Origin of the sequence: Amycolatopsis sp. CFH S0740 (genome assembly GCF_004522315.1) — a bacterium.
Lineage (GTDB): Bacteria > Actinomycetota > Actinomycetes > Mycobacteriales > Pseudonocardiaceae > Amycolatopsis > Amycolatopsis nivea.
Map to the genome: position 1 here is coordinate 1 of NZ_SDLS01000009.1, position 53,671 is coordinate 53,671.

At 68.8% G+C, this 53,671-nt stretch carries 59 protein-coding genes (1 of these 59 cut by a window edge); 32 read left to right on the forward strand and 27 right to left on the reverse strand.

The window, feature by feature from the left end; translation table 11 throughout:
* Together EIZ45_RS17235 and EIZ45_RS17240 are read right to left on the reverse strand one after the other, a co-directional pair.
* Positions 1–500, reverse strand: a 500-nt coding sequence (locus EIZ45_RS17235; protein WP_205671774.1) for a pyridoxal-dependent decarboxylase, incomplete at its 3' end; no start/stop codon positions are given.
* Between the two features lie 254 nt (positions 501–754).
* Positions 755–2,095, reverse strand: a complete 1,341-nt coding sequence (locus EIZ45_RS17240; RefSeq protein WP_167756476.1) for a nucleobase:cation symporter-2 family protein — start codon at positions 2,093–2,095, stop codon at positions 755–757.
* Positions 2,096–2,170: 75 nt separating this feature from the next.
* Between EIZ45_RS17240 and EIZ45_RS17245 the strand changes: the two genes are divergently transcribed.
* Positions 2,171–3,292, forward strand: a complete 1,122-nt coding sequence (locus tag EIZ45_RS17245) for a 5-methyltetrahydropteroyltriglutamate--homocysteine S-methyltransferase (protein WP_134663627.1) — start codon at positions 2,171–2,173, stop codon at positions 3,290–3,292.
* The gene (locus EIZ45_RS17250; RefSeq protein WP_134663628.1) at positions 3,289–3,597 is read left to right on the forward strand and encodes an NIPSNAP family protein; all 309 of its coding nucleotides are present in this window, start codon (positions 3,289–3,291) and stop codon (positions 3,595–3,597) included. The genes EIZ45_RS17245 and EIZ45_RS17250 overlap by 4 nt, the downstream gene beginning before the upstream one ends.
* Here the strand turns inward: EIZ45_RS17250 and EIZ45_RS17255 are convergent, their stop codons facing one another.
* Positions 3,598–4,269, reverse strand: a complete 672-nt coding sequence (locus EIZ45_RS17255) for a MerR family transcriptional regulator (protein WP_134663629.1) — start codon at positions 4,267–4,269, stop codon at positions 3,598–3,600.
* Between the two features lie 88 nt (positions 4,270–4,357).
* Between EIZ45_RS17255 and EIZ45_RS17260 the strand changes: the two genes are divergently transcribed.
* The 3 genes from EIZ45_RS17260 (at position 4,358) to EIZ45_RS17270 (ending at position 7,913) form a co-directional block, all read left to right on the forward strand.
* Positions 4,358–5,437, forward strand: coding sequence for an erythromycin esterase family protein (locus EIZ45_RS17260; RefSeq protein ID WP_134663630.1), 1,080 nt, complete (start codon positions 4,358–4,360; stop codon positions 5,435–5,437).
* A 67-nt stretch (positions 5,438–5,504) separates the two neighbouring features.
* Entirely contained in the window at positions 5,505–6,728 is a 1,224-nt protein-coding gene (locus tag EIZ45_RS17265; RefSeq protein WP_037807487.1) for an NAD(P)/FAD-dependent oxidoreductase, read from the forward strand.
* Positions 6,729–6,740: 12 nt separating this feature from the next.
* Positions 6,741–7,913, forward strand: a complete 1,173-nt coding sequence (locus EIZ45_RS17270; protein ID WP_037807491.1) for a 4-hydroxybenzoate 3-monooxygenase — start codon at positions 6,741–6,743, stop codon at positions 7,911–7,913.
* Here the strand turns inward: EIZ45_RS17270 and EIZ45_RS17275 are convergent.
* Positions 7,873–9,024, reverse strand: coding sequence for an MFS transporter (locus tag EIZ45_RS17275; RefSeq protein WP_134663631.1), 1,152 nt, complete (start codon positions 9,022–9,024; stop codon positions 7,873–7,875). The genes EIZ45_RS17270 and EIZ45_RS17275 overlap by 41 nt on opposite strands.
* Positions 9,025–9,094: 70 nt before the next feature.
* Between EIZ45_RS17275 and EIZ45_RS17280 the strand changes: the two genes are divergently transcribed.
* Positions 9,095–10,081 carry a DUF5937 family protein gene (locus tag EIZ45_RS17280; protein ID WP_167756478.1) on the forward strand — a complete coding sequence of 329 codons (987 nt, stop codon included), beginning with the start codon at positions 9,095–9,097 and terminating at the stop codon, positions 10,079–10,081.
* Positions 10,082–10,113: 32 nt separating this feature from the next.
* Entirely contained in the window at positions 10,114–10,836 is a 723-nt protein-coding gene (locus EIZ45_RS17285; protein ID WP_037807731.1) for a Clp protease N-terminal domain-containing protein, read from the forward strand.
* 54 nt (positions 10,837–10,890) lie between these two features.
* Here the strand turns inward: EIZ45_RS17285 and gndA are convergent, their stop codons facing one another.
* Positions 10,891–12,327, reverse strand: a complete 1,437-nt coding sequence (gene gndA, locus EIZ45_RS17290; protein ID WP_043840368.1) for an NADP-dependent phosphogluconate dehydrogenase — start codon at positions 12,325–12,327, stop codon at positions 10,891–10,893.
* Positions 12,328–12,383: 56 nt separating this feature from the next.
* Positions 12,384–13,301 (reverse strand): MBL fold metallo-hydrolase, encoded by a 918-nt coding sequence (locus EIZ45_RS17295; RefSeq protein WP_134663632.1) that lies wholly within the window; start codon positions 13,299–13,301, stop codon positions 12,384–12,386.
* Positions 13,302–13,584: 283 nt separating this feature from the next.
* Here EIZ45_RS17295 and EIZ45_RS17300 point away from each other — a divergent pair, with 283 nt between their 5' ends.
* On the forward strand, positions 13,585–14,439 hold the full coding sequence (locus EIZ45_RS17300; RefSeq protein ID WP_037712135.1) for a helix-turn-helix transcriptional regulator: 855 nt from the start codon (positions 13,585–13,587) through the stop codon (positions 14,437–14,439).
* Here the strand turns inward: EIZ45_RS17300 and EIZ45_RS17305 are convergent.
* A complete protein-coding gene (locus EIZ45_RS17305; protein ID WP_167756479.1) occupies positions 14,399–15,553 on the reverse strand; it encodes a glycosyltransferase in 1,155 nt (384 codons plus the stop codon). The two genes, EIZ45_RS17300 and EIZ45_RS17305, sit on opposite strands and share 41 nt — an antisense overlap.
* A gap of 120 nt (positions 15,554–15,673) precedes the next feature.
* Here EIZ45_RS17305 and EIZ45_RS17310 point away from each other — a divergent pair, with 120 nt between their 5' ends.
* Positions 15,674–16,522 (forward strand): SAM-dependent methyltransferase, encoded by an 849-nt coding sequence (locus EIZ45_RS17310; protein ID WP_037807500.1) that lies wholly within the window; start codon positions 15,674–15,676, stop codon positions 16,520–16,522.
* Between the two features lie 615 nt (positions 16,523–17,137).
* Here EIZ45_RS17310 and EIZ45_RS17315 read toward each other — a convergent pair.
* Positions 17,138–17,374 carry a hypothetical protein gene (locus EIZ45_RS17315; protein WP_037807502.1) on the reverse strand — a complete coding sequence of 79 codons (237 nt, stop codon included), beginning with the start codon at positions 17,372–17,374 and terminating at the stop codon, positions 17,138–17,140.
* Positions 17,375–17,855: 481 nt separating this feature from the next.
* Between EIZ45_RS17315 and EIZ45_RS17320 the strand changes: the two genes are divergently transcribed.
* Both EIZ45_RS17320 and EIZ45_RS17325 read left to right on the forward strand, forming a co-directional pair.
* Entirely contained in the window at positions 17,856–18,116 is a 261-nt protein-coding gene (locus EIZ45_RS17320) for a DUF397 domain-containing protein (RefSeq protein WP_037712143.1), read from the forward strand.
* 169 nt (positions 18,117–18,285) lie between these two features.
* Entirely contained in the window at positions 18,286–19,725 is a 1,440-nt protein-coding gene (locus EIZ45_RS17325) for an amidase (protein ID WP_134663634.1), read from the forward strand.
* Here the strand turns inward: EIZ45_RS17325 and EIZ45_RS17330 are convergent.
* Positions 19,684–20,541, reverse strand: a complete 858-nt coding sequence (locus tag EIZ45_RS17330) for an alpha/beta fold hydrolase (protein WP_134663635.1) — start codon at positions 20,539–20,541, stop codon at positions 19,684–19,686. The genes EIZ45_RS17325 and EIZ45_RS17330 overlap by 42 nt on opposite strands.
* 54 nt (positions 20,542–20,595) lie before the next feature.
* Here EIZ45_RS17330 and EIZ45_RS17335 point away from each other — a divergent pair, with 54 nt between their 5' ends.
* Complete coding sequence (locus EIZ45_RS17335) at positions 20,596–21,132, forward strand: CGNR zinc finger domain-containing protein (protein WP_037807507.1); 537 nt, start codon at positions 20,596–20,598, stop codon at positions 21,130–21,132.
* A gap of 28 nt (positions 21,133–21,160) precedes the next feature.
* On the opposite strand, the gene EIZ45_RS17340 is transcribed toward EIZ45_RS17335, so the two are convergent.
* From EIZ45_RS17340 to EIZ45_RS17350, 3 genes are read right to left on the reverse strand one after another with little or no spacing between them, the layout of a single operon-like run.
* Complete coding sequence (locus tag EIZ45_RS17340; RefSeq protein ID WP_370318145.1) at positions 21,161–22,003, reverse strand: oxygenase MpaB family protein; 843 nt, start codon at positions 22,001–22,003, stop codon at positions 21,161–21,163.
* Positions 21,990–22,568 (reverse strand): TetR/AcrR family transcriptional regulator, encoded by a 579-nt coding sequence (locus EIZ45_RS17345; RefSeq protein WP_037807509.1) that lies wholly within the window; start codon positions 22,566–22,568, stop codon positions 21,990–21,992. Before EIZ45_RS17345 ends, EIZ45_RS17340 begins: the two co-directional genes overlap by 14 nt.
* A complete protein-coding gene (locus EIZ45_RS17350; protein WP_134663636.1) occupies positions 22,535–23,911 on the reverse strand; it encodes an amidase in 1,377 nt (458 codons plus the stop codon). The genes EIZ45_RS17345 and EIZ45_RS17350 overlap by 34 nt, the downstream gene beginning before the upstream one ends.
* Before the next feature lie 66 nt (positions 23,912–23,977).
* Here EIZ45_RS17350 and EIZ45_RS17355 point away from each other — a divergent pair, with 66 nt between their 5' ends.
* Positions 23,978–24,583, forward strand: coding sequence for a DinB family protein (locus EIZ45_RS17355; RefSeq protein ID WP_134663637.1), 606 nt, complete (start codon positions 23,978–23,980; stop codon positions 24,581–24,583).
* Between the two features lie 48 nt (positions 24,584–24,631).
* Complete coding sequence (locus tag EIZ45_RS17360; RefSeq protein ID WP_134663638.1) at positions 24,632–25,660, forward strand: D-cysteine desulfhydrase family protein; 1,029 nt, start codon at positions 24,632–24,634, stop codon at positions 25,658–25,660.
* On the opposite strand, the gene EIZ45_RS17365 is transcribed toward EIZ45_RS17360, so the two are convergent.
* Positions 25,638–26,321 carry a DUF998 domain-containing protein gene (locus EIZ45_RS17365; RefSeq protein WP_037807517.1) on the reverse strand — a complete coding sequence of 228 codons (684 nt, stop codon included), beginning with the start codon at positions 26,319–26,321 and terminating at the stop codon, positions 25,638–25,640. The two genes, EIZ45_RS17360 and EIZ45_RS17365, sit on opposite strands and share 23 nt — an antisense overlap.
* Before the next feature lie 59 nt (positions 26,322–26,380).
* Entirely contained in the window at positions 26,381–27,145 is a 765-nt protein-coding gene (locus EIZ45_RS17370; RefSeq protein WP_134663639.1) for a protein phosphatase 2C domain-containing protein, read from the reverse strand.
* Between the two features lie 516 nt (positions 27,146–27,661).
* On the opposite strand from EIZ45_RS17370, the gene EIZ45_RS17375 reads away from it, so the two are divergent.
* Positions 27,662–27,871: a hypothetical protein gene (locus EIZ45_RS17375; protein WP_009071860.1), complete on the forward strand. Its 210-nt coding sequence runs from the start codon at positions 27,662–27,664 to the stop codon at positions 27,869–27,871.
* A complete protein-coding gene (locus EIZ45_RS17380; protein ID WP_134663640.1) occupies positions 27,871–28,404 on the forward strand; it encodes a Clp protease N-terminal domain-containing protein in 534 nt (177 codons plus the stop codon). Before EIZ45_RS17375 ends, EIZ45_RS17380 begins: the two co-directional genes overlap by 1 nt.
* On the opposite strand, the gene EIZ45_RS17385 is transcribed toward EIZ45_RS17380, so the two are convergent.
* Positions 28,401–29,042, reverse strand: coding sequence for a YitT family protein (locus EIZ45_RS17385; protein ID WP_043836242.1), 642 nt, complete (start codon positions 29,040–29,042; stop codon positions 28,401–28,403). The genes EIZ45_RS17380 and EIZ45_RS17385 overlap by 4 nt on opposite strands.
* Before the next feature lie 61 nt (positions 29,043–29,103).
* On the opposite strand from EIZ45_RS17385, the gene EIZ45_RS17390 reads away from it, so the two are divergent.
* The gene (locus EIZ45_RS17390) at positions 29,104–30,543 is read left to right on the forward strand and encodes a PLP-dependent aminotransferase family protein (protein ID WP_037807524.1); all 1,440 of its coding nucleotides are present in this window, start codon (positions 29,104–29,106) and stop codon (positions 30,541–30,543) included.
* A gap of 436 nt (positions 30,544–30,979) precedes the next feature.
* Here the strand turns inward: EIZ45_RS17390 and EIZ45_RS17395 are convergent, their stop codons facing one another.
* A complete protein-coding gene (locus EIZ45_RS17395; protein ID WP_134663641.1) occupies positions 30,980–32,566 on the reverse strand; it encodes a hypothetical protein in 1,587 nt (528 codons plus the stop codon).
* Between the two features lie 315 nt (positions 32,567–32,881).
* A complete protein-coding gene (locus EIZ45_RS17400; RefSeq protein ID WP_134663642.1) occupies positions 32,882–34,048 on the reverse strand; it encodes a pyridoxal phosphate-dependent aminotransferase in 1,167 nt (388 codons plus the stop codon).
* A 29-nt stretch (positions 34,049–34,077) separates the two neighbouring features.
* Between EIZ45_RS17400 and EIZ45_RS17405 the strand changes: the two genes are divergently transcribed.
* Positions 34,078–35,376, forward strand: coding sequence for a DUF445 domain-containing protein (locus EIZ45_RS17405; protein WP_037807530.1), 1,299 nt, complete (start codon positions 34,078–34,080; stop codon positions 35,374–35,376).
* A 495-nt stretch (positions 35,377–35,871) separates the two neighbouring features.
* Here EIZ45_RS17405 and EIZ45_RS17410 read toward each other — a convergent pair whose 3' ends face one another.
* Complete coding sequence (locus tag EIZ45_RS17410) at positions 35,872–36,339, reverse strand: CGNR zinc finger domain-containing protein (protein ID WP_037807532.1); 468 nt, start codon at positions 36,337–36,339, stop codon at positions 35,872–35,874.
* Positions 36,340–36,433: 94 nt separating this feature from the next.
* Here EIZ45_RS17410 and EIZ45_RS17415 point away from each other — a divergent pair, with 94 nt between their 5' ends.
* Genes EIZ45_RS17415 through EIZ45_RS17425 form a run of 3 tightly spaced genes read left to right on the forward strand, consistent with a single transcriptional unit; the run spans position 36,434 to position 37,844 of the window.
* A complete protein-coding gene (locus EIZ45_RS17415) occupies positions 36,434–36,802 on the forward strand; it encodes a VOC family protein (RefSeq protein WP_037807534.1) in 369 nt (122 codons plus the stop codon).
* 36 nt (positions 36,803–36,838) lie between these two features.
* Entirely contained in the window at positions 36,839–37,201 is a 363-nt protein-coding gene (locus tag EIZ45_RS17420) for a zf-TFIIB domain-containing protein (RefSeq protein WP_370318151.1), read from the forward strand.
* A gap of 1 nt (position 37,202) precedes the next feature.
* On the forward strand, positions 37,203–37,844 hold the full coding sequence (locus tag EIZ45_RS17425) for an AAA family ATPase (protein ID WP_134663644.1): 642 nt from the start codon (positions 37,203–37,205) through the stop codon (positions 37,842–37,844).
* 124 nt (positions 37,845–37,968) lie between these two features.
* On the opposite strand, the gene EIZ45_RS17430 is transcribed toward EIZ45_RS17425, so the two are convergent.
* Entirely contained in the window at positions 37,969–38,349 is a 381-nt protein-coding gene (locus EIZ45_RS17430; RefSeq protein ID WP_134663645.1) for a helix-turn-helix domain-containing protein, read from the reverse strand.
* Positions 38,350–38,471: 122 nt separating this feature from the next.
* Between EIZ45_RS17430 and EIZ45_RS17435 the strand changes: the two genes are divergently transcribed.
* Positions 38,472–39,305, forward strand: a complete 834-nt coding sequence (locus EIZ45_RS17435) for an enoyl-CoA hydratase/isomerase family protein (RefSeq protein ID WP_134663646.1) — start codon at positions 38,472–38,474, stop codon at positions 39,303–39,305.
* A gap of 14 nt (positions 39,306–39,319) precedes the next feature.
* On the opposite strand, the gene EIZ45_RS17440 is transcribed toward EIZ45_RS17435, so the two are convergent.
* Positions 39,320–40,456 (reverse strand): methyltransferase domain-containing protein, encoded by a 1,137-nt coding sequence (locus EIZ45_RS17440; protein WP_134663647.1) that lies wholly within the window; start codon positions 40,454–40,456, stop codon positions 39,320–39,322.
* 140 nt (positions 40,457–40,596) lie between these two features.
* Between EIZ45_RS17440 and EIZ45_RS17445 the strand changes: the two genes are divergently transcribed.
* The 5 genes from EIZ45_RS17445 (at position 40,597) to EIZ45_RS17465 (ending at position 44,977) form a co-directional block, all read left to right on the forward strand.
* Entirely contained in the window at positions 40,597–40,992 is a 396-nt protein-coding gene (locus EIZ45_RS17445; protein ID WP_037807545.1) for a helix-turn-helix domain-containing protein, read from the forward strand.
* A complete protein-coding gene (locus EIZ45_RS17450; RefSeq protein WP_037807546.1) occupies positions 40,989–41,672 on the forward strand; it encodes a hypothetical protein in 684 nt (227 codons plus the stop codon). The genes EIZ45_RS17445 and EIZ45_RS17450 overlap by 4 nt, the downstream gene beginning before the upstream one ends.
* Before the next feature lie 1,029 nt (positions 41,673–42,701).
* Positions 42,702–43,001, forward strand: a complete 300-nt coding sequence (locus EIZ45_RS17455; RefSeq protein WP_037807548.1) for a DUF2516 family protein — start codon at positions 42,702–42,704, stop codon at positions 42,999–43,001.
* Between the two features lie 31 nt (positions 43,002–43,032).
* Positions 43,033–43,578, forward strand: coding sequence for a YbaK/EbsC family protein (locus EIZ45_RS17460; protein WP_134663648.1), 546 nt, complete (start codon positions 43,033–43,035; stop codon positions 43,576–43,578).
* Positions 43,579–43,588: 10 nt separating this feature from the next.
* The gene (locus EIZ45_RS17465; protein ID WP_134663649.1) at positions 43,589–44,977 is read left to right on the forward strand and encodes an aromatic amino acid lyase; all 1,389 of its coding nucleotides are present in this window, start codon (positions 43,589–43,591) and stop codon (positions 44,975–44,977) included.
* Here EIZ45_RS17465 and EIZ45_RS17470 read toward each other — a convergent pair.
* Both EIZ45_RS17470 and EIZ45_RS17475 read right to left on the reverse strand, forming a co-directional pair.
* The gene (locus EIZ45_RS17470; protein ID WP_037807739.1) at positions 44,931–45,644 is read right to left on the reverse strand and encodes an ABC transporter permease; all 714 of its coding nucleotides are present in this window, start codon (positions 45,642–45,644) and stop codon (positions 44,931–44,933) included. The genes EIZ45_RS17465 and EIZ45_RS17470 overlap by 47 nt on opposite strands.
* Positions 45,641–46,333 (reverse strand): ABC transporter permease, encoded by a 693-nt coding sequence (locus EIZ45_RS17475; RefSeq protein ID WP_134663650.1) that lies wholly within the window; start codon positions 46,331–46,333, stop codon positions 45,641–45,643. Before EIZ45_RS17475 ends, EIZ45_RS17470 begins: the two co-directional genes overlap by 4 nt.
* Before the next feature lie 140 nt (positions 46,334–46,473).
* Here EIZ45_RS17475 and EIZ45_RS17480 point away from each other — a divergent pair, with 140 nt between their 5' ends.
* From EIZ45_RS17480 to EIZ45_RS17490, 3 genes are all read left to right on the forward strand, one after another.
* Positions 46,474–47,391 carry an ABC transporter substrate-binding protein gene (locus EIZ45_RS17480; RefSeq protein ID WP_205669976.1) on the forward strand — a complete coding sequence of 306 codons (918 nt, stop codon included), beginning with the start codon at positions 46,474–46,476 and terminating at the stop codon, positions 47,389–47,391.
* 96 nt (positions 47,392–47,487) lie between these two features.
* Complete coding sequence (locus EIZ45_RS17485) at positions 47,488–47,922, forward strand: SRPBCC family protein (RefSeq protein ID WP_037807557.1); 435 nt, start codon at positions 47,488–47,490, stop codon at positions 47,920–47,922.
* Between the two features lie 114 nt (positions 47,923–48,036).
* Entirely contained in the window at positions 48,037–49,050 is a 1,014-nt protein-coding gene (locus tag EIZ45_RS17490) for an NADP-dependent oxidoreductase (protein ID WP_134663651.1), read from the forward strand.
* Here the strand turns inward: EIZ45_RS17490 and EIZ45_RS17495 are convergent.
* Genes EIZ45_RS17495 through EIZ45_RS17505 form a run of 3 tightly spaced genes read right to left on the reverse strand, consistent with a single transcriptional unit; the run spans position 49,040 to position 50,547 of the window.
* Positions 49,040–49,699 carry a haloacid dehalogenase type II gene (locus tag EIZ45_RS17495; RefSeq protein ID WP_134663652.1) on the reverse strand — a complete coding sequence of 220 codons (660 nt, stop codon included), beginning with the start codon at positions 49,697–49,699 and terminating at the stop codon, positions 49,040–49,042. The two genes, EIZ45_RS17490 and EIZ45_RS17495, sit on opposite strands and share 11 nt — an antisense overlap.
* 54 nt (positions 49,700–49,753) lie before the next feature.
* On the reverse strand, positions 49,754–50,158 hold the full coding sequence (locus EIZ45_RS17500; RefSeq protein WP_037807566.1) for an SRPBCC domain-containing protein: 405 nt from the start codon (positions 50,156–50,158) through the stop codon (positions 49,754–49,756).
* Positions 50,155–50,547, reverse strand: a complete 393-nt coding sequence (locus tag EIZ45_RS17505) for a RidA family protein (RefSeq protein ID WP_134663653.1) — start codon at positions 50,545–50,547, stop codon at positions 50,155–50,157. Before EIZ45_RS17505 ends, EIZ45_RS17500 begins: the two co-directional genes overlap by 4 nt.
* Before the next feature lie 62 nt (positions 50,548–50,609).
* On the opposite strand from EIZ45_RS17505, the gene EIZ45_RS17510 reads away from it, so the two are divergent.
* Positions 50,610–51,554 (forward strand): YafY family protein, encoded by a 945-nt coding sequence (locus tag EIZ45_RS17510; protein WP_134663654.1) that lies wholly within the window; start codon positions 50,610–50,612, stop codon positions 51,552–51,554.
* On the opposite strand, the gene EIZ45_RS17515 is transcribed toward EIZ45_RS17510, so the two are convergent.
* Positions 51,535–52,152 (reverse strand): TetR/AcrR family transcriptional regulator, encoded by a 618-nt coding sequence (locus tag EIZ45_RS17515; protein ID WP_107050872.1) that lies wholly within the window; start codon positions 52,150–52,152, stop codon positions 51,535–51,537. The genes EIZ45_RS17510 and EIZ45_RS17515 overlap by 20 nt on opposite strands.
* A 120-nt stretch (positions 52,153–52,272) precedes the next feature.
* Here EIZ45_RS17515 and EIZ45_RS17520 point away from each other — a divergent pair, with 120 nt between their 5' ends.
* On the forward strand, positions 52,273–53,322 hold the full coding sequence (locus EIZ45_RS17520) for an NAD(P)-dependent alcohol dehydrogenase (protein ID WP_037807577.1): 1,050 nt from the start codon (positions 52,273–52,275) through the stop codon (positions 53,320–53,322).
* Between the two features lie 43 nt (positions 53,323–53,365).
* Here EIZ45_RS17520 and purU read toward each other — a convergent pair whose 3' ends face one another.
* Positions 53,366–53,671, reverse strand: partial view of a formyltetrahydrofolate deformylase gene (gene purU, locus EIZ45_RS17525; RefSeq protein WP_205669985.1) — the 3' portion only. The gene runs 546 nt beyond the window's last position; 306 of the gene's 852 nt are visible here — the last part of the coding sequence; its start codon lies beyond the right edge, outside the window; its stop codon occupies positions 53,366–53,368.

Below are 53,671 nucleotides of genomic sequence, written 5' to 3' on the forward strand. Positions count from 1 at the left end.
CCCACCCAACACCCTGACCAGCACAAACCAGGATGAAAACTCCTCATTGTGGCTCCGGAACCGCCGTTGGTGAGGATGCCTCCGGAAGCCGGGCCCAGGGCGAAGAGGCCGGCCAGCCAGTCCATGACGGAGCGTTCGATTACGTTGGCGGCTGGGGAGATCTGCCACAGATTGCAGTTCTGGTTCAGCACTGCGGCAATTGCTTCGGCGTACGCACCGATGCCGTTTGGCGGACCCTGTACGTAGGCGAGGAACCTTGGGTGCGCGATCGTGGTGGTGTAGGGCACGATGCGGTCGACGACGTCGGCGAAGAACGCTTCTACGCCAAGGCCTTCTTCCGGGAACGGTTCCGCTAACAGTTTAGCCAGCGTTTCCCGGTCCGCGTCGGGGGCGATCGGGCGACTGGTGAGTGAATTTTCGTAGCTGTCGGTGAACCGGGCCAGAAGTTCGGCGGCTCTGGTCCGTTCGGCGGAATTGAGAATGAGGGAAGTGCCGTCCATGCGCCCTCTTCTGTCCGGAGGTCGTTTGGGGCACAAGGTGTCATGGTTGAGGTGGTGCGCGAATAGGGCGCGGGAAGAACTGCCCGAACGGTCGGAGAAATCTAGGGCGGCGGGACATGATCACGGGCTGCGGCCGAACGGCGGTACCGCGAAAGGGTTGTGGGGCAAGGGGTTCGGTCGACCCGATGTCCTGCGGGTGTTGCTGAACAGGCCGATCGAGCCGGGTATCGGAGCCAAGCTCCCGGACCGGCTGCTTACGGCAGCAGGTCTTCCTCGCGCTTCCGGCCAAGGTGGTTGAACAGCAGATTCAGCACAAAAGCCAGCACGGCGGCGACGGTGATCGGGCTGCCGCAGATCGTCCGCAGCCAGGCGGGGAAGTGCTGGAAGAACACCGAGTTGCCGAACCGGTCGAGGCCGAACGCGGGCAGCAAGCCGACGCCGAGCGCGACCGAGACCACGAAAGCGTTGTGGTTGCCGGAGAAATCGACCTTCTTGAGGGTCTGCACGCCGACCACCCCGACCATCGCGAACATCACCACCGCGACGCCGCCGACGACCGGTTCCGGGATCGCGGCGATGAACGCGCCGATCTTCGGCACCAGGCCCATCACGACGAGCATGCCGCCGGTTGTCGCGACCACCCAGCGGCTGCGGACGCCGGTCATCTGCACCAGTCCGACGTTCTGCGCGAACGCGGTGTCCGGGAAGGAGTTCATAAAACCGCCGAAGATCGCGGACAGGCCGTCGGTGGCGAGGCCGCGCGAAAGGTCGGCGGGCGTGACCGGACGGCCGGTGATCTCGCCGACCGCGATCAGGTCCGCGGTGGTCTCGGTGAACGACACCAGCATCACCACGCACATCGACACCACTGCGGCGACCGGGAACGTCGGCGCTCCGAAGTGGAACGGCGAGGCCAGCCCGAACCAGCTCGCGTCGCCGACGCCGGAGAAGTGCGTGCGGCCGAGCGGGATCGCGATCAGGACGCCGGCGATCAGCGCGACCAGCGGGCCGATCTGGCCGAGGAAGCCGCGCAGCACCCGGGTGAACAGCGCCACCAGCGCGATCACGCCGAACGCCAGCCCGAGGTTCGCCGGATCGCCGTAGGACGGGTCGCCGGTGTCGTGGCCGCCGATCATCGCCGTGCCGGGGCCGAGCAGCGAGATGCCGATGACCAGCAGCAGCGTCCCGGACACCAGCGGCGGGAAGAACCGGATCAGCGCGGCGAACGGCCGGGCGATCAGCAGCCCGAAGACGCCGGAGGCGATCATCGCGCCGTACACCGCGGTGAGGCCGTACTGCGCGGCGATCAGGATCATGGGGTTGACCACGGTGAACGTCGCGCCCGCGACGACCGGCAGGCGCACGCCGAACAGCCGTCCGATGCCGACCGACTGGACCAAAGTGGCCAGTCCGGCGACGAACAGGTCGGCGTTCACCAGCAGCGCGATCGACGCGTTGTCCAGGTGCAGTGCACTGCCGATGACCAGCGGCACGGCGATGCAGCCGGTGTACATGATCGCCATGTGCTGCAGTCCGAGCAGAAGCAGCCGTCCGGCGGGGAGGCCCCGGTCGACCGGGTGCGCGGCGTTGGTCATGAGCGGCTCCTTCGGTGTGGGTCCCGCCGGATTATCGCTGCACATACCGCCGGTTTGTGTGTGACCATGCCAGACATGACTGCACGACCTCCGTTCCGTGCCGATCATGTAGGGAGCCTGCTGCGGCCGGCGGTACTGCGCGAAGCGCGGCGCGACCACGCGGCTGGGGAGATCTCCGCCGAACAGCTGCGAGCCGTCGAGGACGACGCGATCCGCGACGTCGTCAAGATGCAGAAGGCGGCCGGGCTGGAATCGGCGACCGACGGCGAGTTCCGCCGGTCCTCCTGGCACATGGACTTCATCTACGCGCTCGGCGGCGTCTCGCGCAGCGACGAGCGGCTGCACGTGAAATTCCACAATCTGGCCGGCGACCTGGAGTTCAGCCCGCCGGGGCTGCAGGTCGACGGCAAGGTGCGGCTCGACGAGCCGATCTTCGCCGACCACTTCGAGTTCCTGAAGGCGCACACCGACCCGGGCATCACGCCGAAGCTGACCATCCCGTCGCCGAGCATGGTCTATTACCGCGGCGGCCGGGCGGCGGTGAGCGAAACCGTGTACCCGGAGCTGGACGAGTTCTTCACCGACCTCAGCGCGGCGTACGCGGAACAGTTGCGTGCGATGAGCGCGCTGGGCTGCACGTATCTGCAGCTGGACGACACCAGCCTCGCGTACCTCAACGACCCGAAGCAGCGCGAACTCGTCGCGCGCATGGGCAGCGACCCGGACACCATGCACCTGCGCAACATCTCGACGATCAACGCCGCGCTCGCCGGGAAACCGGACGACCTGACCGTGACGACGCACCTGTGCCGCGGCAATTTCCGCTCGTCGTGGGTGGCGTCCGGGAGCTACGAGTTCGTCGCCGAAGCGCTGTTCGGCGAGCTGGCGGTGGACGGCTTCTTCCTGGAGTACGACGACGAACGCTCCGGCGGTTTCGAGCCGTTGCGGTTCGTGCCGAAGGGAAAACGGGTCGTGCTCGGGCTCGTGACCAGCAAACGGCCAGAGCTGGAAGACCCGGACGCGCTGGTGCGGCGGATCGAGGAAGCGTCGCGGTATGTGGACGTGGACCAGCTGTGCCTGTCGCCGCAATGCGGGTTTTCCTCCACGGAGGAGGGAAACGACCTGACCGCCACTGAGCAGCTGCGGAAGCTGGAGCTGATCGTCTCGACGGCGGAGCGGGTCTGGGGTCGTTCGTGATCACCTGCGTTGTCGACTACGTGATCGACCCGGAGAAGATCGCGGACTTCGAACGGTTCGCCGCCGAGTGGATGCGTCTCGTGCAGCGCGAGGGCGGGGTGCACCACGGGTATTTCCTGCCCGCGGAAGGGGCGAGCGACGAGGCCAGGGCGTTGTTCAGCTTCGAAAGCCTGGCCGCGTACGAGCGGTACCGGACATTGTTCGGAGTGGACCCGGAGTTCGTGGCGGCGGACCGGATCCGCGACGAGAGCGGGTGCGTGATCCGGTACCGGCGGACGTTCATGCGGCCGTTGCTGCCGGACTGATCAGGCGAGGTAGCGCGACAGCTGGGCGGCCCCGTCCAGCATCGCGTGCGCCCGGGCGCTGAGCCGGAAACGCCAGGTACGCAGGGCTTCTTCCAACGGCGCGACCCCGCCCGCGTGCCGGACCTGCTCGAGCACCGCGGCGATCCGGGCGAGCGGGTAGCCGCCGCGGCGGAGTTGATGCGCGAGGCGGGCGTCGCGGACCGCGGGCGGTGGGTAGCGGCGGTTTCCGGCTCGGTCGCGCTCCGGTTGGAGGATCCCGGCGGCCTCCCATTTGCGCAGCGTGGCGGGGTGCACGGACAGCTGGTGCGCGAGCGCGCCGATCGACGGGACGGTCTCGCGGACGTCCGGCTCCTGGGTCAGGTTCCGCAGCGCGTGTTCGACCTCGGTGAGGGTGCCGCGGTCGCGCAGCAGTTCAGCGTGGCCCTGGTCGATCAGCTGGAACGCGGTGTCTTCCGAACGCTCGTTGACTGCGCGGAGGATTGCTGCCGCGCGGGCGTGGCCGAAGCCGGGACGCAGGGCGAGGAAGGTGCGCAACGCTTGCGCGTGGTGCTCGGTGTACGTCCGGTAGCCCTGCGGTCCGCGCTCGGCGGGCGGGAGGATGCCGTCCTCCTCGTAGTTGCGGACGGCCTGGGTCGACAAGCCGTGCTCGCGGGCGAGGTCCTTCGGACGCATGTCACCTCCGGTTTGAGGGTTTCCCGCTATTCAACCAGGTGATTCACGGAGAAGTGCCAACAGAGAGTTCAACGATACGGTCAAAGCAATGAAGACCTTCGACGACTTCCTCGCCCACCGTTCGCCGACCCTGCTCGGCCTGGGCGAACCCACGCACTGGACCGAGGCGTTCCCGTTGTTCCGCAACGAAATCTTCCAGCACCTCGTCCTCGAACACGGCTACCGCTCGATCGCGCTGGAGAGCGACTGCCTGGCCGGACGCCTCGTCGACCGCTACGTGACCACCGGCGAGGGCGACCTCGACAAGGTGCTGGCCACCGGGTTCAGCCACGGTTTCGGAGCGTTCCCCTCCAACCGCGCGCTGGTCGAGTGGATGCGGGCCCACAACGCCGGTCGCGCGCCCGAAGACCAGGTGCACTTCCACGGCTTCGACGCTCCCCTGGAGATGGCCAGCGCACCCAGCCCGCGCGCCGTGCTCACCGAACTGCATGGCTTCCTGGCCCAGCATCTCGACGACGTGCCGCACGACGTCGCGACCATCGAGCGGCTGGCTGGCGACGACGCGGCATGGGCGAGCGAAGCAGCGATGTGGGACGGCGCGAAGTCCAAAGGGGACAGTCCGGAAGCGCGTGAGCTGCGGTTAATCGCCGACGACCTCGCGAGCCACTTCGAACGGGCTCGGCCCGCGTTGCCCGACGGTGGCGATCTGCTCGCCCGGACCGTGGTCGGGCTCTGCCGCTACCACTCGCTGATGGCCGACACCTCGCCGGAACGGATGGGCCGGCTCGGGGCGCAGCGCGACGCGATGATGGCGGACAACCTGCTCGCGTTGCCGGGCGCCTTCGTCTCCGCGCACAACCAGCACCTCCAACGGCGCGCGGCCTCGATGATGGGTGCGCAATGGTGGAGCGCGGGCGCGCAGGTCGCGCACCGGCTCGGTGCCCGGTATGTGTTCATTGCCACCGATTTCGGCTCGTCAGATGGAGTAGAGGACCCCGCGCCGGGGACGCTGCAGGCGTATCTCGCCGCGACGGTCCAGGACCGTGAACTGGTCGAAACCGCCGGAATCGACCCCGATCTGCCCGCGCGGACCGGCGACGGACGCGGGTATCTGCCGTTCGACGCGGTCGAGGCGGCGGACGCGATCGCGTTCCTGCACCGGGTGTGACCGCCGCTCCTCGACGATCTTGGCCGAGGTGTGCTCAGATGGAGCCCGGGATGTCGGGAGGAGCGAGATGAGCACCGAGACCGTTCTCGTCGTGGGCAGCGGGCAAAGCGGCTTCCAGGCCGCGGCGTCCTTGCGGGACAAGGGGTTCGCCGGCCGCGTGGTTCTGATCGGGGACGAGCCGGGGGTGCCGTATCAGCGGCCGCCGCTGTCGAAGGCGTACCTGGCGGGCAGCGCGGGCGTAGAGCAGCTGGTGCTGCGGCCGGAGGACTACTTCGCCGAGAAGGACATCGAGCTGGTCCGCGGCCGGGTCGCCGCGATCGACCGGGACGCGGCGAAAGTGCGGCTCGAGGACGGTACGGAGCTGGGTTACGACCATTTGGTGCTGGCCACCGGCGCGCGCAACCGTGCGCTGCCGGTGCCCGGCGCCGACCTCGACGGCGTGCTGATGCTGCGCACCCGCGAGGACGCCGACCGGCTGCGGGCTTCGCTGGACGCGGCGGGCGAGGTCGTGGTGATCGGCGGCGGGTTCATCGGGCTGGAGTTCGCCTCGCACGCCGGCCGTCCGGTCACCGTGGTGGAGGCGCAGGACCGGCTGCTGGCTCGGGTCGCGTCGCCGGAGATCTCGGAATTCTTCGCCGAACACCACCGGGCGGCTGGGCACACGCTGTTGCTGGGCGTCGGGGTCACCGCGCTGCACGGGTCCGGCCACGTGGAGTCGGTTGAGCTGTCCGACGGACGACGGCTGCCTGCGGACCTCGTGGTCGTCGCGGTCGGCGTGCTGCCTGAGACGACGTTGGCCGAGGCAGCCGGGCTCGAGGTGCGCAACGGCGTGGTCGTGGACGAGCACCTGCGCACCGAGGACCCGAAGATCTTCGCGATCGGCGACTGCGCGTGCTTCCCGTGCGTGCAGGCCGGTGCCGCGACCCGGTTGGAATCCGTGCAGAACGCCGTCGACCAGGCCCGTTCGGTGGCCGCGGCGATCGCCGGGGAACCCGCGCGCTACGACAGCCTGCCGTGGTTCTGGACCGACCAGACCGGCGCGAAACTGCAGATCGCGGGCATCCTCGACGCCGCAGACCGGACCGTGGTCACCGGTGACCGGTCGGCCGGGAAGTTCTCCGTGCTGTCCTTCCGCGACGACGTGCTGATCGCCGTCGAATCGGTCAACCGCGCGCCGGACCACATCGCCGCGCGCCGGCTTTTCGCAGCGGAACCGCATCCGGCGTACGCGGATCTGGAAGCCAGCTCGTTTGATCTGAAAGCACACCTGAAGTCGCGCACCGCGGCTTGATCGGAGGTTCCGTTGCGCACGCAGGTCGCCGTGATCGGTGCCGGCCCGGCCGGGTTGCTGCTGTCGTATTTGCTGCACCAGGCGGGTGTCGAGGCTGTCGTGCTCGAAGCCCGCGACCGCGAGTACGTGCGGCAACGCGTGCGCGCTGGGGTATGCGAACAACCGACGGTCGACTTGCTCACCGAGATCGGCCTCGGCGGTCGATTGGCCGCGGAAGGCTTGCCGCACGAGGGTTTCTCGCTTCGGTTCGACGGTGCCGATCACCGCATCGCACTCACCGAGCTGACCGGCAAGGCGATCACGGTGTACGGGCAGCAGGAGATCGTGAAAGACCTCGTGGATGCGCACGAGGCCGCGGATTTGCCGCTGCACTTTGAGGTTTCCGAGGTTTCACTGTCCTCAGTGGACACTTCGCGCCCCGTTGTGCGGTACCGGGATTCCTCTGGTGCCTGGCAAACCCTGGAATGCGACGCCGTAGCAGGCTGCGACGGTTTCCACGGCGTGTCCCGTCCGTCCATTCCGGACGGTGTGCTGACTACTTTTGAACGGGAGTATCCCTTCGCTTGGCTGGGCGTTCTGGCGCGGACGCCGCCGTCGCACGAGGAGCTGATCTACACCCATCATCCGCGCGGATTTGCCTTGCACAGCATGCGTTCCCCGGACGTCACGCGGCTGTACCTTCAGGTCGATCCAGGGGAGAACCTGGCGGCCTGGTCGGATGACCGGATCTGGACGGAACTGTCGACGCGCCTGGCGGTCGATGGTGAGTTCACCCTGCAGGAGGGGCCGATCCTGGACAAGGGCATCACGCCGATGCGGAGCTTCGTGACAGAGCCCATGCGCCACGGCCGGTTGTTCCTGGCTGGCGACGCGGCGCACATCGTGCCGCCGACCGGGGCTAAGGGAATGAACCTGGCAGTCGCGGATGTGGTGGTGCTGTCGCGGGCTTTGGTGGCTTTGCTGCAGGGGGATTCGTCGCTGGCGGAGTCCTATTCGGACACTTGCCTGCGCAGGGTGTGGCGGGCGGAGCACTTCTCGTGGTTCATGACGACGATGCTGCACGTGGACCCGGGGGCGGACGCGTTTGCTCGGAAGTTGCAGCTGTCGCAGCTGCGGTATACGGCTTCGTCTAGGGCGGCGGCTACTAGTTTGGCGGAGAATTACGTGGGGTTGCCGTTCGCCTGAGCGTGTCGGCCGCCAGCATTCCGGCGGTGATGGCTGCGGAGACGACACCGAACAGCGGCGCGAGCGACAACGGCAGCACCCCTACGGCAAGCGACCCAAGACCAAACCCGCACGCCTGCACGGTGAACGACAGCGAGAACCCTGCTGACCGGCGATTCTTCGGCAGCAGTCGCTGAAGGTTGACCGAGGTCGCGGCCACCAGCGGCCCAGTGCATCCGCCGATCAGCGTCAGCGAGCCCACCAAACCGGGCCAGCCAAGGTCTGCTGCGAGCACGAGTCCGCCAGCCGCAAGGCCGGCGAGGAAGAGCCGCGGGTCGCCAGTCTTCCCTCGCCACGCGCAAAGCAAGCTGCCCGCGATGCTGGCCCCGCTGGGCACGGCGATCACCGCCGGCGCGGCCGGATCGGGCGCGCCGAGGCGATGGACCAGCGGCAACGGCGCGACCTCGATCGTGGACAGCAGCAGCCCGACGGTGAACGCACAGCACAGCCACGGCAGGCAGACGGTCAGCGGTCGCGGCGGGACATCATCGGTGACCTCGGCCCGGTGGTGCACACCCGCGCGGCGCGGGACCAGCGCCGCAGCCAGCAGGTACGCGACGGTCATGGCGGCCAACGGCGGCAGCGGTCCAGCCAGCGCGAACAGGGCAACCAACGCCGGCCCGCCGACCAGGACGCATTCGAGGACAACCGCGTCGAGCGACACGGCCCTCGGCAGTTGATCGTCGTCGACCACGTCGGCCAGCAGAGTCCGAAAGCCGCCGGACGACGCACTTGCCGCGGCACCGGGCACCACGACGAGCCCGAGGAGCACGGCATCCGGTGCATGTGCGGCCGCGGCAACCGTGAGCAGGGCAAATCCCGCTGCGGCCAGCAGCAGCAACCCGGTCAGGCCGCGGGACACGCCGACGCGGTCCAGCAACCGTGCGAGCGGCACCGCACTCGCCATTTCCGCGGCGACGTAGACCGCCATCAGAACGCCGCCGAGCCGGTACGACCCAGTGGTAGCCGTGGTCAGCAGAGTGAACGCGAGCGGTGTCATCGTCGCCGGGAGCCGGGCGCACTGGACCCCAGCCGACCAGCGCCAATACGCCCGATGAGTGAGCACTGACATGCGAATACGCTCGCTGGGCCGCGAGGCGCGGCATAGTGATTCGGGTGGAAGCGAATGTTGTGGCTCGGTCGTGATAAAGCTGGTCATGACCGCGGCGGGCAGTCAGCGCGTCCGGTTCGCGATCTCGCCGCTGGAGGAAGTGCTCGGCGCAGTGCAGACCCTGCTGGGCGTTCGCGGACATCCGGCACACCTGCCGTGGGTGTCCAGCGCACCCGCCCTGGCCGACCTCGGCATCTCCGAGTTGGCGACAGTGCTGAACGCACGGCACTACATCACGGAGTTCTTGAGCCCGCCTCCTGACGGTCCGGAAACGACCGCGGAAACACAACTGAACGCCGTTCGTGCCACCCCGCCTTCCCAGGTCGCACTGGAACTGGCGATGGTCGACGCCGACCTGAGCGCCCTGCCCGACGACCCGGCCGCCGCACGGGACCTGCTCGCCGACCAACTCGAGACCGTCTGGAACGCATTGCTCGCACCGGCCTGGCCCGCGCTGCGCGAACTGCTCGCGGCCGACATCGCGCACCGAACGCGGCTTCTCGGCGAGGGCGGGCTCACGAAGGCGTTGGCCGAACTGCATCCGGGCGTGAGGCTGGCCGGGACGTCGATCCTCGTCGACCTCCGATCCCGGGAACGCCTGGACATCGACGCGCGCGGGTTGCTGCTCATCCCGGCCGTGTTCGCGTGGCCGAATGTCGGGGTGGTGACTGTGCCGCCGTGGCAGCCAGCCCTGCTGTATCCCGCCCGCGGCGTCGCGTCGTTGTGGGCCACGCCAACGGAACCGCTGGAAGCGCTGACCAATCTCCTCGGCCGGACGCGCGCGCTCCTGCTCGCACGCTTGGACCGGCCCTCCGCGACCGTCGACCTCGCCCAGCAGTTGCGCCTCGCTCCGGCGACAGTGTCCGCGCACCTGACCACCCTGGGCGCGGCCGGACTTCTGACCAACGACCGCAGCCGGCACCGCGTGCTTTACCGCCGCACAGCCTTGGGCGACGCGTTGCTCCAAGCCAATGCCGCTCCCAAGGACACGCTGCCCACCTGGTCAACCAAAGGTTGACGCAACCCAATCGTCAACCTACAGTTGACGCCATGACCGACTCCGTGAAGCTCGACGACCTCATCAGCGCCATCAAAGCCAACAACGAAAAAGACGCCCTCGCCCAGCTCACCGACGCCGTCTACGTCGGCCAGCATCTCGGCGACGTCGCTGACCACCTCATCGGCCACTTCGTCGACCAGGCTCGCCGCAGCGGGGCGTCCTGGACCGACATCGGGGCCAGTATGGGCGTGACCAAACAAGCCGCCCAGAAGAGATTCGTTCCGAAGAGCGACGATTCATCCGGTGGAATACAACGCATGTTCGGCCGCTACACCGACCGCGCGCGGCACGTGGTCGTCGCGGCTCAGCAGGCGGCTATCGACAACAAGAGCCCCGAGATCGACACCGTGCACCTGCTGCTTGGCCTGCTTTCCGAACCCGACGCGCTGGCGGCGGGAGCGATTGTCGCGCAGGGGATAACCCTCGATGCGGTCAGGGAAGCCGCCGAGGCGAGGCTGCCGGAGCCGGTCGACGGGGCTCCCGAGAAGGTGCCGTTCGCGGCTGCGGGCAAGAAAACTCTCGAACTCACTCTGCGCGAGGGGCTGCGGCTCGGGCACAACTACATCGGCACCGAGCACATTCTCCTTGCCTTGCTGGAACAAGGCGAGGGCGCGGGTTACGAAGTCCTTGCCGCCCTGGGAGTCGACAAGGAAAAGGCCGAAACGAAGATCAAGGAATTCCTCGCGGAAATTCTCAGCACCATGCAGAAATGACAAAAGAAGGGCTCTCCCCGAAAACCGGGGAGAGCCCTTCCGCAGCACCAAAAATCAGGCTTCGACCTCAGACTGGTCCCCGGCCCACAGCGTGTGGAACGAGCCGGGACGGTCCACCCGCCGATAGGTGTGCGCGCCGAAGAAGTCGCGCTGCCCCTGCACCAACGCGGCCGGCAGCCGGTCCGCGCGGAGGCCGTCGTAGTACGCCAGTGCGGTCGAGAAGCCGGGCGTCGGGATGCCCAGGCGGACCGCCGTCGAGATGACCGAGCGCCACGAGTCCTGCGCGTTTTCGACCGCCGCACGGAAACCGCCGGACGTGAGCAGCGTCGGGAGGCCCGGCTCCGCGGCGTAGGCGGACGTGATGTCGTTCAGGAACTTCGCCCGGATGATGCAGCCGCCGCGCCAGATCGACGCGACGCGGCCCAGGTCGATGTCCCAGCCGTACTCCGCGGCGCCTGCCTGGATCTGGTTGAAGCCCTGTGCGTACGCGACCACCTTCGACGCGTACAGCGCCTGCTCGACGTCGTCCGCGAAGGTCTCCAGCGCCGACCCAGTGAGCGGCGTGCGCTTCGGGCCGCCCAGACCGCGTGCGGCCGAACGCAATCCCGTCGACCCGGACAGCGACCGCGCGAACACGGCTTCCGCGATGCCGCTGATCGGCACGCCGAGGTCGAGCCCGATCTGCACGGTCCAGCGGCCGGTGCCCTTCTGCTCCGCCGCGTCCTCGACCACGTCGACGAACGGCTTGCCGGACGCGCCGTCGACGTGCTTGAGCACCTGGGCGGTGATCTCGATCAAGTACGAGTCGAGCCGCCCGGTGTTCCAGGTGCCGAACACGTCGGCGATCTCCGCTGGCGAGTAGCCCGCCGCGCCGCGCAGCAGGTCGAACGACTCGGCGATCAGCTGCATGTCGGCGTACTCGATGCCGTTGTGCACCATTTTGACGAAGTGCCCGGCCCCGTCCGCGCCGACGTGCGTGCAGCACGGTTCGCCGTCGACCTTCGCCGAGATGTCCTCGAACAGCGGCCCGAGCGACTCGTAGGACTCCTTCGACCCGCCGGGCATGATGCTCGGCCCGTGCAGCGCGCCTTCCTCGCCGCCGGACACGCCGGTGCCGACGAAGTGCAGGCCGCGTTCGCGCAGCGCCTGCTCGCGGCGGCGGGTGTCCGCGAAGTGCGCGTTGCCCGCGTCCACGATCACGTCGCCCGGCTCCAGCAGCGGCGCGAACTCCTCGATGACGGCGTCGGTCGGGCCGCCCGCCTTCACCATGATCACGATCTGCCGCGGCCGCTCCAGCGCGTCGACGAACTCCTGCGCGGAGTACGCCGGGATGAAGTCGCCTTCGTCGCCGAACTGCTCGACGAGCGAGCGGGTGCGCTCCTCGGAGCGGTTGTGCAGGGCGACCGTGTGCCCGTGCCGGGCCAGGTTCCGCGCCAGGTTGCGGCCCATGACCGCGAGGCCGGTGACCCCGATGCTCGCCTTCTTGCTCATCCGAAACCTTTCCGAAAACCTCTGCCGGATTCCGAGCCTAGCCACAAAACCGGTGCTCACGAGAAGCAGCGGATCGGGCCCCCGTTCCAGGCCAGCATGTCCTTCAGCGGAGCCACCAGATCGAGTGGCGCACCCCACCCTTCGCCGTCGAGTTCGGCGTACGCCCGGTGCAGGTTCCCGGCGAGCCGCTCCTGCTCGGTCAGCTCGGCGAACCGGCCGAGGTCGGTCGCCTTCGCCTGTTCCAGCGGCGAGCGCCCGGCCGCCTTGCCGGTTTCCGCCGCGCGCTGGACGAACTCCAGGTAGTCGTCGACCGCGTCCACCGTTTCGAGCCCGCACACCGGACCGTGACCGGGCAGGATGAGCGCCGGGTCGAGTTCGCGGATCACGTTCAGCGCGGCCCGCCAGCCCGCCACCGAGCCCATCAGCGCGAACGGGCTGCCGCCGTTGAACACCAGGTCGCCCGCGTACAGCAGCCGCTGCTCGGGCAGCCAGACCAGGACGTCGTTGGTGGTGTGCGCGGCGTGGCCAGGGTGGATGAGGTCGATCCGGGTCTGCCCGGCGTAGAGCGTGACGGTGTCGTCGAAGACCAGGTCGGGCACGCGCAGTTCGAGCTTGCCCCAGTCGCTGTCGGTGAAGACGCCCTCATACCGCTGGATCCCGTCGGCCAGCAGCGTCTCGCGGGTCTTGCGGTGGCCGACGACGGTGGCGCCGCCGACCAGATAGTTGCCGTTGGTGTGGTCGCCGTGGTGATGGGTGTTGACGAGCGTCGTGACCGGGCCGACGGTGTCGCCGACGGCCGAAAGCAGGGCCCGCGTACGTCGTTCGGTCGCGCATGTGTCGATAAGCACAGCGTGCCCGTCGGCGTCGACGAAGCCGCAATTGTTGATGAACCAGGAACCGTCGGGCTGGACGTAGCCGAACGCGCCGTCTGCCAGCTGTTTGACGCTCGCCGCGCCGGGGGATCGATCGATCACGCCGACACTATGCCGTCCCGGCCGCCGGCGCGGGGAGTCCGCGGCTCAGCTGTGCCCGGAAGTCTCCTCTTAGTCCGAATGGAGTAGCCGAGATGTCCGGGGCGCCGGGAATCCACTGCTCCGGCAGGGTGACATGCCGGGTGACTGGCGTTCTCGCGCATTTCCTGAAACGCTGCCGGGTGTCATCATCGAACTCCGTTGGGTCGCAGTGGCCTGGGTGGTTCGTAGTTCGCGGTCCGGCGGAGAGCCCGTCGGCAGTAGTGGTTCAGGAGAGCAAGGGGAGATGGCGAGCACCGTCACCTCGCGCCGCAAGCAGCTCGGCAATGAGCTCAGGCATGCTCGAAACGCCGCGAAGATGACGCAGCAGCAAGTCGCCGAGGTACTCGGCTGCACCCAGGGCAAGGTCAACAAGATCGAGTCCGGTGCGGTGGGGGTCAAGCTCGGAGATGTGCGGACCATGCTGAACGCGTTCGGGATCAACGGCGAAGAGGCCGACACTCTGATGAACCTGGCCCGGGCCGCGGCCGGGCAGCGCGGCCATTGGTCGGGCTACCGGTCGGTGGTGCCGCACTGGTTCCGCACCTTCACCGACCTCGAGCCCGCCGCCGCGGAGATCCTTACCTGGCACGGCGAGCGCGTGCCGGGGCCGCTGCAGTCCGAGCACTACATGCTCAAGCAGTTCACCGAGGCGGGAGCCACCGACGTCACGTCGCTGGTGCGCAACCGGCTCGACCGCAAGGCGGTGTTCGACCAGCAGCAGCCGCCGTACTACCGGTTCATCATCAGCGAGGGCGCGCTGCGCCGCGCACCCGGCGGGTTCGCGCCCGCGGTGATGCTGGACCAGGTGGAGCACCTGCTCGCGCTCGACCGGCACCCGCGCGTCTACGTGCACGTGCTGCCCTTCAGCGCGAAGCTCGCCGCGGTGCCCAACGACTTCACGATCATGCGGTTCCCGGACCGCACCCGCGACTTCGTCTACATCGAACACTCCGCGGGCGGGCTGTACCTCGACGACGTGAAGGACTTCAACATCTTCGTGGACTCGTGGGACCGCCTGCGCGGCGCGGCCTTGGAGCGGGGCGAGACGCGGCAGTTCCTCAAGGAGCTGGCGGAAAGCTACCGTTCGCAGATGATGTGACCAGTGCTTCGAGTACGGGCACGGTGGCTTCGGCGGCGGGCAGGGCGTTGATCTCCGCCTGTACGCGACGCGCCGCCTCGCGGTAACTGGAGTCGGCCAGCAACTCCGCGGCGGCTTGGCGGATTTCGTCCGGAGTGGACGTTTCCGGGTCGAGCACGCGGCCGACGTGCAGCGCGGCGCAGCGCCGGGCGTTGCCGGGCTGGTCGGCGCCCATCGGGAAGAGCAGCGACGGCAGACCGTGCGAGAGCGCGCCGATCACGCTGCCGGACCCGGCGTGCGAGATCATCAAATCGAGGCGCGGCAACAGTTCGGCCTGCGGGACGAACCGTTCCACGCGGACGTGCGCCGGTTGCGGTCCGAACTCGGCGGGGTCGATCTGGGTGCCGACGGTGGCGGTCACCTCCGCGTCCAACTGGCCCAACCCGGCGAGGGTGCGCTCGATGAGGTCGCCGGACTCGAGGTTGAAGTTGGTGCCGAGCGTGAAGTACACGTGCGGCTTCCCGGCGGGTTGCCGCGGTGCGACCGGATCTCCTTGGCGGAACGAGAAAGTACTGGGCGGCAGCGGCGAGCTGGGGTCCCGAAAGGACGGCGGGAGCGGCGAAAGCACCTGGCCGCGGGTCAGCATTTCGAGCTCCGGATCGTCCGGCAGACCGTGCGCCGCGCGAGCTTCCGCGAGCGGTTCGGCGAGGAGTTCCTTGCGCAGCAACGTTCCCGCGGCGAGCACCAGGACAGTGGCGCACGGCAGACCCAGCACCTCGGCGGCGATCGCGGCGGAGAAGTCCACTTCGTCCCGGACGATCAGGTCCGGTCGCCATTCCCGGGCCAGCTCCAGCAGCACCGGCACGTGTTTGCGGGTCGCGCGGCGGGCGAACAGTTCCCGGATTTCCCAGTCGTCGCGCGCCGGATCGACCGGCGGCATCGGCTGCCGCGTCGCCTCGGCTTCGCGTGGCTCGTTGACCGCGAAGGTCGTGAACCCGGCTTTGGCGAGCGCGGGCACGTGCGAACCGCCGCCCGCGACGGCTACGGTATGGCCGCGTGCGGCAAGCGCTCGCGCGACCGGCGCCATCGGATCGAAGTGGCCGCGACCGCCGACGAACGAGAAAAGAATGCGCATCCATCCCAACCTAGTGGCCCGGATGTACCGGAGTCGTGGCATTTTCGGGCGGTTGCCGGGGGCGGCGGCGCGCGACCGCGGCGAGTGGGCACACTGGTACCCGCACGGAAGGGGAAGCTGATGACTCAGGCACCGGATCCGGAAGCCCCGGAGGGCGTCGACCTCGATCGGCCGAACGCGGCGCGGATTTACGACTGGTTCCTCGGCGGCACCGCGAACTGGGCGATCGACCGCGAGTTCGGCGAACGGGCGGTCCAGACCTTTCCGATGATCAAGACCATCGCCAGGGCCGGCCGCGAGTTCCTCGGCCGCGGCGTGCGGTACATGGCCGAACAGGGCATCGACCAGTTCCTCGACATCGGCTCCGGCGTGCCCACGGTCGGCAACGTGCACGAGATCGCCACCTCGGTGAACCCGAACGCGCGCTGTGTCTATGTCGACAACGAACCGGTGGCCGTCGCGCATTCGCAGATCCTGCTGGAACGCGACGGAGTCGCCGACCGGCACGCGGTGCTGCACGGCGACCTGCGCAACCCGGCCGACGTCTGGCCGCGCGCGCTCGACACCGGCGTCCTCGACCCGAAGCGCCCGATCGGCCTGATCATGGTCGGAGTGCTGTACTTCATCGGCCGCGACGAGCCCGCGCTGGAGATCGTGCAGAAGTATTTGTCGCTGCTGCCGTCCGGCTCGTACTTCCTGTCCTCGCACCTGACCGACGACGGCGTCCCGACGAACGACGGCGAACGCCGCGACGCGATCCACAAGCAGTACCAGCAGTCGAGCACGCCGTTCCACTACCGCTCGCGCGCGGAGTTCGGGGAGTTCTTCTCCGGGCTGGAACTGGTGGAACCGGGCATCTCGTGGGTGTCGGCCTGGCACCCGGAAGCGGGCGACTCGAGCGCGGGCGACCGGATGTCGGACGACCCCTCGTTCAGCGGCGGGATTTGCGCGCTGGGCCGTAAGCCCTGACGCTGCCGTTCCGGCTCGCCGTGACCGTCCGGCGCTGACGACCCGTTGGGGTTTTCTTCAGTAGCGCGGTGTGCGCCAGCTCCGTCTCTCGCGTTAGGTCCGTGAAGGGCTCCTTGAGGGAATCAGATTCCCTCAAGGAGCCCTTCACGGACCCTTGCCGCCGGGTGCCCGCCCGCTGAGGGAGGGGCGGAAACCTCCGCGAGCGCGGCGGGTGAAGCCGTCCCTCGTCGATAGGCGCGATCCGGCCAGTGCGCATGTCGTGAGGGTTCCCCTCACAGACGTCGGCGGGATTGGGGAAGTCGCGCGGCCCGCTTGATGCTGCGTATCGCCGCAACGCCGCCGCACGCGACGACCGCCGAGAAAACCCCCAATGTGGCATTGGGTGCATGCGACGCACCCAATGTGGCGTTCGGTGCGTTGATCAAGCACCGCAGCGCTTCCACCGATGGCGGCGAGTGGCAGGGACGAAGCACCCGATGTGGTGCCGGATGCACCCAGCCCGGCGCGCATGGTCTAGACCGCTGGTGGTCTGGACCTTCCAGCAACCCGACCCCGGACACAAAAACGCTCCCCGGGCAACGAATTCCGGGGAGCGTGGACGATGCGGGATTCGGCTCAGCCGAGCCCGTGGAGAATCGGTACTCGTGTCTCGCGACAGTGGCGGGTGGAGTGGACGGTGTCCGCTTGGCGCGGAGCCGGTACTTCGATCTCGGTGTCCACAACCATCGGGCTGCGCAGCGGGGCCTGGATCAGGCTGAACCCGAACCGGTTGCGCAATTCGTGATTGATCCCACGCCGGCCGCGAGTGTGTTCGTCCTCACGGCGGAAAAGCGTGGTGAGCCGTACGGCCATGGGATCACACCCCCAGTTCGGATAACGGGAACCGGCGCGGGTCGGCGCCGGCTGGATCGGGGTGGTTCGCGCTCGACGGGTCAACGCCGGGCACCAGGGAAACCGCTCCGTTGCGGTGTCTCCGCAGGGTCGTCGCAGCACCTGGACCAGCGCCGATTCCGGCGAGGCTGGCGGATCGGCTCACCGGTTCGCACAGGTCGGCTCGCATCCGCACTCCTCCCGATATCTCGCGGCTGTTCCGCCGCCCGGGCCGGGTGCCCGGGCCGGTGCTGCCGGTGTTGGGCTGAATGTCGCAAGCCATTCACCCACCACTGACGCCCCGATCGCTGCGATTAATCCTACTCCTGGAATAATCTTCATGTCGAGATCGGGTCGAGTTGATCACCCGCTTGGCCCTGCGGTTTGCTCCGTAGTGACGCAAAGAAGCCGGGGACGTGCATCAGAGCGCACGCCCTGCACAAGGCTCGGAGGTGGACGACCCATGGCGGATTATCCGTCGCCCCAGGATTACGACCCGGACACGGCAGAGTCGCTGTTCGCGGCCGCGGCCTGGGCGAAGTCGTTCGCGAGCGAGCCCAACGGCGGAAACTGTGTCGAGGTCAACCTCTCCCGTCCCGGCCTGATCGGCGTGCGCGACACGAAGCTCGCCGCGAGCCCGGTGCTGGTGTTCGACCGTGGCGAGTGGGACGCCTTCCTCGTCGCGGTCAAGGCTGGTCAGTTCGACCTGCCGCCGAGTGAGTAGTCCACCACGACGAGGTCTCGACTGAGAGCGATTCGCAAACAGTCACTCGATCGGGTGGAGTGTGGCGGCGCTCCGGTCACCGTGGGCGCCGGGCGATGTGGGTTCAATGTCGGCTTGGCGAGGGTCGCCGGCTGAGTAGGTTGAGCGCTCCGACCCCACGGAGCGCGCTATGACCCCACTCCACTACCTCTCCGCTGGCGAAGTGTTGCGCCTCTTCCGGGCCCGGCAGCTCTCGCCAGGGGAAGTGATGCGCGCGGTCGTCGAGCGGGCGGAGCGGGTCGAGCCGGACGTCAACGCGTTCGCCGAGCAGATGTTCGAGCAGGCGTTGCGGGCGGCGGCTGTCGCGGAGAAGGCGTACGCGCCCGGCGGTCAGCCGAGGCCGCTCGAAGGACTGCCGATCGCGGCGAAGGAAGAACAGCCCCTGGCCGGGCACCCAGTCACCAAAGGCACCCTCCTGCGCCCGCCCCGGGTGTCGCGGGAGACCACGATCGGGCTCAGCCGGATCCAGGCGGCCGGCGGGATTCTGCACGCTCGCACGACGACGTCCGAGTTCTGCTGCATGCCGCTGTCCCACGCGCGACGCTGGGGAACCACACACAATCCGTGGAACCTCCAGACGGCGGCGGGCGGCTCGTCCGGCGGTTCGGGCGCGGCGCTGGCGGCCGGGACCGCCTTCCTCGCCACCGGATCGGACATCGGCGGTTCGCTCCGCGCGCCCGTGTCCTTCACCGGCGTCGTGGGCTTCAAACCGCCACACGGGCGCAATCCCGTCCTCCCGCCCGCCGGATTGGATACTTACTACCACCACGGCCCGATGGCTCGGACCGTCGCCGATTGCGCGTTGCTGCAGAACGTCATGGCGGGCGAGGATCCGCGCGACCCGCACTCGCGACTTCCCGCCGTTCGCATTGAGTCGGGCGACGTGCGTGGGCTCCGCGTCGCATGCTGTCCGGTGCCTGGCGATTTCCCGGTGGCCTCGGAGGTCGCCGCCAACACCCGCGCCGTCGCGCATGCGTTGTCGGCTGCCGGTGCGGCGGTGACGGAGATCGAGATCGACTGGACGCTCGCCATGGTCAAACAGGCCTTGTGGGCGCACTTCGGGACCGGTTTGGCCGCCGAGGTTTTGGAGCTGGACCGGCAGAACCCGGGCGTCATCACCCCGTACTGCCAGGCTTTCGCGCGCAAAGGCGTCGAGAACATTGTGGACGCGGAAACCGGCCGTGCGGTCGAAGCGGCGATCCGCGAACGCCTCGACGCGGTGTTCGAGCGGTTCGACGCGCTGATCGTGCCGACCCTCGGTGCCACCGCGTTCGCCGCTGGCGAGGATTACCTTTCCGAGCAGGTCGTGGTCGATGGTGTTGCGCTGGAACACTTTTCGGACGCTTCGCTCACTCCGGCGTTCAATGTCGGCAGTGAACATCCCGTGCTCGCCGTGCCGTCCGGTTGGGCGAGCAACGGAGTGCCGACGGGGGTCCAGGTCGTCGCGGGCAAGTACGACGACGGCACGGCGTTCCGCGTCGGCGCGGCGATCGAGCGGACGGTGGGGGCCGGGTTCGCACGGATTCCGTTAGCTGGCCAGGAATTCCCGCAGATGCGTCACGACCTGTGAGGGTTGTTCCTCGGGGAGGAAGTGCCCGCAGTCGTCGAGGCCGATGCCGGTCACGTTGTCCGCGTAGTCGCGCCAGATGTCGAGCGTGGGCAGGCTGCCGAGCAGTCCGGCCTTGCCCCACATCGCCAGTACTGGCTGGGTGAGGCGTTTCCCGGCGGCGTAATCGGCGTCGTCCAGTTCGGCGTCGTCCGGGAATGAGGCGCGGTAGTCGTCGAAACCGGCTCGGAGCGCGCCGGGGGCTTCGAAGGCACGCACGTATTCGGCGACGTCCTCGGCGGGCAGCCCGTGGCGTTGGAAGGTCCAGCGCTCGAAGAAGTACCCGAGGTAGGCGGCGATGTTCTGCCCGGCCAGCAGTTCCGGCAGGTCTGGCTGGAGGTGGAAAAGCCAGTGCCAGTACGCCTTCCCGAGGTCCCGGTCGAGGCGGCGCCACATCTCTCGCGTCGGCGCGATGTCCAGCACGGCCAGCCGTTCGACCTGGTCCGGGCGGTCGAGCGCCCACCGATGAGCGACGCGCCCGCCGCGGTCGTGCCCCGCGACTGCGACCCGGTCGAACCCGAGCTGTTCGGCCAGCTTCGCGACGTCGGCGGCCATCGTGCGCTTGTCATAACCGGTGCGGGGTTTGTCGGTGCGCCCGTATCCGCGCAGGTCAGGGGCGATCACGGTGTACGCCTCGGTCAGCGGTCCGGCGACGCGGCGCCAGCAGTGCGACGTCTGCGGCCAGCCGTGCAGGAGGAACAGCGGCGGGCCGTCGCCGCCGCGGAGGTAGTGCATGCGCAGGTCGGCTACTTGGGCCATGGCTGCTTCTAACCGGCTCATGGGGTTAGACGGTAGCGTGCGTTCTCACCGGTTTCAATGGTTAGAATGAGCGGCATGGATTGGGTGTTCGACGCTGGACGGCCGTGTCTGCACCTGGTGAACACGCTGCGCTCCCGGCATCTCTCGGAAGGCATCGAGCTGCTGACCGGCCCGGACGCGCTGGCCGAATGGCTTGAGCTGGCCGGATTCGGTCGTGTGCCGGTGACCGCCGCCCAGGTGGCCGCGGCAAAAGACTTACGCGAGGCGGTCAACCGGCTGCTGACCGCCAAGCCGCTGGTTGCCGACGTCCGGCTGGTCAACGACGCCCTCGCGGCCGCCCCCGAACCGGATCGGCTGCTGTTGAAGGACGGTGTGCTGCAGCGGGAAGCGCCCACTCCCGCGGACCCGGTAGCGACGGCATTCGCGGTGCTGGCCGCCGACGCCGTCGATCTCGCTACCGGCGCAGAAGACATCCGCATCTGCTCGGCGGACGACTGCGGCTTGCGATTTGTCGACACGTCGCCTCGTCGGACGCGCCAGTGGTGCTCGATGTCGCGCTGCGGGAACCGGGCAAAGGCGCGAGCGCACTACGAACGGACGAAGAACCGGTAGGCCCACGGGTGCGCGCGCAGCCACACATTCAGCTTGCCGACCACTCGCATGGGGCTGTGGGCGCGAGACTTTCCCCAAGTCGCGGTCGCTGTGGACAACCCGGCCGTAGTGGGCGGGGTTGTCGGTGGGGGCGGATAGACTGGACAAGGGCCGTCCCCCGGAGGAGGGCGGGGGCTGCGCTGGCGGGGCCGGGGCGAAAGGGAACGTCCGGCGTGCGGATCAGGAACAGCTGCCCGGTCGAATATCCTTTTTGGAGTCTCGACCACCGGCGGTCGGACATGCGGGAGAACGGTTTCCGCACCGTGTCGATAGTCTCGAACAGCGTGCTGATCGTCTCGTTCGGACCGAACCCGGCGATCGTCTCCCGGTAGTACCGCTCGAACTCCGGCCACGTCGGCGGCAGATCCCGCTCGCGGACGCCGAGGATCCGGCCGATGCCGCACATCTGCGCGTAGTACTCGTCAAGCTCCGAAGTGGACATCGGGCGGCCGAAGAACCGTTGTGCGTCAACGGGAGCCATCACCAGCGTCGCGTGCACCCATGCGTACGCGCCAGGATCGAGCGCGCTGTATCGACGGCCATCGGCGATACCGGTGAACGAGCGGTGCAGTTTCCGCAATCGTTCGGCCTCGAATTGCGCGCCCTTTGTCCCGCCGTAAACGTAGATCGACAGCGAAGCGACGGTGCGCATCAGCCGGGTCCACGGATCCTCGCGGTAGTCCGAATGATCCCGCACCCCGGCCGCGACGACCGGATGCGCGACCTGCAGTACGAGCACCTGTCCCGCGAGCAGCGCGTCGCGGAAGTCGCCGAAATAGCGCCAAGCCGCGGTACCGCGAACGACCGGCGGAGCCACGTCAGCCTCGCGCACCGTGCAGCAGCATCATCAACGGCTCGGCAGCCGGAACGTCCGTGCCGGTCGCGAGGCGGCGCAACTGCAGCCCGGCGATCAGCGCGACCACCGGCCCGGCTACTCGTTCCGGCTCCGGCAGGCCGAGTGCGGTCAGAATCGTAATGGCCAATTCGTCATATGCCGCAAAGCATTTCGCGGACGCTTCGTGCAGCCCGGGGTCGCGCGCGGCTTGCAGGTACAGCTCGTGCGGCGCGAGTTCGTCCGTGCCGAACGGCAATTGCTTGATTACGTGTTCCACGACGGTCGCCGCTTGTTCGAGGCTCAGCCCTTGTTCCCGGTACGCCTCGACAATTCCCGCCAGTTTCGCGGTTTCCTCCTCGGCGAACAGCAGCATCGCCTCGCGCAGGAGCTCGGTCTGGCTGGGGAAGTGATATGTCAGCGTGCCGAGCGAAACCCCGGCCGCGGCGACGATGCGGCGGTTGGTGAGCCCGCCGACGCCCTGTTCGCCGACCACCTTCAGGGTGGCGCGAAGAATCGCATCGCGAGTGGTCACCACCCCGGCTCGGGACGTCGGTCCGGCCACCGCTGCACCTCTTCCAGTTGCGCGGCAACGGAAATCAGCCGCTCCTCGGAATGCGACGGGCCGAGCAGCTGGGCGCCCAGCGGCAACCCGTCCGCGGTCAGCCCGGCGGGCACGTTCACCCCGGGCCAGCCCAGCACGTTCCACGGCCAAGCGTACGGGCACGCGGCGATCATCGACTGGTCGGTCTGCCAGCCGGAAAGCCCGTCGAAGGACCCGATCGCGGGCGGCGGAGTGGCGGTGGTCGGCGTGAGCAGGACGTCGATGTCGCCGAACACCCCGCCGATCCGGCGGCGCAGCACCGGTTCGAGCGCACGGGCGAGTTTCAGCGCGGGTCCGGCGAGAAGGCCGCCTTGCTGGGCGTTGCTGCGGGTGCGCGGGTCGAGCGCGGACGGCTCCGGCACGCGCCGGGCCCAATCCCGTACTCCGGTGAGCGACCGCGGCAGGAAAGTCAGGCCGATCAAGCCGTATCCGGGTTCGACCGGCACGATCTCGTGCCCCAGCCCGGCAAGCGTCTCGGCGGTCTGGCGCACCGCCGATTCGACCACTGGGTCGAGCCTGGTTTTGGTGGCGGTAAAGGGAATCCGCGTAGAGAGGCCGATCCGCAGCCGTCCCGGTTCGCGCTGCGCGGCGGTCTGGAACGAGGTGCCGGTGCCCGCGGTGACGTCGAGGAGGGTGGCCGCGTCGGCGACCGTCCGGGCGAGTGGGCCGAGCACGGTGAGGCCGTGGAACAGCTCGCTGCCGGTCGGGATCCGGCCGCGCTGGGTTTTGATGCCGACCAGTCCGGTCCACGCCGCCGGGATGCGCACCGATCCCGCCCCGTCCGACCCGAGCGCGGCGGCCACGATCCCGGCCGCCACCGCCGCGGCGGATCCGCCGGACGACCCGCCCGGCGTGTGCGCGGGCTGCCACGGATTGCGCGTCGCACCGAAGGCGGTGCCCTCGGTGAACGGCCATTGGCCCAGCTCAGGCGTGTTGGTCTTGCCGATGATGACCGCGCCGGCCTGCTTGAGCTTCGCGACCGCGGGCGCGTCCGCGGTCGCCGCCGGGAATTCGCCCGGACAGCCGAACGCGGTGGGCAGGCCGACGATGTCCACGTCGTCCTTGATCGCGACCGGCACCCCGAGCAACGGCGCGCGGTCACCGTCGGCGCGGCGCTGATCAGCGGCGGCGGCCTCGGCGAGCGCGGCTTCGGCGCGCAGCACGCGGAACGCGTTGAGCACAGGCTGGCTCGCGTGCGCTCGCTCGAGCGCGAGCTCGGTCAGCTCCACGGCCGTGACCTCGCCGGATTCGAGCGCGGCGGCTTGGGCGGCAAGGGTCGTGAACTCGGTTGTCGCGGAAGGCATCGGCGGCTCCCCGTTCTCTCGTTCGCTCGAACGAACGTATCACGGCGACGGCCGGGAAGTTCGGGCATGCTCGGAGTCGTGATCGACGACTTCGCGAAGGAGTACCTGCACAGCGACCTCAAAGAGGTCCGGCAGACGATGCTCCGGAAGCTCGGCGGATTGTCCGAGTACGCGATCCGCCGTCCGCTGACCTCGACCGGAACCAACCTCCTCGGCCTGGTCAAACACCTGGCGGTCGCCGAGGCCCGGTACTTCGGCGAGGTGTTCGGCCGTCCCTTTCCCGAGCCGGTTCCGCGGTGGGACGACCTCGAACAGCGCGGTCGCGACCTGTGGGCGACCGAGCGCGAAACCCGCGAGGAAATCACCAGCCGCTACCAGCGCGCCTGCGAACACTCCGACGCGACGATCGCCGCTCTCGCCATCGACGCATCCGGCTACGTGCCGTGGTGGCCGCGGCCGGACGTGCTGCTGTTCAACGTCCTTGTCCACATGTTGACCGAGACCAACCGGCACGCCGGGCACGCCGACATCCTGCGCGAGCAACTGGACGGCGTGGTCGAAATGGACCTGGAAGCTATGGCCAAACGCGGCCGGGACGCGGCCTTCTGGCAGGCGCGGCGGGCCGAAATCGAGCGGGCGGCGAAGCTCGCGGATCCGGCCACAGCCGGATAAAGCCACCTAAACTGCCCACCATCAGCCCCGCCAGCGCACGGAGGATCGATGACGTTCGACTTCGCCCGGTTCCCCTCCTTCGACGGCTTTCCGCGCGCCGGCCTCCACCACGGGCCGACACCGCTGGTCCCCGCGCCGCGGCTGGGCGAAGCGCTCGGCATCCCCCGGCTGCTGCTCAAGTGCGACGACGTCCATCCGCTCGGCGTCGGCGGCAACAAGCTGCGCAAACTCGACTTCCACCTCGGCGCGGCGCTCGCCGACGGTGTCGACACCGTGATCACCTTCGGCGCGCTGCAGACCAACCACGGCCGTCAGACCGCCGCGGCGTGCGCCCGGCTCGGCTTGCGCTGCGAACTGGTGCTGACCGCTGAGGTGTCGCGCTCCGGCGACGCGTACGAACGGTCCGGGAATGTCCCGCTCGACCTGCTCTTCGGCGCGCGGGTGCACGTCTGCGCGTCCGGCGAGGAATCGGCCGCGACGTACGAACGGCTGGTTGCCGAAGCAGCGGACGAAGGCCGGAAAGTGCGGACTATCCCAGTCGGTGGGTCCGACCCACTCGGTGTTCTCGGCTATGTGGATGCCACCCGCGAGCTAGCTGCCCAGCTGGTGGAGCAGGGTCTGGACCACGCCCGAATCGTGAGTCCGCACGCCAGCGGGGCCACGGCGGCCGGACTGGCGTTCGGCACGGAGCTGCTCGGTTCGCTGGAGGTGGATATCGCCTGCGTCAGCCATCCGCTGAACGAGGCTGTGGACAACTTGTCCCAGCTCACCGCCGGGGCCGCGGAGTTGCTTGGGTTCGACCCACCGAAGCTGGCGCACGTGTGGCTCAACGACACGACGATCGGCGAGGGCTACGGCATCCCGGCGTCGGGGACCTGGGAAGCGATCCGGTTGTTCGGCCGCACCGAAGGCGTGGTGCTCGACCCGGTCTACACCGGAAAAGCCGCCGCCGCCCTGGTGGAATGGGCGGCGGCGGGACGGTATTCGCCCGAGGAGACCGTCGTGTTCGTGCACACCGGCGGTCTTCCCGGATTGTTCGGTTACGCGCCCGAGTTCATGGCCGAGGCGCGGAAGTAACGAGCACCGCGGCGCGAGCGGTTTCGGTCCGCACCGCGATCCGGAGCAGGACCAGCAGCAGGGCGACGTTCGCGATCAGCGTGAGCCGCTGCGTCGCGCCCACCGGCAGCACCTCGGTGAGCGCGTGGAACGGCTGCACCCCGGCTTCGTCGAGGCGGACGAACAGGAAACTCAGCGCGAACAACCCGACCGCGGCGAGCCCGAACTTCAGCCAGCGCACCACGAACACGCGCTCCGCCGTGCCGCGCAACGGTTCCAGCATCGTGATCGCCGCGCCGGGCAGGCTCGCGAACGCGATCAGGCACGAGTACAGGTGGATGTCGCCGCTGAGCGGATTCGGGCTTTGCGGGTAACTGGCCGGAAAAACGGCGGCGACCGCCAGCCCGACCGCCCACAGCATGAGCAAAGCCTTGGTGCTGAACGTCATCGGCACGCCGCCTGCGATCAGCGCGCCGAGCACCGCGAGCGATCCGACGGCCACCGACAGCACGCTCGCCCCGAGCATGCCCTCCCCGCGGTCGGTGATCGTGTAGCTCGAAAGCGTGTCGTAGATCGGGTCGTGCGAGCTGATGATGTGCAGCACCGTGATCGTGAACAGCCCCCAGGCGATCGCAGCGAGCGCGGTCAGGCGCCATCCCCGGACGCCTCGTGTGTTCCCCATGTAGCCAGATTGGCGGTTCCGCGGCGTTTCGTGATCAGGGAAAACCCCTGATTAAGCCCCTACCCCGAGAAGTCGGCGAGGACGAGCGCCTGGTCGTCGTGCCGTTTGGCGCGCGGCCAGCGGACGGCGTGCGGATCGTCGTTTTCCGCGGCGCGTACCGCGTCCAGTACTGCCTCGGGGCCTTTGTTTTTGGCTAGCTGCAGGACTTCTGGCCAGGTGAAGAGGCCGTATTCGTCCACTCCGATCGCTACGCCGTCGGTGGCGATGAGGACTGCGTCGACGGCTGCGCGGGGCCAGCTGCGGCGGACTGCTTTGTGCGCTGCGGCCGGGTCGGCTTCGGCTACCCAGAAGCCGTCTTCGGCGTTGCGTCGTCGGCGGACATCGGCGCTGGTTTGGAGGAGGCCGTTGTTGCGGAGGGAGACCAGGCGGTCGTCGGAGACCACGTCGGCGCCGAACTGTCCAAACGCGACGATGGGGCTGTCGGCCAGGACCAGGGCTTCTATTTCGTGGTCGTCCCAGCGGAGGATCGAGACTGTGCTGGAGGGGGCGTTGCCTGGGGTTAGGGCGTTGTCTCTGGCTACGGCGGTGATTGCGGTCGCCAGGGCTTGGCCCAGGTTTTGTTGGGGGGCGGTGCGGAGTTCGTTGGCCAGCTGGTCGCGGAGGAGGTGGGCGTACCAGCCGCCTGGGGGGAGGTCTGGGCTCGGGGAGGTGGCTCCGTCCAGGACCAGGACTGCTTGGTCGAGGAGGGCGATGTGGTCTTCGGTGGGGCGGGGGTTGCCGTCGGAACCGACTCCGGCTCGCTCGGCGGTCGAAATCTCGGGCACTTGGTGACTGTAGCCCGGGTTGGGGGTTCGGGACTTCTTGTCGCCTGGCGGCGACATCGGCCCTTGGTTGCGTGGGGCACCCCGAAGCTTGATTGTGCTGACGGGCGGTGGGTGCTTGTCAAGGCGGGAAAGATGCCTTGACAAGCACCCACCGCCCGCAGGGGAGCTTCCTATCGGGGTGCGGGGGAGGGCTGGGTGCCTCGATGGTTGGGTGCATCGGCTGCGGTTGGGCGGTGGGGTTTGCGCCCCAATGTGGCATTGGGTGCATGTGGCGCACCCAATGTGGCGTTCGGTGCATCTGACGCACCCAATGCCGCATTGGGGCGCATCCCTGGCGGCGCCGGAGCGGGTCCGTGAAGGGCTCATTGAGGGAATCCAGGTCCGTGAAGGGGTCCCTCACGGGGGCATCGCGGGTCGTGAGGGGAACCCTGAGGGAATCAAAGTCAATGAGGGTGGCCCTCACGCGCTCTGTCAACTCGGGTTGACAGGCGCCGTGTGTCAACCTAGATTGACATCATGACGGAAGCGACGGATTTGGCCGCTCGCGCTGGTGATCGGGATCCCCGGGTGGGGCTTCGGGCGGTGGCTGCGTTGAGGCGGTTGCTTGAGCAGTTGGAGGCGGTGCAGGTGCGCAGTGCGCGGATGCACGGCTGGTCTTGGCAGGACATCGCGGCCGAGTTGGGGGTCAGCCGGCAGGCCGTCCACAAGAAGTACGGGAGGCATTGATGTTCGAGAAGTTCACCCATGACGCCCGGAGAGCGGTGGTCGAGGCGCAGGCCGCGGCGCATGAGGCGGGGGCTCGGGAGATTTCCGCGCAGGCGGTTTTCGCTGGGCTGGCGCGGATCGAGAACGGCGAGGCCGTGCGGTTGCTGCGAGATCTCGGGGTGTCGCGCGAGGACGTCTTCGCTGAGCTTGCCCGGGTGCGCCGCCGTGGCGGGATCAGTGACGCCGATGCCGAGGCGCTCACCGAGTTCGGCATCGACGTTGATCAGATTGTCGAGCGGGTCGAGCAGACGCATGGGCCGGGTGCGCTTGCTCAGGCGAGTCGTCCCACGAAGCGCAATCACTTGCCGTTCACCGAGGACGCGAAGAACGCGTTGCAGGGAAGCGTGCGGGAGGCGCATGAGCTTGGCGACAAGCATCTCGGGCAGGCGCATTTGTTGCTGGCGCTTGTGAAGCAGCGCGGTCCGGTCGCCGATTTCCTCGCGGCACGCGGGATCGATTATCCGGCGGTCCGGCAGGCCGTCGGCAAGCGCTAATGCTGTTCTTGCTGGTCCGCCCCGGTGCGCCACGTGACCAGCGGGAGCAGGGCCTGGGTCAGCGGGCCGATGCTGAGGGCGTACAGCACGGTTCCGACGCCGACCGCGCCGCCGAGCAGCCAGCCCGCGGCCAGGACGAGCACCTCGATGCCGGTCCGGACCAGGCGGACGGACCAGCCGGTTCGGGCGTGCAGGCCGGTCATCAAACCGTCTCGGGGGCCGGGGCCAAGGCGGGTGCCGACGTACACCGCGGTCGCGACGGCGTTCAGGACTACGCCGCCGACCAGCAGCAGGATCTGCCAGACGAGCACGTGCTGGTCGGGTAGCACGGCGCGGACCGCGTCGACCGCAACCGCGATCACCGCGATGTTCGCGACGGTGCCGATGCCGGGGCGCTGCCGCAGCGGGATCCACAGCAGCAGCACGAACACCGCCACGACGGCGCTGATCGTGCCGAACGTCAGCCCGGTGATCTTGGTCAGGCCGTCGTTCAGCACGTCCCACGGGTCGAGCCCGAGGCGGGCGCGGGTGAGCATGGCCATGCTCGCGCCGTAGAGCGCGAGGCCGGCGAGTAGCTGGACACCCCGGCGCGCGGGGGCTCGGCGGAGGCTGAGGGGACTGAGGTCGGTAACTGCCACTTCTCCACTATTGGCGCCAACTGGCCTGGTATGCCATGGCCAATGCGCGATAATTGGCCTTATGGAACCTCTGGGCGGCCGCATCTCGGGACGGCGATTGGCCATATTGCTGGGGGAATGGCGGCAGCGTGGCTCCCGGCAGGGGGCGACCGACCTCGCCGCGGCGGTCGAGTTGCACGTGCTCGACGGGCAGTTGCCGATCGGCACGCGGCTGCCCGCCGAGCGCGAACTCGCCGACGCGCTCGGGGTCAGCCGCACCTTGATCGGGGCGGCGCTCGATCGGCTCCGCGCGGACGGTCTGGTCGCCAGCCGTCGCGGAGCTGGGTCGTGGGTGGCCGGCGTGGGCAACCGCGACGAGGCCGAGGCGGTCCGGGACGACCTTCTCGACCTCGCGCGGGCCGCGCCGCCCGCTGTGCCTGGGCTGATGGCCGCGTTCGACACCGCGCGGCGTGATCTGGTCGAGTACGTCAGCGGAAACGGCTATCTCACCGGCGGACTGCCGCGGTTGCGGGAGCGGATCGCTGAGCGCTACACCGCGCGCGGCCTGCCGACGTCGCCGGACCAGGTGCTGGTGACGTCCGGTGCGTACTCCGCGTTCGTGCTCTGCCTGCGGATGCTGAGCGGGCCCGGTGACCGGGTTCTGCTTGAGCAGCCGACGTATCCGAACGCCATCGACGCCGTCCGCGCGACGCACGCGTTGCCGGTTCCGGTCGCGCTCGATCCGGTGCGCGGCTGGGATTTGCCGGGGATCGAGGCCGCGCTGCGCCAGGCCGCGCCTCGGTTCGGCTACCTCGTGGTGGACTTCCAGAACCCGACCGGGCTGCGCCTCGACGCGGCCGGACGGGAACGGCTCGGCGGGCTGCTCGCCCGGTCGCGGACGCCGGTCGTGGTCGACGAATCGTTGGTGGAACTGGACTACGAGGGCGACCCGGTGGACGGTCCGCCGCCGCTGGCCGCGTTCGGCGGGGATCTGGTGCTGAGCGTCGGGTCCGCGGCGAAATCGCAGTGGGGCGGATTGCGGCTGGGCTGGATCCGGGCGTCGACGGATTTGCTGGACCGGCTGCAGTCCTCGCGGTTCGCGGTCGACCTCGGCGCGCCGGTGTTCGACCAGCTCGTGCTGGCCGCGCTGCTCGAACCGGAGGGCTATGACGTGCTCGCCCGGCGTCGGGCCGAATTCCGGGAGCAGCGGGACATCACGGTCGCGGCACTGCGGAAGTACTGTCCAGAGTGGACATTCCAGGTGCCCTCCGGCGGACTGTCGCTGTGGTGCCGGTTGCCGGAACCGATGAGCACGCGGCTGGCGGTGTCGGCGGCGAACCACGGGGTGCAGATCGCGCCCGGATCGAGGTTCGGGGTGCACGGCGGGTTGGAACGCTGGCTGCGGCTGCCGTTCGGGCTGCCGCGCGAGCAATTGCCGGAGGCGGTGCGGCGGGTGAGCGCGGCGGCGGCTTCGGTGCGCGGCTGCGCGGATGTGCCCGCGGAACGGATTGCGGTGACCTAGCGCGGTTTTGTCTCCGAAAAATGAACAGCCGGTGCACCGGATGGGATCCAGCCACTCCAGGGATGGTGGCGGTCACCTGTCCGGCGCACCGGCCGATCGTCCGAGGCGCTTCCCGGCACAGCCCCTCGAAGTGCCGGGAAGCGCCCTCGGTTCAGGCGGGCTTCGGTTGGCGCAGGCTTTCGCTCGGCGCGGTGAGCGAAAGCCTCCGGAGCACGCCCGTGGTGGGTCCCGGCGCCGCGGGGGCAGCGCGGCGCCGGGACCAGGACCCGATCCGGCCGGGCGCGGTCGGCCGGTCGGGAAGTGCGGTCATGGTTCAGCCCCTTGATCGAAGTAGCACTGGTGCGAAGGGGTGAGTCCGGCGCAGCGAACGGGCGCGCGCGATCAAGAAGTTGATCTTGAGGTGGACGGAGCTCTCCCCGGATAACCGGTTGGAGGGTCAGTCCGGGGAGGTGGTCGGCAGGGCGGCGTCCCTGCCCGCGCCGTCGACCTCGTGGTCGCGGCTGACGCCGATGAGCTTGAGCTGAGTGACGGTGTCGCCGGCGCCGGCCAGCGCGAACAACTGGCGCAGACCGCCGTGCCCGTCGTGTCCCGGCGAGACAGTCGACGCGGGCGCGGCAGGCGCGGCCGGAGCTGAGGGAAGACCTTCGCCGCCACCGCTGCTGCCGCCGCCAGCCTGGCTGCGTTCCTTGACCGGCGGCGCGGGCTGGGTTTCCTGCTTGGCGGCGGGCTGCGCGGCGAGGACACGGGCGGGCGCGGAGTGGACGACCGGCGCTTGCTTGCTGACCTGCACGACAACCGGCGCTTCCGGCTCTTTCGCCAGCTTGCCCGCCGGGACGGAGACGCTGATCGACCCGCTGGCGACCGGAGTCGGCTCGACCGTGTCGACCGGCGGCTCGACAACCCGGACCGGCGCGGTGTCGATCACGGTGTCGACCGAGGTGACCGTGGTGTGCAGGGTCATGTCGACAGTGTCGTTGACGGTTCCGAGGATGCCGTCGAGGAGCCCCGGGTGGCCGGTTTCGGTGCCGCCGAGAAGTCCGCCCAGGAGGCCCGGGCCGGAATCGTGGCTGGTGCCGCCGAGAAGACCGCCGAGGAGCCCTTGCTGCGGCTCGGGTTCGCTGCTGATGCTGCTGAGCAAGCCCTGTTCGGGCTGGCTGCTGGGCAGGCCCTGCTGGGGCTCGGGATTGGTGCTGCTGGGCTCGCTGCTCGGGTTGCTGGGCAGGCCCTGCTGCGGCTCGGGATTGGTGCTGCTGGGCGCACTGCTTGGGCTGCTGGGCAGGCCCTGCTGCGGCTCGGGATTGGTGCTGCTGGGCGCACTGCTTGGGCTGCTGGGCAAGCCTTGCTGGGGTTCGGGATTGGTGCTGCTCGGGCTGCTGACCGGCTGAGTGGTCGCATCGGGCGCGGCGTCGCTCGCCGGTGCGTGGTGTTTCGCCGCGCCTGGGCTCTTTGCCTTGGCAGGCTTGGTGATCTTGGCCGAGGGCCGGGTCACCGCGATGCTGGTGTGGTGGCCAGGGCCGCTGCCGGACACAGTGGCCGGACGGAAGCTCACGTCCGGCCGGTAGTCGTCGGCGGAGATGTGGAACCGGTGGAGGGAAGCGCGTTCCGCCCCGGGCATGGCCCAGGTGAGGGTGCCGGACGTGGCCGTTCCGGCGTAGCGGTGCTCCGGTTCGGTGTCGGGAGCCGAAGCGGCCGGGCGGTCGATGTGCTCGTCCGCCGCCGCGTTCGCCTGCGACAACGCCGCGCCGAGCAGCCATCCGGCCAGGGTGAGCCCGCCGGCGACGGCGATCCGGGCGGCGGGCCGGGCGATCGGAGCAGCCCAGGCTCGGGGCCGTCGTCGCGCGCCCGCGCGCGCGAAAGAGGAGTTCCGCTCGGTGCGGTTCGAAGCGCGGTCGGCCATTCCGAGCAGCGCGGAACCCGCGTTCCCAAGTGGACTGAAGCCGGACGCCACGGGATGTGCGAGGCCGCGCGAATGCGCCATGCCGGTCACGCCACCACCACCGTCCGCGCCTGAAGCTCGTGCCACCGCACGAGACTGATCTTGCTGGGGCTGTCTTCCGGCCAGGTCGCAGGTCCCCCGGGGCTGCCCTCTTTCTAGCACCGGACGCGAGTGTTTCATCTCTCCCGCGCTCGATCCACCCCGTAAGGCGGAACGTCCGCACCGGCTCTGGTGTCCGATCCGCCCTAGTCGATCACACTGCGTCGCCTCAACCGGGCCAGATGCGGCCATCCGGGCGGCCCGTTCGCGGCGCGAATTCGGGCGTTGACCCGATGTTTCGGCCACCGCGACACTCTCGGTATCTCGTTCCCGCAGGGGCGAACCGGGCCCGGGCGCCAGTCGTCAGACGAGTTTCCGCAGGCGTTCGACGGCTTCGTCGATCACCTCGTTGCGCTTGCAGAACGCGAACCTCAGCAGATGTTTCCACTCGTCCGGGTGATCCGTGAACACCTTGACGGGTACCGCGGCGACTCCGGCGCGTTCCGGAAGCGTCCAAGCGAGCTCGGCGGCGTCCTCGAAACCGAGCGGACGCACGTCAGCCGTCACGAAGTACGTTCCCGCACTCGGCCGTACTGCGAATCCCGCATCGGCAAGACCAGCGGAAAGCCGATCCCGTTTCTCCTGCAGGCTCGCGCGCAGGTTTTCGACCCACTCAAGCTCGTTGTCGAGCGCGTACGCGACGGCCGGCTGCAGCGGCCCGCCGGAGACGAACGTGATGAACTGCTTCGCCGCCTTCACCGCGGCCACCAGCTCCGGCGTCGAGCAGATCCAGCCGATCTTCCAGCCGGTGCAGTTGAAGGTCTTGCCCGCGCTCGAAATCGCGACGGTCCGCTCGCGCATCCCGGGGAACGACGCGAGCGGCAGGTGCTCGGCGCCGTCGAAGACGAGGTGTTCGTAGACCTCGTCGGTGACCGCGATGAGGTCGTGCTCCACGCACAGCCGCGCGACTTCCTCCAGCTGCGCGCGCGAAAACACGGTGCCCGTGGGGTTGTGCGGCGAATTCAGCAGCACCGCGCGGGTTTTGGGCGTGATCGCGTCGCTGAGTGCGTCGAGGTCGAGTTCGAGCTGTCCGTTCTCGGTTTCGACCAGCCCGATGACGCGTCGCTGCGCGCCCGCCATCGCGACCGCGGCGGCGTACGAGTCGTAGTACGGCTCGACCACGATCACCTCGTCGCCGGCCTCGGTCAGCGCGATCAGCGATGCCGCGATGGCCTCGGTCGCACCCGCGGTGACCAGGATCTCCGTGTCCGGGTCGTAAGTGGCTCCGTAGCGCTGGCGGTGCCTGCTGATCGCGGCGCGCAGCTCCGGACGGCCCGGCCCGGGCGGGTATTGGTTGTCGCCGCCGAACAGGGAGTTCTTCGCCGTTTCGAGCATCCCGGCGGGCCCGTCGGTGTCCGGGAAGCCCTGGCCGAGGTTGACCGCGTCGTGCCGGACGGCGAGCGCGGTCATCTCCGCGAAGACCGTCGAGGTGAACGGGCGGAGGCGGGGGACGAGAGCTGGTTCACGCACGAGAACGCATCCTCACGGACAATGGCGGTGTGGAGCAACTCACCCCTGCCAAGGTCACGCCCGCGGATCCGCCCGGCGGCACCGCCGGCGAAGAGGCGAAACGGCGCGGCCTGCGGAAGATGAAGCTGGTCGCGCTGTCCTTCCTGCTCGGCGCGACGATCGTGTTCCTGTTGACGAGCTGGGCGGAGTCGGCGGGCTGGAGCGGCTGGGTCGGCTACGTGCGCGCCGCGGCCGAGGCGGGCATGGTCGGCGCGCTCGCGGACTGGTTCGCGGTGACGGCGCTGTTCCGGCATCCGCTCGGACTGCGGATCCCGCACACCGCGATCATCCCGAACAAGAAGGACGCGCTCGGCAACAGCCTCGGCGAGTTCGTCGGCTCGAACTTCCTGTCTCCCGACGTCATCCGCGACAAGCTCCGCCGCGTCGAGGTCGCGAGCAGGCTCGGCGGCTGGCTCTCGCAGCGCGACAACGCGGAACGCGTGACGTCGGAACTGGCGACCGTCGTGCGCGGCGCGGTCACCGTGCTCCGCGACGAGGACGTGCAGGCGATCATGGAGCAGGCCGTGGTCAAGCGCGTGATCGACAAGCCGTGGGGCCCGCCGCTGGGCAAGATCCTGGCGGGCGTTTTCGAGGACGGCGCGCACCACAAGCTGGTGGATTTGATGTGCGACCGCGCCTACGAATGGGTCCGGGACAACCACCAGACGATGCTGCGCGTGGTCTCGGACCGCGCGCCGAGCTGGTCGCCGAAGTTCGTCGACGAAATGCTGGCGGACAAGGTGTACGGCGAGGTCCTGACGTTCGCCTGGGCGGTCAAGACCGACGTCAACCACCCGATGCGCCTGGCGCTGGACAAGTTCCTCGGCGAGTTCGCGCAGGACCTGCAGACCGATCCGAAGACCATGGAGCGGGCCGAGCAGGTCAAGGGCCAGATCGTGAACCACGGCGAAGTGCAGAAGCTGATCGGCAATGCGTGGGCGACGGCCAAGGAGATGCTGCTGAACGCCGCGGAGGACCCGTCGAGCGAACTGCGCCAGCGGGTTCGAGGAGGCCTGGAGTCGCTCGGCAAGCGTCTGGTGGACGACCCGTCGATGACGTCGAAGGTAGACGGCTGGGTCGAGAGCGCGGCGGTTTACCTGGTGACCCACTACTCCCGCGAGATCACGACGATCATCACGGACACGGTGGAGCGATGGGACGCCGAGGAGACGTCCCGGAAGATCGAACTGCAGGTCGGGAGGGATCTGCAGTTCATCCGGATCAACGGGACTGTGGTTGGTGCGCTGGCTGGGTTGGTGATTTACGCGGTGGCGCAGCTGCTTTTTTGAGGGTTGTTGCGCTTTGGCGGGAGTTGGGTTGACCGTGTTGGCCTGGTTGGTGCGGTTCAGGGCGGCGTGGTTGCTGCGCGGCGGTCGGCTGACTTGGTCGCGGCGGATCGGGATCGCCGTTGGATCCGGGCGGGCAGCAGTCCCGGAATTTCGTTGTGGTTGAGCGGAATTCGCCAGCGAGCCAGCGCTCGATTGGTTGCCGCGAAGCCCCGTGGATCGCGGTCCGAAGGCGTGGGTGCCCCGGCGCTTCGGGTGCAGCGTCCTCCGTGGTTCTCCTCGGCCTCGACTGGCTGCGGCGGGTGGTCGGTCGGATGCGCGGCGTCCTATACCACAGCCGTGGCTCGTTCAAACCAGTTGTCCACAGGAAGCTGAGTTATCCCCGGGGTTATCCACAGGAATTCACGGTGATGGCCTAATCGCTGTCCACAACTTGTGGGGATCCGGGGCATCTGCACGTGCACATGTGGTGTGTGTGGACAAGTTGTCCACAGGGGGTCAGTTGTGCACAGCCGCCGTGCGGGCGCGCCAGGAGCGGGCTTTTTCGCGGTTTCCGCAGACTCGCATCGAGCACCAGGTGCGGGAGCGGTTGCGGGATTCGTCGAAGAAGGCCCACAGGCAGTCGTCGGCGGGGCAGATTTTCAGGCGGACCCAGTCGCCGCGGATGGCTAGGCGGGTGGTCGCTGCCAGGGTCGCGGTGACGGCGTCCGGGGTGAGCAGTGCCGGGCCGGTTTCGGTGAGGGTGAAGCGGAGCGGGACGTCCAGCGTGGTCGCGGGCAGCCGCGGGTCGCCGACGGCGGCGCGCAGGCTGTCGCGAACGGCGCGGGCTTCGGCGGGATCGTTCGGTGACACGTCGTGGTCCGCGGCCCACTGCCGCCAGAGCTCCGGATCGTCCAGCAGGTCGTCGCCCCGTTCGATGTCGACGGTGTTCAGGAAGGCGACCACCAAGGAAGCGTCGGTGTGCACCTGCCCAGTGTACGGGCGATATCGGTTGCGACCTGGCTCACTAACTCCCATACTCACTTTACTGGTTACGCGACTAGGAGAGGATGGCCGCAACATGGGTGCGATTCCGACTTTCGGCGGCGTTGCGTTCGACTGTCCGGACCCAGGGGCACTCGCCGGCTTCTACCGCTCCCTGCTTGAGTGGGACGAACCTAAGATCGCTCCGGACAACCACTGGGCCACGCTCGTCGACCCGCGCGGCGGCGTTCGGCTGGAATTTCAGCGGGTGGCTGATTACCGCGCGCCCGAATGGCCGTCGCAGGACAAGCCGCAGCAGGCGCACCTCGACCTCGACGTTCCCGATCTCGAGGCCGCTCACCAGCGCATTCTCGGGCTGGGCGCGAAGCTGCTCGACGATTCCCCGGAGACCTTCCGGGTGTACGCCGATCCGGTCGGCCACCCGTTCTGCCTCTGCGCCTGCTGACACGGCGCGGCGAATCCGCGTAGGGTCGGCTGCGTGATTTGTCCGAAGTGTCAGAACATGATGCGCACTGTCGACAAGAACGGCGTCCACATCGAGCAGTGCGACGGCTGCCGCGGGATCTTCCTCGACCGCGGCGAGCTGGAGCAGATCGCCGGTGCCGAGAGCGCTTTCTACCGGCAGCAGCCACCGCCTTACGGCCGTCCCGATTCGCCGCGCCCTTATCAAGGCGGGCACTCGGATTCGCCCCGGCCGTACCGGGGTGGGCACGCCGATTCGCCGCGCCCGTACCGAGGCGGACACGCGGACTCGCCGCGGCCGTACCGCGGTGGCTACGGGGATTCGCCGCGCCCGTACGGCGGACGACGCAAGCGCAGCTTCCTCGAGAATCTCTTCGACTGAGTTGTCCACCGTTCCAGTAGCGCTTGACCTGCGGATCTGTCCGGCCTGTGGCGACCGTGCGAGTTGTCCACAGGTCGAGGCGGACCTTCTGCGGTGTGTGGAGTGCGGACACCGGTGGCAGTTCCGGCGGCTGCCGTTGTTCGCGTTGACGGGGCCGAGCGCGGGCGGCAAATCGACAGTCGGGCCGAAGCTGGCGCAGCGGTTGGCGGGTGAGGCCGTCGTGCTAGAGCAGGACGTGCTGTGGACCGGCGCGCTGCAGGACGACGTCCCCGGCAACCCGGCGTTTCGCGGGGCCTGGCTGCGGATGGCGGCGATGCTGCACCAGAACGGACGGCCGGTCGTGCTGTGCGGGACGGTCGCGCCGCAGGAGCTGGAACCGTTGCCAGAGCGCGTTTTCTTCTCGGATGTGCACTATCTGGCGCTGGTCGCGGACAACGAGACCCTCCGGCTCCGGCTGCGCGCCCGGCCGGCGTGGCGGGAATGGGACGAGCCGCGGATCGAGGAGATGCTCGAGTTCAACCTGTGGATACGCGGGCAGGTCGAGTCCATCGACACGACGGAGACTCCGCTCGACGACGTCGTTACGGCGGTGGAGAAGTGGGTCCGGGCCAGAATTGGGTCGGACCTAGGGACTGGCGCGTGAGTTGGGTCGGACCTAGGAATCGGCGCGTGAGCTGGGTCGGACCTAAGGATCAGTGCGTGTGCTGGGTCGGACCTAGAGATCAGGGCGTGAGCAGGATTTTGGCTGGGTCGGACCTAGCGACGCCTCACGATTGTTCCGCGCGGAGCCGTTCGTCGTAGCGCTGCTGGGATTCGTGGATTTCGCCGGTGTGCGCGACGGTCCAGTCGTACAGCCTGCCGAACGGCTCGCGCAGTGATTCGCCAAGCGGCGTAAGGGAATACTCGACTCCGACCGGGGACGTCGGCAGTACTCGCCGCACGATCATCCCGTTGCGTTCCAGCCTGCGCAGAGTTTGGGTCAGCACCCGCTGGGTCACGCCTTCCAGCCGGCGTTTGACGTCGTTGAACCGGCGCGGCTCCTCCAGGACCGCCATCGCCATCATCGACCACTTGTCGGCGATCTGGTCGAGGATCGGGCGGCTGGGACAGTCGGCCCGGTAGACAGTGCCGGTGTCGGGAGCGGCCATCTCGGTATCCTCCATGATCCTTGCGATGCCCAAAGTGCGTTATTGACGCTGGTCGATCCGCGCCCGAGCCTAGGTATACATCAGGAACCTAGCTGCCTGCCGGATACGTATCGGAGACCCGAATGCACCCCGACGACTACCCGACCCTGCGCGTGCGCCGCGAGGACGGCATAGTCCGCGTCACCATCGACAACCCGCCCGTCAACGTCCTCGACGTCGCTCTCATGGCGGACCTCAGGCGGCTGCTGCTCACACTGCGATCCGACGATTCCGCGCGCGTGATCGTTTTCGACAGTGCCGATCCGGACTTCTTCATCGCGCACGTCGACATGTCTCTGGTCGACACTCCGGACGCGTTCGACCAGTTCGCTCCCGAGATTCCCATGGGGCTCAACGTTTTCCAAGCGCTAGGCGAACTTCTGCGGCAGCAGCCGCAGGTGACGATCGTGCAATTGGCCGGTCTGGCGCGAGGCGGCGGGGCGGAGTTCGTCGCGGCTGCGGACCTGGCGTTCGCGGCGATCGAGACCGCGGGTCTCGGGCAGACCGAGGCGCTGATGGGGATTGTCCCGGGCGGCGGCGGGACGCAATATCTGGCGAACCGGGTCGGCCGCAACCGGGCGTTGGAAATTGTGCTCGGTGCCGAGTTGTACGACGCGCGGACGGCTGAACGCTACGGCTGGGTCAACCGGGCCGTGCCTGCTGACGAACTGGAAGAAGTGGTTGATCGGCTGGCCCGCAACATCGCCGCGTTGCCGGAAGGAGTGATCGCTGCGGCGAAACAGGCCGTCGTTCCGGATGATCTGGCCAAGGGATTCCAGCGGGAACACGACGCTTGGGCGGGACAGTTCACGCGTCCTGCGGCGGAAGCGCTGATTCGGGGCGGACTGGCGCGGGGTGCGCAAACGCGGACGGGCGAGCGTGATCTGGAGGGGCTGCTTCGCGGGCTGGCGGGGTGATCGGCGGATCCGCCCTAGAGCGGCCAGCGATTCTCGGATTGCGGATCGTCCAGCCAGAAAGTCTGCTCGTCGGCGTTGACTGTGAGGCCGAAACGCGACCGGCTGGGGCGTCCGAGCGATTCCCAGCGCCGGTGCGCGTCCTCGGCGATATCCCACAATGCGCGCGGACCTCCTTGTGCTACCTCGAAACCGGAGTCCGTGCGACGGGTTCGGGCCCAGGAACCGTCCGGATGGGACAGTGCGAAAGCGCCGTTCGGGTCGACGTGCACCGGGCGTACCTCGGGTAGCTCCAGCGACGCGAAAAACTCGAAATGTCGTTGTGGTTTAAGCACATCTGTCATTGACAGTTCAGTCGGGCGCCATTGCACATCGGCAGCGGACGGCAGGTCCGCGAGCGGCGGCAGGCGATGTGCGCGCAGGGGCATGAAGCGACCGTCGCGAGCCAGGACCTGGCCTTCGGCGGTCGCGCCTTCGCCTACAGTCAGGCGGACTAGCCCGCCGCCGAGCGGGCGGTTGAGGGTGGTGACGATGTGTCCGCCGGGGAGGGTTTGAGCAAGCCAGGCAAGGGGAATTCGGGAGACCGACGCGGTGCACAGGACCCGGTCGAAGAGCACTCCGGCCGGGAAACCGAGTGCACCGTCGCCGGTGGCGCACGCGGGGGCGTAGCCGCAGGAGGCGAGGCGTTCCTGCGCGGCGGCCGCGATGACCGGGTCGATGTCCACTGTGGACACCTGGCCGGAACCGCAGCGGTGGCACAGCAAACCCGCGTTGTACCCGGTTCCGGTGCCGATCTCCAGTACCCGGTCGCCGTCGCGGACCAGGAGTTCTTCCAGCATGATCGCCATGATCGCGGGCATGCTGGACGAACTGGTCGGCACGCCGGGAACCGGTCCGTGCGCGCGGGCCCGGTCCCAGAGCGACGGGTCGTCGTCGAGCTGGGTGACCAGGACGTCGCGCGAATAGACGCGGTCCAGCCAGTCCGGATCGCCGCGGTCGACCGCCGCCCAGCCGTCGCCGGCTGGCACGAAAAACCGCGGCAGGAACGCGTGCCGGGGGACGGTCGCGAACGCGTCGGCCCAGGCCTCGTCGTGCAGCACGTCCTCTTCGACGAGGTGCCGGACCAGGCGTCGACGCAACCGTTGTGCCCGCATAAGCCCAGGGTAACGGGGTGAGCGGAACCACACCCGATGGTTGCAAGCAGGGTGCTTGCAATAGCTAGCACGCGAGCGTACTGTCGAGTAGGTCGCGAGGAGGTGACCGGATGACAGAACCCGGCGGAGCACAGCGCCCCATGGACAAGGTCGCGGACATCGCCTCCGACATCGGCGAGTACATCCGCCAGCAGCGCAGTTCCGCGAAGATTTCGCTGCGCCAGCTGTCGAAACTCGCCGGAGTGTCCAATCCGTACCTGAGCCAGATCGAGCGCGGGGTCCGCAAACCCAGCGCGGAGATCCTCCAGCAGATCGCGAAAGGGCTGCGGATCTCGGCCGAAGCGTTGTACGTGCAGGCCGGAATCCTCGACCTGCCGACCGGCGGCCCGGTCGGCGACGCGATCCGCGCCGACGCCGAGCTGACCGAACGGCAGAAGCAGGTCCTGCTCGACGTCTACGAGTCCTTCCGGCGCGAAAACGCCGCCGCGAACACCGCACCGAAGACCACCCAAGAGACCACTGAGGAGTCGGCATGACCACGCCCAAGACCGAGGACGTCCGCAAGGCCGTCAACACCGCGCTCGACCAGGTCCGCACCCCGCTGCTCGCCGCGCTCGGCGCCGGAAACCTGGCCAGCCAGGCCGTGACCGACGCGGTCGCCAAGGCCCGCGCCAACGTCACCAAGAACACCGAGGCCGCCCGCAAGGGCTTCGAGGAGCTGCCGACCGACGTCGAAAGCCTCCGCGAGAAGCTCGACCCGGCCGAACTGCGCAAGGCCATCGACGAGTACACCGAGGCCGCGCTGAAGCTGTACAACAAGCTGGCCGAGTCCGGCGAGCAGGCGTGGGACAAGATCGCCGCGCAGCCGCAGGTCAAGAAGGCCCTTGAGCAGCTGGACGACGCGCTGACCGCCGCGCAGGAGCGCGTCGACGGCCTGACCGAGGAGACCCGCGAGCGCGTCGACGGCGTGCTGGCGAAGGTCACCAAGCGCACCCGTTCCGCTGGTGAGAAGGCTGCCCGCAAGGTGACCGAGGTGGCTGGCGACACCGCGGACGCGGTTGAGGAAATCGGCGAGAACGTCGCGCACGAGACCCGTTCGGTGGCCCGCAAGGCCGCGAACCGCACCGCGCCGAAGACCGCCACGCCGGCCCGTCGCACGACCACCAGCACGACGGCGAACGCGAAGAAGCCGGCCGCGCCGAAGACGGAGAAGTGACGGCGGAGTCGCTGCCGCACTGATCGGCGGTTCGGGTGCTCCGGCACTCGGAACCGTTGGGGCGGGCCGGTTTGCGCCGGGGTCGCCGAGGGCGAGAATCGAAAATCGAGGGGTCGCACGGCGGCCGGGCCTGGGTTGGTCCGGCCGCCGTGTGCTGTGTTGGGGATGTTCCTGGGTGGCGTTGGGTTGGCGGCGGTGGTTGCCGTGTTGGGGATGCTCGGGGGCGCCCGTTGGGTTGGCCGCGGTGGTTGCCGTGTTGGGGATGCTCGGGGCGCCCGTTGTGCTGGCGGCGGTGCCGCCGGGTTGAGGGATGCTCGGGGGCGCCGTTGGGTTGGCGGCAGTGTCGCCGTGTTGGGGACGGTGGCGCGCCGTGCCGCTGCGTGGCGGACTGTGCCTCGCGCCGCTGAATCAGGTGGCGTCCGGGGAGGTGGCGGCGGGGGTGTGGTGAGGTTGCCGCCGCGCCGCTGCGTGGCGGACTGGGCCCGTGCTGCTGATCCGCACCGCTGAATCGGGCGGCGTGCCGGGATGTGGTGGCGGAGGTGTTGGTGAGGTTGCCCCCGCGCCGCTGAATCGGGGGCGGTGCCGCCGTCGCCCTGTGCGGGGTGTTTCGGCGGCAGCGTCGGGCGGGTTGGTGTCGCTGTGCGTCGCGGCGGATGTTGCGGCGAAGTCGATGTTGGGTCGAACCCACCTCGCGCGAGCATCGTTAGGTTCGGCCTAGATGCACGGCAGCGAGTTAGGCCCGACCTAGGCTCACGGGCGTCGGGCCTGGGTTCGACCTAGCTTCACCGCAGCCGACTAGGTCCGACCTAGGCTCACGGCAGCGAGTTGGGTCCGACCTAGATTCACGGCCACCGAACTGGGTCCGACCTAAGCCGAGGCACCCAACCGGAGTGACCGTTGTCACCCCGACAACCGTCGTTGAGATAACCGCGGCCAAACCCGCCCCACCCGGGCCTGACCAGCAGTCATGTCACAGTGCCGGGTTTTGGGGGAGCGGGCGGCGTGGGCGGTTTGCCGTAAGCTGGCTGCGTGCTGGTTGCCGAATGGATCCTCAGGGTCATCCACTGGGGCAGCGCCTTGGTCGGGCTCTTCGCCTTCGTTCACGCGCTGCTCCAGCGAGCCGACGCGTACTCGGCGGCCGATCGCAAGACCAAGCCGGTCTGGATGTTGATCACTGGCGTGGCCACGGTCGCGCTGGTGCTGTTCCCGCTCCAGGGGAACGGGGTCGGGTTCATCTTCTGGGTGCCCGCGATGGCGGCGGCGCTCGTCTACATCGTCGACGTGCGGCCGAAGCTCATCGAGGTTCAGCGGGGCCACCGCAACTGGTGACCGGGGTGCCCGGCGGATTACATTCGGGCTGGTGACCACCTGGACTATCGCCGGAAGCCTCACTGTCGTTCCCGCGCCGACCCGTACTGACCTGCTTGCCGAACCCGTCGCCAAGGCGCTTGCCGCGATGCCCGCGCCGGACGAGGTCGGCGTCACCGAGATCGATCCGGAGCTCGCCGACACCGCCGCGTTCTGCGAGGCGTACGGGTCGCCGTTGACCGCCTCCGCGAACTGCGTTGTCGTCGCTGGCAAGCGGGCCGGGGAGGTCCGGTTCGCCGCGGCGCTCGTGCTCGCGACCACCCGCGCCGACGTCAACGGTGTCATCAAGCGCCGTCTCGACGTGCGCAAGGCGTCCTTCGCGCCGATCGACGAGGCCGTTTCCCTCACCGGCATGGAGTACGGCGGCATCACGCCGGTCGGGCTGCCCGCGGACTGGCCGATTCTCATCGACCAGGCCGTCGCGGACGCGCCGGAGCTGGTGATCGGCAGCGGGATCCGCGGCAGCAAGCTCCTGATCTCCGGTGCGGCGCTCGCTGGGCTGCCGAACGCCGAGGTCATCGACGGGCTCGCGCGCTGAACTGTCCACAGTGGACGAACCAGTCGAGATCAGCCCGGCGGCCCTCCAAAAGCTGAAGCAGCAGCGCGAGGCGATGTTGGCCGCGCTGGACCAGGGCAGCCCCGTCTACGGCGTCAACACCGGGATGGGGCGGCTTGCCGGAACCCGGCTCACCGCCGCGCAGCAGGCTGACCATCAGCGCAATCTGCTGGTCGGCCGGGCGGTCGGCGGGAAGCCGTGGTTGTCGCCGGAGTTGACCCGGGCGTTGCTGTGCATGCGGCTGCGCGGGTTTCTCCGCGGCGACGCGGCGGTCAGTCCCGAGCTGGTCAGCTTCCTCGCAGACCGGATCAACGACGGGTTCCTCCCGGCCGTCCCGCGCGACAGCCTCGGCAGCGCCGGCGAGATCATCCCGCTGGCGCACGCGTTCCAGGCGTTCGTCGGGCTCGGCACGGTCATCGAGGACGGTGCCGAGGTCCCGGCGGCGGAAGCGTTAAGCCGGCGCGGGGTGCGGCCGTTCGTGCTGGGGCCGAAGGAAGGGGCGAGCCTGATTCAAGGTTCGCCGCTGGCTGAGGCGTACGCGTGGGTGTGCGGCAAGAGGCTGCGTCGGCTGATCGATTGGCAGACGGTCTGCGCGGCGATCACCGTGGACCTTCTTGGTGCGCCGCAAGCGATCTATCGCGGCACCCGCATCGAGGAACTCATCGAAGGGGCCGCCACCAACAAGGGCGTCGTGCAGGCGCCGATCTCGGTGCGAGTCGGGCCGAAGGTGCTCGAATACGTCAGCCGGACGGTCGAGGAACTCCGGGAAACCTTGCAGGACTCTTGGGGAACTCCGGCGGACTCGCCAGCCTTCGTCAACGGCGAGTTCGTCCCGACGACCGGCTATCACGCCGCCGCGCTCGGGCTTCGGATGGACGCGGTCAAGGCAGCCCTCGTCCACGCGGCGGAAGTCTCGGTTCAGCGGCTTCACCGCCTCCTCGACCCGCAGTTCAGCGGGTTGCCGCCGCAGCTCGCGGTGGATCCGGGGCCGCAGGCGGGGCTTACGCCGTTGCACAAACGCGCGGCTGGCGAGCTGCATGCGATGCGTCGTCTGGCCGCACCGGCGACGCTCGGGTCGCTGGATACTTCCGCTGGTCAGGAGGACGTGCAAGCGTTTGCCAGCAAGGCTGGCGCCGAGTTGGAGTTAGTGATCGAGCGCTTCTTCGCCATCACCGCGTGCGAGCTGATCGCGGAGCGGCAGGCGCGGTATCTGCTCAAGGCCCCAGGCGCGCCGAGGCTGGCTGACACCTACGCCTGGCTCGCGGAGAGGATCGAGCCGGTGGTGGTCGATCGGTCGCTGGGGCCGGAGATCGACCAGCTCGCCGAAGCGTGTCTCACGAGTCCCGACGGGCCTGTTGAAGTGCGAGACCGCGAGGCGTAGCCAGCTTGGTCAACAAGGCGAACAAGCCCTCGCACACCAGCGCCAGGATTACCACCGCCAAGCCGCCACCGAAGATTTCGCCGTGGCCCTGCTCGCCGAGGGCAAAACCGTCCACGATGTAGCGGCCCAGACCGCCGCCGTCGTTGACGATCGCGCCGATCGCGACCGTCGCGATCAGTTGCAGGAACGCCACTCGCGCGGCGGCCACGATCACCGGCGACGACAGCGGCAGTTCCACGCGCAGCATGATCTGCCATTCGCGGTACCCGGTGCCGCGCGCCGCGTCGACGACTTCCTGTTCCACCTGCACCACACCCGCGTAGGTGTTGGTGAACAGCGGCGGCAGCGCCAGCGCGACGAGCGCGAGCAGCAGCGGCCAGAAGTCCGTGTTCGCGCCCCACCGGCTGGCCAGGAACCAGAACAGGATGATCAGTCCGAAGCTCGGGATCGCGCGGCCGATGTTCACCGCGCTGCTCGCCAGGAACTGGCCGCGCCGGTAGTGCGCGAGCCACAGCGCGAACGGGACGGTCAGGACGATCGAGATCGCCAGTGCCAGCGCGGAGAACCACAGATGCTGCACCGTCCGGAACGGAATCCCGGCCGGATCGGTCCAGCTCCAGCGGTTCGGGTCGGCGAGCCAGTGGCCCAGCTGCTCGAAAAAGCTCATCGAACGGCCCTCCGCGCCCACGGGGCCAGCGCCCGTTCGCTCAGCCACAGCAGGAAATCGACGAACACGGCCAGCGCGATCGACAGCACGATGCCGACGATGATCGGGCTCGGGTTGGGGATCGGCGTCTGGATGCCGGCCCGGATGAAGTAGCCGAGCCCGCCCTTGCCGAGCAGCGACGTGACGGTGACCAGGCCGATCGTCGTCACCGCGGCCACCCGCAGCCCGGCGATCACCACCGGCAGCGCGAGCGGCAGCTCCACCTGCCACAACAGCCGCCGCGGCGTGAAGCCCATCCCGATCGCCGCTTCGCGCACTTCGGTCGGCACCTGCTGCACGCCGGTCACGATGTTGCGGATCAGGATCAGCAGCGTGTACGTCGCCAGCGGGATGACCGAGGTGGCGAAGGAGAACCCGAGCAGCGGAACCAGCAGCGCGAACGCGCCGAGGCTCGGGATCACGTAAAGCGCGCCCGCCGTGCCGATCACGAACGGATAGAACCAGCGGTAGCGCAGGCACAGCGTGGCCAGCGCGAGCGAGAGAACGAGGCCGACGCCGAGCGCGGTCGCGGTGAGGGCGACGTGCTCGCCGAGCCGCTGAAGAATCGCGTCAGCGTTGCGTTCGACCCACCGCCATTCGAAGAGAGGACGGCTGCTGTCGGCCAGCAGCGGGGTCACGGACGCGTGCACGGCGCGACCTTACCCCGATCGAGCGACAATATTCCGGCCCGTGAGATTCCGTGGCGAGGATTCCTAACCAGTGGTTTCTGTCGGGGGTCGCGGTTAGGGTCCATTCCCACTAACGAGTGAACTGAGGAGTGTGGGGATACGTGCGCTGGACCCGGAACATCCGAGTGGCCGCGCTGCTGGCGACGGCCGCGCTCGGCTTGACCGCGTGCGGTGGGGGAAGCGACCAGCCGGCCGCGCCGAGCAAGGGCGGCGCTCCGATCGTCGTCGCCTCGTTCAACTTCACCGACAGCCAGATCCTTGCCGAGATCTACGCGAGCGCGCTGGAGGCCAAGGGCTATCCGGTCACCCGGAAGCTGAACCTCGGCTCGCGGGAGCTGGTCTACCCGTCGCTCAAATCCGGCGAACTGCAGTTCCTGCCGGAGTACCAGGGCGCGGCGATCACGACCGGCTTCGGCAAGGAAGCCACCAAGGACGCCAAGGCCGAGCACGAACAGCTGGAGAAGCTTTTCGCGCCCGAGGGCGTCGGGCTGCTGAACTACGCGGCCGCCGAGGACAAGAACACCTACATCGTGAAGGCCGACCTCGCGAAGTCGAAGGGCATCGCGTCGATCAGCGACCTGAAGAAGCTCGACAAGGTCGTGATGGCCGGTCCGCCGGAGTGCGAGAAGCGGCTGCCGTGCTTCCAGGGCTTCAAGGACGTCTACAAGCTGACGAACGCGACCTTCCAGACCGTGCAGGAGGCCGGGCCGCGCGTGCAGCAGCTGAACTCCGGCGCGGTCACGGTGATCCCGGTCGACTCGGTCAGCCCGCTGGTCGGCGACCCGCAGTACGTCGCGCTCAAGGACGACCTCTCCATCGTGCCCACCGAGAACGTGGTGCCCGCGGTGAACAAGAAGGTGCTCGACGCGCGCGGCGCGGACTTCGCGAACGTCGTCAACGCGGTCAGCGCGAAGCTCACCACGGACGGCATGCGCGAGCTGAACAAGCGGGTCGACGCGGACGGCGAACCCGCGGCTGACGTGGCGAAGGACTGGTTGAAGCAGCAGGGCCTCTCCTGACCTTCTCGGGAGCGGCGATCCCGGTGCGAACCGGGATCGCCGCCCCTCACCCCATGTGCGAAGGTGACCTCGGCGGAATCCTGAGGAGGAAACGACATGGGCAAGGTCACGGCCACCGCGGAGCGCACGATCGACGCGCCGGTGGAACGCGTGCGTGAGCTGGTCGCGGACTACGCCGAGACCCGGCCGAAGCTGCTCACCGAGCACTACCGCGACTACGAGGTCAGCGAGGGCGGCGTCGGCGCCGGCACGAAGGCCAGCTGGAAGCTGCAGGCCACGTCCAAGCGCGTGCGCGACGTCGCGGCCACGGTGACCGAGCCGTCGCCCGGCACCTTCGTCGAGACCGACGCGAACTCCAGCATGGTCACCACCTGGACCGTCACCGCCTCTGGCGAGCGTTCCCTCGTCCGCATCGAGACCAGCTGGGACGGCGCGGGCGGCATCGGCGGCTTCTTCGAGAAGACCTTCGCGCCGGGCGGGCTGAAGAAGATCTACGACGGCGTGCTCGGCAAGCTCGCGGAGATCGTGTAGCGCTGGCCACAACCCCGGGGACAATCGGAATGCGCGCCCCGGTTTCTCCGTTGGCCGGATAGACCGGGGCGCGCGCCCCGCTTCAATCCAGCTTGAACGAAACGGAGTTCGACGGTGAACGCACCCACAGCGACTGAGATCCGGCTCGCGGCCCGCCCGCACGGCGTCCCGACCATGGACAATTTCGACATCGTCGAGACCGAGGTGCCGAAGCCGGGTCCCGGGCAGATCCTGGTGCGCAACCTCGTGATGAGCGTCGACCCGGCGATGCGCGGCCGGATGAACGACGTGAAGTCCTACTCGCCGCCCTTCGTGGTCGGCGAGGCCATGCAGGGCGGCGCGGTCGGCGAGGTCATCGAGTCCACTGTGGACGACTTCGCGGTCGGCGATCACGTGCTGCACCAGGCGGGCTGGCGCACGCACGCGGTGCTCGACGCCAAGCGAGCGGTCAAAGTGGACGATTCGGTCGCGCCGCTTTCGACCTACCTCGGCGTGCTCGGGATGCCGGGTCTGACCGCGTACGCCGGGCTGCTGGTGAGCGCGGAGTTCAAGGAAGGCGACACGGTTTTCGTCTCCGGCGCGGCCGGTGCGGTCGGCTCGCTCGTCGGCCAGCTGGCCCGGCTCAAGGGCGCCAAGCGCGTGATCGGCAGCGCGGGTTCTGCGGAGAAGGTCCGCTACCTCACCGAGGAGCTCGGCTTCGACGCCGCCTTCAACTACAAGGACGGACCGGTCGCCGAGCAGCTCGCCGCGGCCGCGCCCGAGGGCATCGACGTCTACTTCGACAACGTCGGCGGCGAGCATCTCGAGGCCGCGATCGCGTCGATGAACCTGCACGGCCGGATCGCCATCTGCGGCATGATCTCGCAGTACAACGCCACCGAGCCGACCCCGGCGCCGCGCAACCTGGTGCAGCTCATCGCGAAGCGGATCACCATGCGCGGCCTGCTCGTGCTGGACCACTGGCACCTGATGCAGGAGTTCGTGGCCGAGGTCGCGCCGCTCGTCGCGTCCGGCGAGATCAAGTACTCGGAGACCTTTGTGGACGGTATCCGCAACGCGCCGGACGCCTTCCTCGGCCTGCTCAGCGGGGCGAACACCGGAAAGATGCTGGTGCGCCTCAGTTCCTGACGATCGCGTCGGCCAGCTCGGGCATCGTCGCCGCGGTGTAGGTCGCGGCGGGGAGCCCGGGCAGCGGATGGACTCCGGGACGCGCGAGCAGCGCGGTCCGGAGTCCTGCCGCTTGCGCCCCGGCGATGTCCCAGCCGTGCGCGGCGACCATCACCGCCTGGCCGGGTTCGACGCCGAAGGCACGCAGCACCTGGAGATACGGCTCCGGTGCCGGTTTGAGCCTGCTGACCTGCTGCGCGGAGAAGATCCGGTCGAATTTCGTTGCCAGGCCAGCGTTCTGCAGCTGCGCCTCGGCGGTCGCGAGCGGCGAATTCGTGAGGGCGACGACCTGGTGTCCGGCCTGGCGCAAGCGGTCCAGGCCGGGCACGACGTCGGCGTGCGCGGGCAGGGTGCGCAGGCCGTCGCCGACCTTCACCAGTTCGACGTCGGTCAGTTCATGGCCGTGCCGCGCGCACACGGCGGCCGCGGCTTCCCCGGCGATCTGCGCGAAATCGCGGTACTGGCCGGCCGCGGTCACCGTGAGCACAGTGTGGATCGCGAGCGTGAACCATTCCTGACGCGCTTCCGGATCTCCGGTGAGCTGGGCGAACAGCGGGTCGAGCGCGGTCAGGTCGAGCAGCGTCTCGTTGACGTCGAACACGCACAGCATCGCGCCTCCAGCCGGTGAACCGCTTGCGTACCAGGGTCCTCCGTCAGTCGCGGGCTAGGCAAGCGCGGTGATCAGTTCGGCGAGAACTCCCTGCCAATGGCGGCGCTGCTGCTCCCGTTCGGCGGCGTCGGCAAGCCGTTCCTGGTGAATGCGCAGCATTGCTTTGCCCGGACCGCTGGCGCGCACGGCCAGTTGCAGCGTCGTCTCGTGCGACCAGCCGGCCGGCTGCCAGGTGAGCCGGATCCGGTCCATTTCGCGGAAGCTGCGCGTCTCGCCGCGGATTCCGTCGGCGGTCTCGTAGCCGACTCCGGGTTCGGGCTGGACGGTGACGCCCTCGCCGAGCCAGATCGCCACGCCTTCGGCGGACGTGATGAAGTCCCAGACATCCTCGGCGGAGCGGCCGATCGTCTTCGAGACGCCGATCTGCCAGCCCGCGTCCTTGGTCTGCCCGACGCTCACTTGGCCACCGCCGCGATCGCGCTGACCTCGACGAGCGCGCCCGGCACGGCCAGCCCGGCCACGCGCTGGACGGTGACCGGCGGCGTCGCGCCCGCCAGTGCCGCGGCGGCGGCCGGATAAGCCTGGGCGAGATCGACGTCCGCGACCAGCAGGATGTTCAGCATCACCACATCCTGGACGGTCGCGCCGCCCGCGGCCAGCGCCGTTTTCAGGTTGGCCATCGCCCGCTCGACCTGCGCGGCGACGTCGGTTCCGCCGACGAGCGCGCCGTTCGCGTCGACCGCGTTCTGGCCGCCGACGTAGATCGTCGTCGCGCCCGGCGGGACCACGGCGACCTGGGCGAAAGCGGGGGACTGGAGGAGCCCTTCGGGGCGGAGCAGCTGAGTCATAAACCGAGTATGACCAGATACCCGGTCGGATACTGTCCTAGTTTTGCGCGAGAATCGGAACCATGACCACCACGAGCCGTCGCCTGGAGACGCTGGCGTTGCTGCAGGCGCGTCCCGGCATCTCCGCCACCGACCTCGCGGCCCGCCTCGGCGTCACCGAGCGCACGACGCGCCGCGACATCGCCCAGCTGCGCGAACTCGGGTATCGCATCGACGGCGAACCCGGCCGGATCGGCGGCTACCGGCTCGCGCACGGCACCGCGATGCCGCCGCTGCTGCTGGACGCCGACGAGGTCGCGGCGGTTTCGCTCGGCCTGCAGACGGCGGTGGCGGTCGACGGACTGGAAACCGCCACGGTGACCGCGCTGGCCAAGCTGACCCAGGTGGTGCCGACGCGCTGGCAGCCCCGGCTCGCCGCGCTCGCGGACGTGGAATCGTTGCCCGGCAAGCCTTTCCGGCAGGCAGCGCGGGACATCCTGGTACCGCTCGCGTTGGCTTGCCGGGCTGGCGAAGCGGTCCGGATCCGGCATCGAGCTCGGGACGCTCGATCGGCGAAACCCATTGATGTGCAGCCTTACCGGCTCATCACGGTCCGGCGGCAGTGGTACCTCGTCGCCTGTCCGCGCGGAACCAGCGAATGGAAAACCTTTGCGGCGGACCGGATCGAAGCAGTCCAGCCGCTCGGAATCAAACTGCCCGCGCCGGAACCGCCGTCCACTGTGGCTGATCTGATCACGGACGCGGGCTGGCGGTACCGCGTGCGGGTCCAGGTGCACACTTCAGCTGATCTGGTCCGGGAAATCGTCGACCCGAGTGTGGCGACCGTCGTCGAGGACGGCGACGAGTGCGAACTCCGGTTCGGTACCGACGATCTCGACTGGGCTGCCCGCTGGCTGGCTTATCTGGACGTGGATTTCGATGTCCTCGAACCGGCCGCGCTCACCGATCGCTTGCACGCCTTCGGTTCTTGGCTGGCTGCCCGCTACGTCACCACTCCGCCGGACTGATCGCCGGAGTCCCCGCGCGGTAAGCCTCGATCACGATCCGCGCCGCCCGCCGGGATTTGGCGACGACCTGCTCCGTCGGGTAGCCGAGCCATTGGTAGACGCCGTTGAGGTAGAAATCGCCGTAGCCGTAGGCCTGGGTGTGGAGTTGTTCCATCAGTTCCAGCGCGATAGCCGGATCCGGCGCGATCGTGAGGCAGCGCAGCAGCGACGCGTCGATCAGCTCCCGGCGGGCCTCGTGCAGTTCGACGTATTGCGCGTCAGCCAGCTCCGCGGCGAAGAACACGTGCAGGCCGATCCGGGTTTCCATCAGGAACTTGGTGTGCGCGGCGGACACCGCGGCCAGCGCGGCACCGTCGTCCGTTTCGGCGGCGGCCGCTTCCTCGGCGAGTTCGCGCAGCTGGCGCGCGGCGGTGGTGGCGACCGCGGCCAGCAGCGCCGCGCGGTCCGGGAAATGCCGGTACGGCGCGGCGGTGGAGACCTTCGCCCGCCGGGCGGCTTCGGCGACCGAGAACCCGGCGACCCCGTTCTCCGCGATCAGGTCGAACGCCACGCGCACCAGCTCGGCGCGCAGGTTGCGGTGGTGGTACTGCGCCGCCATGTCGTGTGTCACACCCGATCGTGGTCGCTTCGAGGAATAAGCCGAGGCCCACGCTAGTCGATGTAAGAGGGTTCTTACATCGACTTTGTCCCGAACGGACGGGACACCCAGGAGGGCTTCATGACCACGACCACCTCCGCCATCGCCGCCGCGGCGCCGGGCGGACCGCTCGCGCCGACGACGATCGAGCGCCGTGACCTGCGGCCGGACGACGTGCTCATCGACATCGCCTACGCCGGCATCTGCCACAGCGACCTGCACCAGGTCAACCAGGACTGGGGCACCGCGATCTTCCCGATGGTGCCGGGCCACGAGATCGCCGGCGTGGTCGCCGCGGTCGGCTCGGACGTCACGAAGTACCAGGTCGGCGACCGGGTCGGGGTCGGCTGCATGGTCGATTCCTGCGGCGAATGCGAGTACTGCCGCGCCGGATCCGAGCAGTTCTGCGTCAAGGGCAACATCCAGACGTACAACGGCGTCGGCTTCGACGGCGAGAACACCTACGGCGGGTACAGCCGCCAGATCGTCGTGAAGGACGCGTTCGTCTGCCGGATCCCGGAGGGCATCGACCTGGACGTCGCCGCGCCGCTGCTGTGCGCGGGCATCACCACGTACTCGCCGCTGCGCCGGTGGGGCGCGGGACCGGGCAAGAAGGTCGCCGTCGTCGGCCTCGGCGGGCTCGGGCACATGGCGGTCAAGCTGGCCGTCGCGATGGGCGCGGACGTCACCGTGCTCAGTCAGAGCCTGAAGAAGCAGGAAGACGGGCTCCGGCTCGGCGCGAAGGACTACTACGCGACCAGCGACGAGTCGACCTTCGAGACGCTCGCCGGCCGGTTCGACGTCATCCTCAACACCGTCTCGGCGAAGCTGCCGGTCGACGCCTACCTCAGCCTGCTGCGCGTCGGCGGCGCGATGGTGAACGTCGGCGCGCCGGGGGAACCGTTGGAGTACAACGTCTTCTCCCTGCTCGGCGGCAACCGCGTGCTGGCCGGTTCGATGATCGGCGGCATCGCGGAGACCCAGGAGATGCTGGACTTCTGCGCCGAGCACGGCGTCGGCGCGGAGATCGAGACGATCAGCGCGGACCAGGTGAACGAGGCGTACGCGCGGGTCGAGAACAGCGACGTGCGGTACCGCTTCGTGATCGACACCTCGACGATCGGCGCGTGAGGGCTGTGAGTGGTTGCTGCCGGTGAGATCCGGCAGCAACCCCTCACAACACCATGGTTCGGTTGCCGTGCACCAAAACGCGGCCTTCGAGGTGCCAGCGCAGCCCGCGCGCCAGCGTCACCTTCTCGATGTCCCGGCCCTTGCGCACCAGGTCCTGCACCGAATCGCCGTGGTCGACGCGGATGACGTCCTGTTCGATGATCGGCCCGGCGTCGAGGTCCGCGGTGACGTAGTGGCAGGTCGCGCCGACGAGCTTCACGCCGCGCGTGTGCGCCTGGTGGTACGGCTTCGCGCCGATGAACGACGGCAGGAAGCTGTGGTGGATGTTCAGCGCCCGGCCGGTCCATGC

What these genes read in the sequence shown, in the direction of transcription:
- EIZ45_RS17240 (WP_167756476.1), bottom strand. Translation starts at nt 2,095, where the DNA reads ATGACCAACGCCGCGCACCCGGTCGACCGGGGCCTCCCCGCCGGACGG.
- EIZ45_RS17245 (WP_134663627.1), top strand. Translation starts at nt 2,171, where the DNA reads ATGACTGCACGACCTCCGTTCCGTGCCGATCATGTAGGGAGCCTGCTG.
- EIZ45_RS17255 (WP_134663629.1), bottom strand. Translation starts at nt 4,269, where the DNA reads ATGCGTCCGAAGGACCTCGCCCGCGAGCACGGCTTGTCGACCCAGGCC.
- EIZ45_RS17260 (WP_134663630.1), top strand. Translation starts at nt 4,358, where the DNA reads ATGAAGACCTTCGACGACTTCCTCGCCCACCGTTCGCCGACCCTGCTC.
- EIZ45_RS17265 (WP_037807487.1), top strand. Translation starts at nt 5,505, where the DNA reads ATGAGCACCGAGACCGTTCTCGTCGTGGGCAGCGGGCAAAGCGGCTTC.
- EIZ45_RS17275 (WP_134663631.1), bottom strand. Translation starts at nt 9,024, where the DNA reads ATGTCAGTGCTCACTCATCGGGCGTATTGGCGCTGGTCGGCTGGGGTC.
- EIZ45_RS17285 (WP_037807731.1), top strand. Translation starts at nt 10,114, where the DNA reads ATGACCGACTCCGTGAAGCTCGACGACCTCATCAGCGCCATCAAAGCC.
- gndA (WP_043840368.1), bottom strand. Translation starts at nt 12,327, where the DNA reads ATGAGCAAGAAGGCGAGCATCGGGGTCACCGGCCTCGCGGTCATGGGC.
- EIZ45_RS17300 (WP_037712135.1), top strand. Translation starts at nt 13,585, where the DNA reads ATGGCGAGCACCGTCACCTCGCGCCGCAAGCAGCTCGGCAATGAGCTC.
- EIZ45_RS17305 (WP_167756479.1), bottom strand. Translation starts at nt 15,553, where the DNA reads ATGCGCATTCTTTTCTCGTTCGTCGGCGGTCGCGGCCACTTCGATCCG.
- EIZ45_RS17310 (WP_037807500.1), top strand. Translation starts at nt 15,674, where the DNA reads ATGACTCAGGCACCGGATCCGGAAGCCCCGGAGGGCGTCGACCTCGAT.
- EIZ45_RS17315 (WP_037807502.1), bottom strand. Translation starts at nt 17,374, where the DNA reads ATGGCCGTACGGCTCACCACGCTTTTCCGCCGTGAGGACGAACACACT.
- EIZ45_RS17320 (WP_037712143.1), top strand. Translation starts at nt 17,856, where the DNA reads ATGGCGGATTATCCGTCGCCCCAGGATTACGACCCGGACACGGCAGAG.
- EIZ45_RS17325 (WP_134663634.1), top strand. Translation starts at nt 18,286, where the DNA reads ATGACCCCACTCCACTACCTCTCCGCTGGCGAAGTGTTGCGCCTCTTC.
- EIZ45_RS17330 (WP_134663635.1), bottom strand. Translation starts at nt 20,541, where the DNA reads ATGAGCCGGTTAGAAGCAGCCATGGCCCAAGTAGCCGACCTGCGCATG.
- EIZ45_RS17335 (WP_037807507.1), top strand. Translation starts at nt 20,596, where the DNA reads ATGGATTGGGTGTTCGACGCTGGACGGCCGTGTCTGCACCTGGTGAAC.
- EIZ45_RS17350 (WP_134663636.1), bottom strand. Translation starts at nt 23,911, where the DNA reads ATGCCTTCCGCGACAACCGAGTTCACGACCCTTGCCGCCCAAGCCGCC.
- EIZ45_RS17355 (WP_134663637.1), top strand. Translation starts at nt 23,978, where the DNA reads ATGCTCGGAGTCGTGATCGACGACTTCGCGAAGGAGTACCTGCACAGC.
- EIZ45_RS17360 (WP_134663638.1), top strand. Translation starts at nt 24,632, where the DNA reads ATGACGTTCGACTTCGCCCGGTTCCCCTCCTTCGACGGCTTTCCGCGC.
- EIZ45_RS17365 (WP_037807517.1), bottom strand. Translation starts at nt 26,321, where the DNA reads ATGGGGAACACACGAGGCGTCCGGGGATGGCGCCTGACCGCGCTCGCT.
- EIZ45_RS17375 (WP_009071860.1), top strand. Translation starts at nt 27,662, where the DNA reads ATGACGGAAGCGACGGATTTGGCCGCTCGCGCTGGTGATCGGGATCCC.
- EIZ45_RS17380 (WP_134663640.1), top strand. Translation starts at nt 27,871, where the DNA reads ATGTTCGAGAAGTTCACCCATGACGCCCGGAGAGCGGTGGTCGAGGCG.
- EIZ45_RS17390 (WP_037807524.1), top strand. Translation starts at nt 29,104, where the DNA reads ATGGAACCTCTGGGCGGCCGCATCTCGGGACGGCGATTGGCCATATTG.
- EIZ45_RS17415 (WP_037807534.1), top strand. Translation starts at nt 36,434, where the DNA reads ATGGGTGCGATTCCGACTTTCGGCGGCGTTGCGTTCGACTGTCCGGAC.
- EIZ45_RS17430 (WP_134663645.1), bottom strand. Translation starts at nt 38,349, where the DNA reads ATGGCCGCTCCCGACACCGGCACTGTCTACCGGGCCGACTGTCCCAGC.
- EIZ45_RS17435 (WP_134663646.1), top strand. Translation starts at nt 38,472, where the DNA reads ATGCACCCCGACGACTACCCGACCCTGCGCGTGCGCCGCGAGGACGGC.
- EIZ45_RS17440 (WP_134663647.1), bottom strand. Translation starts at nt 40,456, where the DNA reads ATGCGGGCACAACGGTTGCGTCGACGCCTGGTCCGGCACCTCGTCGAA.
- EIZ45_RS17445 (WP_037807545.1), top strand. Translation starts at nt 40,597, where the DNA reads ATGGACAAGGTCGCGGACATCGCCTCCGACATCGGCGAGTACATCCGC.
- EIZ45_RS17450 (WP_037807546.1), top strand. Translation starts at nt 40,989, where the DNA reads ATGACCACGCCCAAGACCGAGGACGTCCGCAAGGCCGTCAACACCGCG.
- EIZ45_RS17470 (WP_037807739.1), bottom strand. Translation starts at nt 45,644, where the DNA reads ATGAGCTTTTTCGAGCAGCTGGGCCACTGGCTCGCCGACCCGAACCGC.
- EIZ45_RS17485 (WP_037807557.1), top strand. Translation starts at nt 47,488, where the DNA reads ATGGGCAAGGTCACGGCCACCGCGGAGCGCACGATCGACGCGCCGGTG.
- EIZ45_RS17495 (WP_134663652.1), bottom strand. Translation starts at nt 49,699, where the DNA reads ATGCTGTGCGTGTTCGACGTCAACGAGACGCTGCTCGACCTGACCGCG.
- EIZ45_RS17505 (WP_134663653.1), bottom strand. Translation starts at nt 50,547, where the DNA reads ATGACTCAGCTGCTCCGCCCCGAAGGGCTCCTCCAGTCCCCCGCTTTC.
- EIZ45_RS17510 (WP_134663654.1), top strand. Translation starts at nt 50,610, where the DNA reads ATGACCACCACGAGCCGTCGCCTGGAGACGCTGGCGTTGCTGCAGGCG.
- EIZ45_RS17515 (WP_107050872.1), bottom strand. Translation starts at nt 52,152, where the DNA reads ATGGCGGCGCAGTACCACCACCGCAACCTGCGCGCCGAGCTGGTGCGC.
- EIZ45_RS17520 (WP_037807577.1), top strand. Translation starts at nt 52,273, where the DNA reads ATGACCACGACCACCTCCGCCATCGCCGCCGCGGCGCCGGGCGGACCG.